Origin of the sequence: Microbulbifer taiwanensis (genome assembly GCF_014904815.1) — a bacterium.
In the GTDB taxonomy this organism is placed as follows: domain Bacteria; phylum Pseudomonadota; class Gammaproteobacteria; order Pseudomonadales; family Cellvibrionaceae; genus Microbulbifer; species Microbulbifer taiwanensis.
Window position 1 is genome coordinate 1 of record NZ_JACZFR010000060.1, and the last position, 46,768, is coordinate 46,768.

Annotated in this window: 38 protein-coding genes; 27 read left to right on the forward strand and 11 right to left on the reverse strand. The window is 62.1% G+C overall.

Translation table 11 applies throughout. The annotated features are described in order from the left end of the window. Positions 1-190: 190 nt before the first annotated feature. The 4 genes from cgtA to IG627_RS18510 all read left to right on the forward strand — a co-directional run bounded on the left by cgtA (position 191) and on the right by IG627_RS18510 (position 3,890). Entirely contained in the window at positions 191-1,390 is a 1,200-nt protein-coding gene (gene cgtA, locus IG627_RS18495; RefSeq protein ID WP_193194407.1) for an Obg family GTPase CgtA, read from the forward strand. Between the two features lie 66 nt (positions 1,391-1,456). Further along, positions 1,457-2,581 carry a glutamate 5-kinase gene (gene proB, locus IG627_RS18500; RefSeq protein WP_193194409.1) on the forward strand — a complete coding sequence of 375 codons (1,125 nt, stop codon included), beginning with the start codon at positions 1,457-1,459 and terminating at the stop codon, positions 2,579-2,581. 33 nt (positions 2,582-2,614) lie between these two features. Next, positions 2,615-3,250 (forward strand): LysE family translocator, encoded by a 636-nt coding sequence (locus IG627_RS18505; protein ID WP_193194411.1) that lies wholly within the window; start codon positions 2,615-2,617, stop codon positions 3,248-3,250. 19 nt (positions 3,251-3,269) lie between these two features. Then, a complete protein-coding gene (locus IG627_RS18510) occupies positions 3,270-3,890 on the forward strand; it encodes a hypothetical protein (RefSeq protein WP_193194413.1) in 621 nt (206 codons plus the stop codon). Positions 3,891-3,973: 83 nt separating this feature from the next. On the opposite strand, the gene rpsT is transcribed toward IG627_RS18510, so the two are convergent. From rpsT to IG627_RS18535, 5 genes are all read right to left on the reverse strand, one after another. Beyond that, positions 3,974-4,240: a 30S ribosomal protein S20 gene (rpsT, locus tag IG627_RS18515; RefSeq protein ID WP_193194416.1), complete on the reverse strand. Its 267-nt coding sequence runs from the start codon at positions 4,238-4,240 to the stop codon at positions 3,974-3,976. Between the two features lie 162 nt (positions 4,241-4,402). Continuing rightward, complete coding sequence (locus IG627_RS18520) at positions 4,403-6,436, reverse strand: ATP-binding protein (protein WP_193194418.1); 2,034 nt, start codon at positions 6,434-6,436, stop codon at positions 4,403-4,405. Positions 6,437-6,470: 34 nt separating this feature from the next. Next, a complete protein-coding gene (gene pdsR, locus IG627_RS18525; RefSeq protein ID WP_193194419.1) occupies positions 6,471-7,160 on the reverse strand; it encodes a proteobacterial dedicated sortase system response regulator in 690 nt (229 codons plus the stop codon). A gap of 250 nt (positions 7,161-7,410) precedes the next feature. Next, positions 7,411-8,109 (reverse strand): OmpA family protein, encoded by a 699-nt coding sequence (locus tag IG627_RS18530; RefSeq protein ID WP_193194421.1) that lies wholly within the window; start codon positions 8,107-8,109, stop codon positions 7,411-7,413. 184 nt (positions 8,110-8,293) lie between these two features. Continuing rightward, the gene (locus IG627_RS18535) at positions 8,294-8,434 is read right to left on the reverse strand and encodes a hypothetical protein (protein ID WP_193194423.1); all 141 of its coding nucleotides are present in this window, start codon (positions 8,432-8,434) and stop codon (positions 8,294-8,296) included. Between the two features lie 189 nt (positions 8,435-8,623). Between IG627_RS18535 and murJ the strand changes: the two genes are divergently transcribed. The 12 genes from murJ (at position 8,624) to IG627_RS18595 (ending at position 22,879) form a co-directional block, all read left to right on the forward strand. Next, entirely contained in the window at positions 8,624-10,234 is a 1,611-nt protein-coding gene (gene murJ / locus IG627_RS18540; protein ID WP_226865428.1) for a murein biosynthesis integral membrane protein MurJ, read from the forward strand. A gap of 64 nt (positions 10,235-10,298) precedes the next feature. Further along, entirely contained in the window at positions 10,299-11,291 is a 993-nt protein-coding gene (gene ribF / locus IG627_RS18545) for a bifunctional riboflavin kinase/FAD synthetase (RefSeq protein WP_193194425.1), read from the forward strand. A gap of 102 nt (positions 11,292-11,393) precedes the next feature. Continuing rightward, entirely contained in the window at positions 11,394-14,213 is a 2,820-nt protein-coding gene (gene ileS / locus IG627_RS18550; protein ID WP_193194427.1) for an isoleucine--tRNA ligase, read from the forward strand. Continuing rightward, the gene (lspA, locus tag IG627_RS18555; protein WP_193194429.1) at positions 14,206-14,745 is read left to right on the forward strand and encodes a signal peptidase II; all 540 of its coding nucleotides are present in this window, start codon (positions 14,206-14,208) and stop codon (positions 14,743-14,745) included. Before ileS ends, lspA begins: the two co-directional genes overlap by 8 nt. 6 nt (positions 14,746-14,751) lie before the next feature. Further along, positions 14,752-15,192: an FKBP-type peptidyl-prolyl cis-trans isomerase gene (gene fkpB / locus IG627_RS18560; protein WP_193194431.1), complete on the forward strand. Its 441-nt coding sequence runs from the start codon at positions 14,752-14,754 to the stop codon at positions 15,190-15,192. A gap of 42 nt (positions 15,193-15,234) precedes the next feature. Beyond that, entirely contained in the window at positions 15,235-16,167 is a 933-nt protein-coding gene (gene ispH / locus IG627_RS18565) for a 4-hydroxy-3-methylbut-2-enyl diphosphate reductase (protein WP_193194433.1), read from the forward strand. A 187-nt stretch (positions 16,168-16,354) separates the two neighbouring features. Then, entirely contained in the window at positions 16,355-16,879 is a 525-nt protein-coding gene (locus IG627_RS18570; RefSeq protein WP_193194435.1) for a GspH/FimT family pseudopilin, read from the forward strand. Between the two features lie 11 nt (positions 16,880-16,890). Further along, positions 16,891-17,364, forward strand: a complete 474-nt coding sequence (gene pilV / locus IG627_RS18575; RefSeq protein WP_193194437.1) for a type IV pilus modification protein PilV — start codon at positions 16,891-16,893, stop codon at positions 17,362-17,364. Positions 17,365-17,366: 2 nt separating this feature from the next. Further along, the gene (locus IG627_RS18580; RefSeq protein ID WP_193194439.1) at positions 17,367-18,389 is read left to right on the forward strand and encodes a PilW family protein; all 1,023 of its coding nucleotides are present in this window, start codon (positions 17,367-17,369) and stop codon (positions 18,387-18,389) included. Beyond that, positions 18,389-18,943, forward strand: coding sequence for a pilus assembly PilX family protein (locus tag IG627_RS18585; protein ID WP_193194442.1), 555 nt, complete (start codon positions 18,389-18,391; stop codon positions 18,941-18,943). The genes IG627_RS18580 and IG627_RS18585 overlap by 1 nt, the downstream gene beginning before the upstream one ends. A 395-nt stretch (positions 18,944-19,338) precedes the next feature. Next, positions 19,339-22,371 carry a pilus assembly protein gene (locus IG627_RS18590; RefSeq protein WP_193194444.1) on the forward strand — a complete coding sequence of 1,011 codons (3,033 nt, stop codon included), beginning with the start codon at positions 19,339-19,341 and terminating at the stop codon, positions 22,369-22,371. A gap of 70 nt (positions 22,372-22,441) precedes the next feature. Then, positions 22,442-22,879 carry a type IV pilin protein gene (locus tag IG627_RS18595; RefSeq protein ID WP_193194446.1) on the forward strand — a complete coding sequence of 146 codons (438 nt, stop codon included), beginning with the start codon at positions 22,442-22,444 and terminating at the stop codon, positions 22,877-22,879. Here the strand turns inward: IG627_RS18595 and IG627_RS18600 are convergent, their stop codons facing one another. From IG627_RS18600 to IG627_RS18610, 3 genes are all read right to left on the reverse strand, one after another. Beyond that, entirely contained in the window at positions 22,880-23,452 is a 573-nt protein-coding gene (locus IG627_RS18600) for a GspH/FimT family pseudopilin (RefSeq protein WP_193194448.1), read from the reverse strand. Positions 23,453-23,553: 101 nt separating this feature from the next. Then, a complete protein-coding gene (locus IG627_RS18605; protein ID WP_193194450.1) occupies positions 23,554-24,963 on the reverse strand; it encodes a sigma-54-dependent transcriptional regulator in 1,410 nt (469 codons plus the stop codon). A 115-nt stretch (positions 24,964-25,078) separates the two neighbouring features. Next, positions 25,079-26,674 (reverse strand): two-component system sensor histidine kinase NtrB, encoded by a 1,596-nt coding sequence (locus IG627_RS18610; RefSeq protein ID WP_193194452.1) that lies wholly within the window; start codon positions 26,672-26,674, stop codon positions 25,079-25,081. Positions 26,675-26,773: 99 nt separating this feature from the next. Between IG627_RS18610 and IG627_RS18615 the strand changes: the two genes are divergently transcribed. Beyond that, a complete protein-coding gene (locus IG627_RS18615) occupies positions 26,774-28,402 on the forward strand; it encodes an NAD+ synthase (protein WP_193194454.1) in 1,629 nt (542 codons plus the stop codon). Positions 28,403-28,562: 160 nt separating this feature from the next. Here the strand turns inward: IG627_RS18615 and IG627_RS18620 are convergent, their stop codons facing one another. Further along, complete coding sequence (locus IG627_RS18620) at positions 28,563-29,525, reverse strand: outer membrane protein assembly factor BamD (protein ID WP_226865430.1); 963 nt, start codon at positions 29,523-29,525, stop codon at positions 28,563-28,565. Positions 29,526-29,625: 100 nt separating this feature from the next. Here IG627_RS18620 and rluD point away from each other — a divergent pair, with 100 nt between their 5' ends. The 5 genes from rluD (at position 29,626) to IG627_RS18645 (ending at position 38,700) form a co-directional block, all read left to right on the forward strand. Beyond that, the gene (gene rluD / locus IG627_RS18625; RefSeq protein WP_193194458.1) at positions 29,626-30,576 is read left to right on the forward strand and encodes a 23S rRNA pseudouridine(1911/1915/1917) synthase RluD; all 951 of its coding nucleotides are present in this window, start codon (positions 29,626-29,628) and stop codon (positions 30,574-30,576) included. A 47-nt stretch (positions 30,577-30,623) separates the two neighbouring features. Continuing rightward, positions 30,624-31,385 (forward strand): peptidoglycan editing factor PgeF, encoded by a 762-nt coding sequence (pgeF, locus tag IG627_RS18630; protein WP_193194460.1) that lies wholly within the window; start codon positions 30,624-30,626, stop codon positions 31,383-31,385. 240 nt (positions 31,386-31,625) lie between these two features. Then, on the forward strand, positions 31,626-34,229 hold the full coding sequence (gene clpB / locus IG627_RS18635; RefSeq protein ID WP_193194461.1) for an ATP-dependent chaperone ClpB: 2,604 nt from the start codon (positions 31,626-31,628) through the stop codon (positions 34,227-34,229). A gap of 265 nt (positions 34,230-34,494) precedes the next feature. Next, positions 34,495-35,625 (forward strand): efflux RND transporter periplasmic adaptor subunit, encoded by a 1,131-nt coding sequence (locus IG627_RS18640; protein WP_319024610.1) that lies wholly within the window; start codon positions 34,495-34,497, stop codon positions 35,623-35,625. A gap of 12 nt (positions 35,626-35,637) precedes the next feature. Continuing rightward, a complete protein-coding gene (locus tag IG627_RS18645; RefSeq protein WP_193194464.1) occupies positions 35,638-38,700 on the forward strand; it encodes an efflux RND transporter permease subunit in 3,063 nt (1,020 codons plus the stop codon). Here the strand turns inward: IG627_RS18645 and IG627_RS18650 are convergent. After that, complete coding sequence (locus IG627_RS18650) at positions 38,697-39,752, reverse strand: helix-turn-helix domain-containing protein (RefSeq protein ID WP_193194466.1); 1,056 nt, start codon at positions 39,750-39,752, stop codon at positions 38,697-38,699. The genes IG627_RS18645 and IG627_RS18650 overlap by 4 nt on opposite strands. A 259-nt stretch (positions 39,753-40,011) precedes the next feature. On the opposite strand from IG627_RS18650, the gene IG627_RS18655 reads away from it, so the two are divergent. Both IG627_RS18655 and IG627_RS18660 read left to right on the forward strand, forming a co-directional pair. Next, positions 40,012-41,232, forward strand: a complete 1,221-nt coding sequence (locus IG627_RS18655; RefSeq protein WP_193194468.1) for a hypothetical protein — start codon at positions 40,012-40,014, stop codon at positions 41,230-41,232. Between the two features lie 21 nt (positions 41,233-41,253). Continuing rightward, positions 41,254-42,336, forward strand: coding sequence for a DUF4785 family immunoglobulin-like domain-containing protein (locus tag IG627_RS18660; protein WP_193194470.1), 1,083 nt, complete (start codon positions 41,254-41,256; stop codon positions 42,334-42,336). A gap of 15 nt (positions 42,337-42,351) precedes the next feature. Here the strand turns inward: IG627_RS18660 and IG627_RS18665 are convergent, their stop codons facing one another. Beyond that, the gene (locus IG627_RS18665; RefSeq protein ID WP_193194472.1) at positions 42,352-42,822 is read right to left on the reverse strand and encodes a DUF4124 domain-containing protein; all 471 of its coding nucleotides are present in this window, start codon (positions 42,820-42,822) and stop codon (positions 42,352-42,354) included. 482 nt (positions 42,823-43,304) lie between these two features. Between IG627_RS18665 and IG627_RS18670 the strand changes: the two genes are divergently transcribed. Genes IG627_RS18670 through ilvC form a run of 3 tightly spaced genes read left to right on the forward strand, consistent with a single transcriptional unit; the run spans position 43,305 to position 46,619 of the window. After that, positions 43,305-45,041, forward strand: coding sequence for an acetolactate synthase 3 large subunit (locus IG627_RS18670; RefSeq protein WP_193194474.1), 1,737 nt, complete (start codon positions 43,305-43,307; stop codon positions 45,039-45,041). A gap of 12 nt (positions 45,042-45,053) precedes the next feature. Further along, positions 45,054-45,545: an acetolactate synthase small subunit gene (gene ilvN, locus IG627_RS18675; protein ID WP_193194476.1), complete on the forward strand. Its 492-nt coding sequence runs from the start codon at positions 45,054-45,056 to the stop codon at positions 45,543-45,545. A gap of 48 nt (positions 45,546-45,593) precedes the next feature. Beyond that, positions 45,594-46,619: a ketol-acid reductoisomerase gene (ilvC, locus tag IG627_RS18680; RefSeq protein WP_193194483.1), complete on the forward strand. Its 1,026-nt coding sequence runs from the start codon at positions 45,594-45,596 to the stop codon at positions 46,617-46,619. The last annotated feature ends 149 nt before the right edge of the window (positions 46,620-46,768 follow it).

A 46,768-nucleotide genomic window follows, 5' to 3' on the forward strand; every position in this document is an offset into this window, starting at 1 on the left:
CAAATCGTCCACAGCTGCGTTGCCGCTCTTGGAAAGGGCCTGCCATTCCCTTCGAGCGGCGCCTTACTGTGAACGATTTGGGGGGCTCTGATAGGCACATTTAGTATGAGACCCCACACTAGGGGTGGAACAGTTTTGCGCAGGTTACACTGCGCCATAGGAAATTAACCGCTCAGGCGGTGGAGTGAGCATGAAATTTGTCGATGAGGCGCCTATTTACGTGCAGGCCGGCAAGGGTGGCAACGGCTGCCTGAGTTTCCGCCGCGAGAAGTTCGTGGAGAAGGGCGGCCCCGACGGTGGCGATGGCGGTGACGGTGGCTCCGTCTACCTGCAGGCCGACGATTCCCTGAATACCCTGGTGGACTACCGCTACCAGCCCCGCTACGCCGCCGAGAGCGGCCAGCCGGGTCGCGGGCGCAACTGCACCGGCGCCAAGGGTGAGGAGCTGGTGCTGAAGGTGCCGGTGGGTACCACCGTGATCGACGTCGATACCGGCGAGACTCTCGGCGATATGCTCGAGGCGGGAGAGCGCCTGCTGGTGGCCCAGGGCGGTTTCCACGGTCTCGGCAACACCCGTTTCAAATCCAGTACCAACCGCGCACCGCGCCAGACCACCAATGGCACCCCGGGTGAGGAGCGCAATCTCAAGCTGGAGCTCAAGATCCTCGCCGACGTGGGTATGCTGGGTCTGCCCAATGCCGGCAAGTCCACCTTTATCCGCGCCGTCTCCGCGGCCAAACCCAAGGTCGCCAACTACCCCTTTACCACCCTGGTACCCAACCTGGGTGTGGTGCAGGTACAGAAGCACCGCAGCTTCGTGATCGCCGATATTCCCGGCCTGATCGAGGGCGCCGCCGAGGGTGCCGGCCTGGGCATCCGCTTCCTCAAGCACCTGACCCGCTGCCGCGTGCTGCTGCATCTGGTGGACCTGGCGCCCTTCGACACCACCGACGCCGCGGAGAATGCGCTGGCGATCGAGCGCGAGCTGGCCGCTTTCAGTCCCACTCTGGCCGGTCGCGAGCGCTGGCTGGTGCTGAACAAAACCGACCTGGTGCCGGCGGCGGAGCTGGAGGAGCGCTGTGACGCCGTGGTCAGGGCGCTGGACTGGAAGGGGCCGGTATTCCGCGTCGCCGCCATCCGCGGCGAGGGTACCGATGTGTTGTCCGGTCGCCTGATGGACTACCTCGAAGAGCGCAGGGAAGAGGAGATCGCGAATCCGGACCTGGCCGAGGTCGAGCTGGAATCCCAGCGGCAGATGCAGCGCGAGGCGCGCGAGCGTATCGACGAGTTGCGCGAGGCCCAGCGGGCCCGGCGCCGCGCCGCCAAGGCCGATGAGGATGAAGATTGGGACGACGATGACCACGACGTCGATATAGAATACCGGCATTAACAGTCCGGCCGGGCAGTCGCCCGGTCTTATGCCCCTTTGCGGGGCGATTTCCAGGGGAGGGAATCGGTGCAAGCTCGGCAACAGCTCGCCGCCAGCCGGCGCTGGGTGATCAAGATCGGTAGCGCTCTGCTGACCGACAACGGCAGGGGCGTCAACCGCGCCGCGATTTTCAATTGGGTGGAGCAGATAGCCGCGCTGCGCGAGCGCGGTATGGAGGTGATCCTGGTCTCCTCCGGCGCCGTAGCTGCCGGTATGGATCGCCTCGGCTGGCGCCGCCGCCCGGAATCCATTCACCAGTTGCAGGCCGCCGCCGCGGTGGGCCAGAGTCACCTGGTGCAGGTCTACGAGCAGGCTTTCGGCCAGTTCGACTGCCGCACGGCGCAGATACTGCTGGATCACGACGACCTCTCCAATCGCACCCGCTACCTGAATGCACGCAGCACGCTGCGCACCCTGTTGTCCCTCGGTGCCCTGCCTATCGTCAACGAGAACGACACTGTGGTCACCGACGAGATTCGCTTCGGCGACAACGACACCCTGGCGGCCCTGGTGGCCAACCTGGTGGAGGCGGACGCGCTGCTGATACTCACCGATGCCGACGGTCTCTTCACCCAGGATCCCCGCGACAATCCAGCTGCCGAGCTGATCGGTGAGGCCTCGGCGGCGGACTCGAAGCTGCTGGCCATGGCCGGCGGCTCCCGCAGCGGCCTGGGGCGGGGCGGTATGACCACCAAGGTGCGGGCCGCGCAACTGGCCGCCCGCTCCGGCGCCTGTACGGTGATCGCCGGCGGTGCTGCGGACAATGTCATCGACCGGGTCAGCGCCGGCGAGCCCCTGGGCACGCTGCTGCTGCCGGAGGCGGACCCGCTCACTGCGCGCAAGCGCTGGCTGGCGGGCCAGCTGCAGGTGCGCGGTGCCCTGACTCTCGACGAAGGCGCCGAGGCCGCGCTGTGCACCGCAGGCAAGAGCCTGCTGGCGGTCGGGGTCACCGCTCTCGAGGGGCGCTTCCACCGCGGCGAACTGGTTTCCTGCCGCAATAGCGCCGGCGAGGAGATCGCCCGCGGCCTGGCCAACTACGACAGCAGCGAGACCACCAAGATACTTGGCCAGCCGACGGAGAAGTTCGTCGAACTGCTCGGCTACCGCGATGATGACGAGTTGATTCACCGCGACAACCTGATTCTCCTTTAACCCGGCGATGTCGGCCGATCCAGGGAGGGATTGATGATTTCCGCAACCGAATGGCTGCTATTTGCCGGCGCGGCGCTGCTGGTGGTGCTGACGCCGGGCCCGAATATGATTTACCTGGTGTCGCGCTCCGTCTGCCAGGGCAGGAGAGACGGGTTTATCTCCCTGTTGGGGGTGGTCGCCGGCTTCCTGGTGCATATGTTTGCCGCCGCCGCAGGTCTGACCGCGCTGTTGCTGGCGGTGCCCCTGGCCTACGAGCTGCTGAAGTGGGTCGGCGCCGCCTATCTGCTGTGGCTGGCCTGGCAGGCACTGCGCCCCGGCGCCCGCTCGCCATTCGATCCCCAGCCGCTGCCGCCGGATTCACCGACGCGACTGTTTGCGATGGGTTTCCTGACCAATCTGTTGAACCCGAAGATTGCGGTCTTCTACCTGTCCATATTTCCACAGTTTGTCGACCCGAATTCGGGGGCTGTTTTCGCGCAGAGCCTGTTGCTCGGTTTGACGCAGATCGCGGTCAGTTTTTCCGTAAACCTGCTGATAGTGCTGTCCGCGGCGGGGATATCCGGCTGGTTTGGCCGCAACCCCGCGTGGCTGGCGCTGCAGCGCTATGTGATGGGGTTTGTGCTGGCGGGCCTGGCGCTGCGGCTGGCTGCAGAGCAGCGGCGCGCGTGAGATGGCAAAGGTAGGAGCAATGAAGTTCAATCTGTTTCGAGGGGAGGGGCGCAGGCTGCTGGTGGACACCCTGGTGGTGTTGATCGGCGTGCTGGCGGCGCTGGTGCTGAACAATGTTCGCGAGGATATGCTCGCGGAGCGGGCTGCGCGGGATGCCACCGAGCGGTTGATACAGGAGGTGGCGAGTAATGCCGAAGAGTTGCGCAGCATCCGGGGGCGCGTCGAGCGGCGCATATCCGCGCTGCGCGAGCTGCAGGCCAATATTCCTCCCGGTAGGAGCCTGAAGGACCTGTTGGAGCAATTCCGCGGATACTCAATGGCGGAGTTGAATGCGTCGTCCTGGGAGTACCTCTCCCGCAGTGCCCTGGTGGACTCGGTTGATGCCGGGCTGCTGCAGGAGGCGTTTACCCTGTATAGCTTTAACAAGCACTTTGACCGTCTGAACGGTCAGATTCAGGATATTGCCTACTCTGAACTCTTTGTCTCTCCGGAAAAGGCTGCGGTCGCGATCGATATTTCCGAGACGATTATGTGGCAGCAGTTATTGTGGATAGAGGAGCTATTGCCGAAATACGAGCAGTTTCTCGATCGCTACTCAGTTGCGGAGCGACCGGAAGAGGTGGGAGTGGTGCGGAGGTAGCTTGCTGAGAGGCTCTTGTGGAAAACAGGTATAAAAAACCCCGCCAAAGGCGGGGTTTTTGATTCGCTTGTGCGCGGCAGGGATCAGGCAGCCAGTGCTTTGATCTGCGCGTTCAGGCGGCTCTTGTGACGGGCGGCCTTATTCTTGTGAATAATGCCCTTGTCTGCCATGCGGTCGATAACCGGCACGGCCGCTGTGTAGGCTTCTTTGGCTTTTTCCGCGTCACCTGCATCGATGGCCGCAACTACCTTCTTGATGTAGGTGCGCACCATGGAGCGCAGGCTGGCGTTGTGATTGCGGCGCTTGTCGTTCTGGCGCGCGCGCTTCTTCGCTTGAGGTGAGTTGGCCACCGGTTGCTCCTGTCTGGAATCTGTAAAAACTCTGAATCTTCCGGGCCCGGGGCCCGATCGGGACGCGACATTATCCCCACAGTTGGTTGTTTGTCAACCATGTTTGCGGCCGGGGTAGGGTGCGCGGTGCGCACCAGCGGTCAACGGTGCACGCGGCGCAGCCTACGGCTCTCTTGGCAGCTCCAGGGCAAAGGTCACCCCACTGCCGTCCTCCCGATTGGCCGCCGTCAGGCGGCCACGGTGGAAGTCGGCGATCAGCCGTGCGATATGCAATCCCAGGCCCAGGTGACCGGCCCTGCCGCCGTCGTCGCGCACCGAGACCAGTGAGTCGAACAGCTTGTGGGCATAGCCTTCGGGTAGCAGCGGACCGTCGTTTTCCACCGACAGGCAATAACTGTCTTTTTCCCTCCTCACCGACAGGCGTACCTCGCTGCCCTCCGGCGCGAAGCTGCAGGCGTTATCCACCAGCTTGTCCAGCAGCTGCGCCAGCAGCTCCGGCGCGCCGCGACACGGCAGTTCCCCCGGGGGCTTGTCCAGTGCCAGGCGGTGATGCGGCTGGGCGTCGCCGTAGCTCTGTACCAGCACCTCGAGCAGATCCGCCAGATCGAAATCCTCGACTTCGGCCTGCTGGATACTGGCCTCCAGGTTGCTGGCCGCGGACAGGCTGTTGAGGATGCCGGACAGGCGCGCGCCGCCGTCCATGGCGCGCTCGGCGTAGCGGCGGCTGTGCTCATCCAGGTCGCTGGCGGCCAGGTTGTCCAGGGATGAGCGCACTACCGCCAGCGGTGTGCGCAGCTCGTGGGAAAGCTTGCCGGACAGGGTGCGCAGGTACTGATGGTACTGGTCCAGCTCCGCCAGCAGGCTGGCAAAGGCCCGGTTGAGTGCTCCCAGCTCGTCGCCCATACGCGAGCGGGGGAAACCGCCGCGCAGCTTGCCACTGGCGTCCACCGCATTGCGCGCGGCGCGGTGCAGGCGGCGGATGCGCCAGGACAGCCAGCTGGCGTAGCCCAGCAGCAACAGCAGCGCCGTGCCGGCGGCGGCACAGCTGATCAGCCACAGCCGGTGCGCGGCGGATTCGGTCAGGGACTGCAACGCCTCGGCGGACTGCAGTGCGATCACGCGTCCCAGTAGCGGACGCTCGATGATAGCGTCGGCGCGGGTGATGACCGGTACACTGGCGGCGCCAATTCGGCTTTGCAGCGGGCCGCGGAACCACTGCTGGGCGACCCTGCGACTTTCGGTCAGGCCCGGCGGCAGGGCATTTTCGGGCATGGCCGGCAATGCCTCGCGGGCCAGCAGGCGCCGGTAGATCCAGCTGCGCAGCCAGGATTGCTGCCCGTCCTCGGTGCTTTCCATCCCTGTCTTTCCGCTGCTGGCGAGCAGAAAGCCCTCGCTGTCGACCACCGCCAGGCGCAGCTGGGGTCGCGCAAACTGATCCAGCTCCGCCTGCAATTCCTCCAGTGGCTGCACCAGCCTGCCCGGCAACCCGTCCGCGGGCAGGGTGCCGGCGCTGCGTTGCGGCGGGCCGCCGCCGCTGGAGGCACGGTCGATGACAGTGACAGAGAGCGCGCCGCCGGTCAGCGCGTAGGGCAGGACCAGTTCCAGCTGGTAGCCGCGCGCCGATGAGGTCCAGCGGCCGCGCAGGCGCAGTTCCCTTTCGTGATTGCTGCGGCGCAGGTTGTGCCACAGGGCGCGGGCGGAGCCCTGACTCGCCACCGGCAGTGTGTAATGGCGGTCGGCGGTGTGTATTTCGATCGCGTCGCCGCTGGCGAGGAGGCCGGTGCGCGGATCCTGGTAGGCGGGGGTGTGGTCGGCGACCGTCAGCAGCAGGTAGACGCTGTCGTTGAACTGTCCCAGGGTCACCTGGGCCAGGGCTTCGCCGCTCTCGTCGAGCAACTCTCTCGCCGGCAGTTGCAGGGGGCGCCAGTCGTCGCCGTAGCCGTCCAGCAGCGGCGCCTGGGGCAGGGGGTTCAGGTACAGCTGAGCGCCGGTTGGGCGGCCCAGGCGCTCAGAATCGGGCGCGATCAGCTGCGGCGCGCTGGCGAGTCGCGCGGCCACGGCGCTGGCGGTGGCCTCGAGGGCCTGCATCTGTCCCTGGGCCAGGGCATTGTCTACCTGGCGCAGGTACTGGCAGCCGGCCCAGGGCAGCGCCAGGGCGACCAGGCTGACGATCAGAAGTTGGCGGCGCAGTTTCATGGTTTCACTCGAGGGGCCGGATTCCGGTCTTCTTCTACACCTGCCACCGGTAGCCCATACCGTAGGCGGTACCAATTGCGTTGAAGTCGCTGTCCAGAACCTGGAACTTGCGCCGGATACGTTTCACGTGGGAAGTGATGGTGTTGTCGTCCAGCACCACACGCGCGGCCTCCATCAGCTGGCTGCGGGATTTTACGTGGCCGGGCCGCTTGGCCAGTGCGTGAACTATCCAGAACTCGGTCACGGTCAGGTCCACCGGCTCGCCGCCCCAGTGACAGTGCAGCCGCGAGATGTCCAGCTGCAACCTGCCCTGGGTCAGGGTTTCCGACTCCTCGCCCTGGTCGCGCAACACGCTGACCCGGCGCAACAGCGCGTTGATGCGCGCCTGCATATGGGGCAGGGAGATGTCCTTGGTCAGGTAGTCGTCGGCGCCGAGGCGCAGGCCGGAGATGATGTCCAGCTCCGAGTCGCGTGCGGTCAGGAACAGTATCGGCAGGGTCGGCGCCATGGCGCGCACTTCGCGACACAGTTCGAAGCCGCCCTCGACCTCCGCGCCCAGGCCGACATCGATGACCGCCAGATCCGGCAGCCGCTGGCGGAAGGCATCCAGGGCCTCGGGGCGGGAAGTGTACAGCTCGACCCTGTAGCCGCTGCGGCGCAGGGCGTCGCGGTAGTTTTCGGCGATGGCGCGCTCGTCTTCGACAATGGCGATGGTGGCAGTCATGGGCAATGCGGAATGATAAATGATGACAAATTTGTCGGGATCAAATTTGGACAGCCGCAGGCTGCCCGCGTAGCGGGTGAGGCACAGCGATGTGCTTCATCCAAGTGGAATGATGCCTTATCGACGCGGAATCAAAAAGGCGGGCGCCAGGCGCCCGCAAGTACAACAGGGTTAAACGCTGAGGGAGTTGGGGGGTGTCCTTGCCGGGCGCCGCGGCGGATTTGCGGTCCGCGTGTGGCGTCCCCGGGGATCAGAAGCGGCCGGCCATGGACTCCGGCAGGGCGAAGTGGATATCCACGCGGCGCTCCATCGCATAGGCATCCGCGTCGCCGCGGGGGGCCTTGGAGTAGGTGGCGCCGAGGGCGCGGCGGCTGATGCGGGAGCTGTCCACACCGTAGGCCTCCAGGGCCCGCTGCACGCTCAGGGCGCGCTGGTCGGACAGCACATTGTTGTAGCCGTCGCTGCCACGGGGGTCGGCGTGCCCCTCCAGGTGAATCTGCACCTGGGGGTGGCGCTTGAGGAAGTCTGCCAGGGCACTCAGCTGGCCCATCTGGCCATCCTGAAGCTGGTCGTCGCCGGTAGTGAACAACAGCTGGAATTGCAGTGAATCCAGGGCCAGTTCGTTGGCGTCGTTGGCCGACAGTCGGGCTGCATCCAGTTGATGGGCCAGGTTGCTCAATTCTGCGCGGCTCTCAGTCAGTTGTGTCGCCAGCATATCTGCCTCTTCTGCTTGTTTGATCTGCTCGCCCAGCCAGGCCCCGCCGAGGGCGCCGGCGATGAATCCGACCGGACCACCCACCGCGGCACCCGCGATGGCGGCGCCGGTAAATACGGTGGCCTGCTTGGCCGGGGTCAGTTTCGATCCCTCGAAGGTTTGTTTGTGCTCAGCGGCCTGAGTGCCGGTGGCGATCAGGGAGCCCAGAGTTACAGCCATCAATACTTTTTTCACGATCCTTCTCCTTGCGGTTTTTCATTGAGTCTGTCGTTTGGGCCCGCTGTGTTTCCGGCCCGGTCGAGACTTATTAAAAAACCGCAAGGCGGCACTGGCGTGGCGCCGGAGTGGCGAACTCGAGCGCAATTGTGGCGAAATATGGCGGCTTCGCCGCGCCGGCCTCTGCTGGCGTCCCTGGACGCTAGCGGTGGCGGCGGCGATAGCGCCGGTCGCGGGGTGCGTCAATTCGAACACGCACACGTTGTGGGCGGGGTCCGAGCACTACTGCGACATACAGCACAACTGCCAGCGCCAGAGCAATAATCAATGCGTTGATGGTCATCCATTTTCTCCTTACGCCTCCCTAGTCCCTTGAGGCGCGCCACTTGCTCACCCTGAGTATAGGCTCGCGCGCCAGCGGGAGTAGGGACTGATTGGCATTCCGGCGCTTCCGTGCGCCAGGTCGAATTGCGGTAGACTTGCCGGCCACCGAGCTAGTCCAGCCACCAACGAACTGCCAGGAGTCGCCGATTTGTCGCAGCCGCCAGCCAACCAGGAAAACCCGCGGGGGAAACCCAGCGTATCCGGACTGCTGCGCGGCAGCTCTGTCGTCGGCGCCGCGACCATGCTCTCGCGAGTGGCGGGGCTGGCCCGGGATATGGTTTTAGCCCGCTTTGCCGGTGCCGGCGATGCCGCAGACGCCTTTTTTGTGGCCTTCAAGATCCCCAACTTCTTCCGTCGCCTGTTTGCCGAGGGCGCCTTTGCCCAGGCGTTCGTGCCGGTGCTGGCCGAGTACCGCCAGAAGGGCGGCATCGCCGCGGCGCGGGAGCTGAATGACCGGGTCGCCGGCGCCCTGGGCGGCGCCCTGTTGCTGGTCACACTGTTCGGAGTGCTCTGCGCGCCGCTGGTGGCGGGAATTTTCGCGTTCGGCTGGTGGTGGGACGGCAGTGAGCGGGAGAAGTTCGATCTGGCCGCGAATATGCTGCGCATCACCTTTCCCTACCTGATGCTGATTTCCCTGACCGGCTTTGCTGGCGCGGTCCTGAACAGCTTCGACCGCTTTGCGGTACCGGCGCTGACGCCGGTGCTGTTGAACCTGGTGCTGATTGCCGCGGCCGTGCTGGCCGGCGACTGGTTCGAGCCGCAGATCATGGCGCTGGCCTGGGGCGTGTTTGCCGCCGGCGTGGTACAGCTGTTGTTCCAGCTGCCCTTCCTGATGCGCCAGGGGCTGCTGCCGCGGCCGCGCTGGGACTGGGATTACCCGGGCGTGCGCAAGATATTGCGGCTGATGGCGCCGGCCATCTTCGGCGTGTCGGTGACCCAGATCAGCCTGGTCCTTGATACGGTGCTGGCGTCATTCCTGCCCACCGGCAGCGTCTCCTGGTTGTATTTTTCCGACCGCCTGGTCGAGTTGCCGCTGGGAGTCTTCGGTGTGGCCGTGGCCACGGTGATACTGCCGAACCTGTCGCGCCAGCACGCCGATGGCGATCCGCGGCGCTTCCGCCATACACTGGACTGGGCGCTGCGCAGCGTCACCCTGATCTCGCTGCCGGCGGCGGTGGCGCTGGTGGTGCTGGCGGAGCCGCTGCTGACGACCCTGTTCCAGTACGGGCGTATGGAGCCGCGGGATATGCAGATGGCCGCCTGGTCGCTGCGGGCCTACTCTCTCGGCTTGCTGGCATTCATGCTGATCAAGGTGCTGGCGCCGGGCTACTTCGCCCGCCAGGATACCTATACCCCGGTGCGCTTTGGCCTGATCGCGATTGCGGCGAAGATGGTGCTGAGCCTGGCGTTCGTGATTCCCCTCAATTACTACTTCAAGCTCGGTCATATGGGGCTGGCCCTGGCCACCGCCTGCCAGGCGGCGATCAATGCCTGGCTGCTGTACAAGGGGCTGCGCCGCGACGATGTCTATCGGCCCGAAACCGGCTGGGGCGCCTACCTGCTGCGCCTGCTGGCGGCAAACCTGGCGATGGTGGCGGTGCTGCTGGTGGCGCTGCACTACTGGCAGGGCTGGAGTGATTGGGGCTGGCTGGATCGCGCCTGGCGTATGGGCGTGCTGGTCGCCGGTGGCGGCGCCACCTATCTGCTGGTGCTTCTGGCCTCCGGCCTGAGGCCGCGCCATTTTCGGGCCGCCTCATAGGGCGCACCCTACGCCGCCAACCACATATCAGCTATACTGCGCCGCTCGATTTTGTGAGGATGGGATGACCGCAGTGGCACCGGACCGCGAACAGAAACGCGAACTGATTCGCGGATTGCACAACCTGCGCCCCCGCCACAGAGGCTGTGTGGCCACCATCGGTTCGTTCGATGGCGTGCACCTTGGGCATCGGGCCATTATTGCGCAGCTGCAACAGCGTGCTCGCGAGCAGGGCCTGCCGTCGGTGGCGATCATCTTCGAGCCCCAGCCCCACGAGTTCTTTTCTGGAGAAAAGGCGCCGGCGCGGCTGATGCGCTTCAAGGAAAAGGTACTGGCGCTGTTCGAGGCCGGTGTCGACCGGGTGCTGTGCCTGCAGTTCAACGGAAGGCTGCGCAATCTCAGCGCAGAACAGTTTGTCCAGCGCATACTGGTGGATGGCCTGGGCATCAAACACCTGGTGGTCGGTGATGACTTCCGCTTCGGCTGCGATCGCAGCGGCGACTACCGGCTGTTGCAGGAGGCGGGCGCCAGAGCCGGCTTTACCGTCGAGGACACGGCCACAGTCGAGGTGCGCGGTGAGCGGGTCAGCAGCACACGTATCCGCGGGGCCCTCGAGGATGCGGATTTCGAGCTGGCGGAGACGCTACTTGGCAAGCCCTACCGTATCACCGGGCGCGTGGCGCCGGGGCGGGCGCTGGGGCGCCAGCTGGGTGCACCCACGGCCAATGTGCGCCTGCACCGCTACCGCTCGCCCTTGGTGGGCGTCTACACGGTGCGCGCGACCGCCACCGACGGTTCGGAACTGGCCACCGGCCGCAACGAGATAGACGGCGTGGCCAACGTCGGTTTCCGCCCCACGGTGGAAGGCGAGGGCGCGCAGCCGCTGCTGGAGGTGAACCTGTTCGATTTCAGCGGTGATCTCTACGGCCGCGAGCTGGCGGTGGAGTTCTGCCACAAGCTGCGCGACGAGGAAAAGTTCGCCTCCTTGGAAATCCTCAAAGAGTGGATAGCCCGGGATATCGAGAATGCCAAGGCCTGGTTCGCACAGAATCCCTGACAGGCCGACAACATGTAGGATGGGCAAAGCGCAGCGTGCCCATCAGAACCCGGAGATGGGCACGCTGCGCTTTGCCCACCCTACTGAGCTGAATTCAATTCAATGACCGATTACAAAGCGACTCTGAACCTGCCCGAGACCGATTTCCCCATGCGCGGCAACCTGCCGCAGCGGGAACCGGCGATTCTGCAAAAGTGGCAGCAGGGCAAGCTCTACGAAAAGGTCCGCGCGGCGCGGGCCGGTCGCGAGCAGTTTATCCTGCACGACGGCCCGCCCTACGCCAACGGCGATATCCATATCGGTCACTCGGTCAACAAGATCCTCAAGGACATCATCGTCAAGTCGAAGACCCTGAGCGGCTTCGACGCCCCCTATGTGCCCGGCTGGGACTGCCACGGCCTGCCGATCGAGCACCGGGTGGAGAAGAAAATCGGCAAGGCCGGTACCAAGGTGGATCACAAGACCTTCCGCCAGAAATGTCGCGATTACGCCGCCAGGCAGGTCGAGGGCCAGAAGAAAGACTTTATCCGTCTGGGCGTTTTCGGCGAGTGGGACAATCCCTACCGCACCATGGACTTCCAGTTCGAGGGCGACATAGTGCGCGCCCTGGGCCGCATCGTGCAAAACGGCCACCTGGCGCGCGGCTTCAAGCCGGTCTACTGGAGCGTGGTGGGCGGCTCGGCGCTGGCCGAGGCGGAAGTGGAATACCAGGACAAGACCTCCTTCTCCATCGACGTCTGCTATCCGGTCACCGAGGAAACCGCGCTGGCGATCGCCGACGCCGCCGGCGGTCACGCCGGTGACGGCCCCCTGTCCGTGGTGATCTGGACCACCACGCCCTGGACGCTGCCGTCTTCCCAGGCGGTGTCGGTCAACGCCGAGCTGGAATATGTGGTAGTACAGGCGGGCGACAAGCGACTGCTGCTGGCCGAGGAACTGAAGGACGCAGTGCTGGAGCGCGCCGGTCTCGAGGGCAATGTTGTCGGCCGTATCCGCGGTGCGGCACTGGAGCACCTGAAGGTCAGGCATCCCTTCTATGACAAGGAGCTGCCGCTGGTGCTCGGCGACCATGTCACCACCGACGCCGGTACCGGCTGCGTGCACACGGCACCGGACCACGGCCCGGACGACTTCCTGGTGGGCAAGCGCTATGGCATAGAAACTCTCAACTATGTGGACGACAACGGCGTCTACCGCGACAGCGTACCGTTGTTTGCCGGCGAGCATGTGTACAAGGTCGACGAAAAGATCGTCGATCTATTGCAGGAAAAAGGCGTGCTGCTGCACCAGGACAAGCTGCTGCACAGCTACCCGCACTGCTGGCGCACCAAGACGCCGCTGATCTACCGCGCGACGCCGCAGTGGTTTGTCAGCATGCAGCAGAACGACCTGCTGGATCACGCGCAGAAGGCCGCCGACCAGGTGCAGTGGATTCCCGGCTGGGGCAAGGCGCGCATCGATGCGATGTTGGACGCCAGCCCGGACTGGTGCATCTCCCGCCAGCGCACCTGGGGCGTGCCCATAGCGCTCTTCGTGCACAAGGAAACTCACGAGATTCATCCGGACACACCGTCGCTGATGGACAAGGTGGCCGAGCGCGTCGATGCCGGGGGCATGGATGTCTGGTTCGACCTGGACCCGGCGGAACTGCTCGGCGACGAGGCGGAGCAGTACCAGAAAGTTACCGACACTTTGGATGTGTGGTTCGATTCCGGCGTGACCCACTATGCCGTGCTGGAGCGCCGCCACGGCCTGCGCTTCCCGGCGGACCTGTACCTGGAAGGCTCCGACCAGCACCGCGGCTGGTTCCAGTCGTCCCTGAAAACCTCCATCGCGATCAACGACTGCGCCCCCTACCGGCAGGTGCTGACCCACGGCTTCACCGTGGACGCCCAGGGGCGCAAGATGTCCAAGTCCATCGGCAATACGGTCGCGCCTCAGGATGTGATCGGCAAGCTCGGCGCCGACGTACTGCGCCTGTGGGTGGCCGCCACCGACTTCAGCGGCGAGATGGCGGTGTCCGACGAGATCCTCAAGCGTACCGCGGACTCCTACCGCCGCCTGCGCAATACCGCGCGTTTCTTCCTCTCCAACCTGGCCGGCTTCGACCCGCAACAGGACCTGCTGCCGGAAGAGGAACTGCTGGCCCTGGACCGCTGGGCACTGGACAAGGCCGCGCGCCTGCAGGACGAGATAGTCTCCGCCTATGACAATTACCAGTTCCACCAGATCTACCAGAAGCTGCACAACTTCTGTGTGGTGGAAATGGGCGGTTTCTACCTGGATATCATCAAGGACCGCCAGTACACGACCAAAACTGACAGTGTTGCGCGCCGCTCGGCGCAGACGGCGCTCTACCATATCGTACAGGCGTTCGCGCGCTGGATAGCGCCCATTCTCAGCTTCACCGCCGAGGAACTGTGGCAGTTTATTCCCGGCGACTCTTCCCTTGGGCAGCAAGCCGAGAGCGTATTCCTTGCGGAGTGGTACCCGTTGCCCAAACTGCCGGAAGGCGCAGGCAAGGGCGCCGACTACTGGGCCGCCATTGCCCAGGTAAAAACCGCGGTCAACAAGGTGCTCGAGGAGCAGCGCGGCGCCGGCAATATCGGCGGCTCGCTACAGGCGGCGGTGACTCTCTACGCCGACGACGATCTGCGCGAGAAACTGACCGAACTGGAAGACGAGCTGCGCTTCGTGCTGATCTGCTCCTCCACCTCGGTACAGCGCCTCAGCGACGCCGCCGGCGCCCATGCCACCGAGCTGGCCGGACTGAAACTGGATGTGCGCAAGGTGGATCACCCGAAATGCGCGCGCTGCTGGCACTATCGCGCCGATGTCGGTGCTGACCCGGAACACCCGGAGATCTGCTCCCGCTGTGTCGACAATGTCGTTGGCGCGGGTGAGGAACGCCACTATGCCTAGTGGCGGGCATAAAGGTCTGAGCCTGTTCGGCCACCCGTGGCGCTGGTACTGGCTGGCGCTGTTGGTGATAGGCCTGGATATCGCCACCAAGGTGTGGGCCGTAGAGATGTTTATGCAGGGTCCGGCCATGCAGATAATCCCCGGCCTGCTGCAGTTCACCTATGCGGAGAATTACGGCGCGGCTTTCAGCTTTCTCGCCGATGCCGGCGGCTGGCAGCGCTGGTTTTTCGGCGCCATAGCGCTGGGCTTCAGTGTCATGGTCATCGCCTGGCTGTGGCGACTGCCGGCGGCAAAACGCTGGGAGCCCTTCGCCCTGGCGCTGATTCTCGGCGGTGCCATCGGCAATCTGTGGGATCGTATGCTGCTGGGGTACGTGCGGGACTTTATTTCCGTCTACTACGGCAGCTGGCATTTCCCGGTATTCAATGTGGCGGATATGGCGATCAGTGTCGGCGCCATCATGCTGGTGATCGAGTTGCTGTTTTTTTCCGACAAAGACGGCGCCGATACCAAGAAAAGCGCAGAAGTTTAGGATTTTATGAGTAATACCGTAATCGGCGAACACAGCCGGGTGACCCTGCATTTCAGCCTCAAGCTGGACGACGGCACCGAAGTGGATTCCACTTTCGAGGGCGATCCGGCCACATTCAGCGTCGGCGACGGCAGCCTGCTGCCGGGATTCGAGCAGGCACTGTTCGGCCTCAAGGCCGGGGACGAGGCGGAGATAGAGATTCCTCCGGAGCTGGGTTTTGGCCAGCGCAACCCGTCCAATATCCAGAAGGTACGCCGCGACAGCTTCTCCCCGGATATCGAGCTCGAGGAGGGCCTTGTGGTCTCGTTCGACAATGCCAGCGGCGAGCTACCCGGCGTGGTCCGTAAGATTGGCGAGGATGAAGTCACCGTCGACTTCAACCACCCTCTGGCCGGGCAGACGCTGAATTTCCATGTAAAAATCATCGAAGTGGACTCGATACAGTAGGGTGCCTCGCGCACCGGGCGAAACAAGAGTTTTGAACTGACTATGCAAATCCGACTGGCCAACCCCCGCGGCTTCTGCGCCGGCGTCGACCGCGCCATCGATATCGTCAATCGCGCCCTCGACGTCTTCGGCGCGCCCATTTATGTGCGCCACGAAGTGGTGCACAACAAGTTTGTGGTCGACAGCCTGCGCGAGCGCGGCGCTGTTTTCGTGGACGAGCTGTCGGAAGTACCGGACGATGTCATAGTCATCTTCAGCGCCCACGGTGTTTCCAAGGCGGTGCAGAGTGAAGCGGCCGAGCGCGGCCTGAAAGTCTTCGACGCCACCTGCCCACTGGTCACCAAGGTGCATATGGAGGTGAGCAAGTTCAGTACCGATGGCAGTGAATGCATACTCATCGGCCACCAGGGCCACCCGGAGGTGGAGGGCACCATGGGCCAGTACGACACCAGTACCGGCGGTGCCATCTACCTGGTGGAGGACGAGCAGGATGTGGCAAGGCTGCAGGTGAAGGATGAGGACAACCTCACTTTCGTCACCCAGACCACCCTGTCCATGGACGACACCGCCAAGGTCATTGACGCCCTGCGCGCCCGTTTTCCCAATATCCGCGGCCCGCGCAAGGACGATATCTGCTACGCAACCCAGAACCGCCAGGATGCCGTCAAGCAGCTGGCGCTGGAGAGTGACCTGGTGCTGGTGGTGGGCAGCCCCAACAGCTCTAACTCCAACCGCCTGCGCGAACTGGCGGAGCGCTGCGGCGCCTCCGCCCAGCTGATCGACGGCGCCGCCGATATAGATTCGGCCTGGCTGGCCGGCAAGAGCGCCATCGGTATCACCGCCGGCGCCTCGGCGCCGGAAGTGCTGGTGCAGGAAGTGATCGAGCGGCTGCAGCAGCTGGGCGCACAACTGCCGCAGGAGATGGCTGGGCGCGAGGAGAATATCCGTTTTTCCCTGCCGAAAGAGCTGCGCTGACCTTATTTCCCCCTCCGTATACGCGGGCCGCTGGCCCGCTTATCGCCCCCCTGTGACCGTCTGTCGGTCCCCTCAAGAATCGTCGACCGTTTCGCTTTTATTGCCATATCTAACTGGTATATATGCACCATTCGGGCCGGCCGCTGGGTGATGGCCGGCGATTCCGTGTATTCAGGGCAGAGCAATAATGAATAATTTCAGGCGCATGGCGGGGTTTACCCTCGTCGAGTTGATGGTGGTCCTTATGGTGCTCGGCATCATCACCGCCATGGGCGTTCCCTCCTTTAACACCATGATCAAGAACAACCGCATGGTAACCATGACCAACGACCTCAACGGCACCCTGCAGTACGCCCGCGCGGAGGCGGTGCGACGCGGTGGTGCAGTCCAGGTCAGTGCCATTGACGGCGATGTGAATAACGGCCTACGGGTCTGGGTAAATGAAAATGCGGATAAAGCCTATAACAGCGGCACAGATACGGAGTTGAGGGTATTGCGCATCGATCTTGCGCAGATCGAACTCGACGCCGACGTGGGCACTACCCCAATGGAAAATCTTGACTTCACCTTTAACGCCCGCGGCGAGAGCAGTCTGGGTGACATCCTGTCCCTGGGCCTGTGCGACGACCGCGATGGACTTTACGGTCGCCAGCTGCAAATGCTCGTCTCCGGCGCCGTGCGCCTGCAGAAAGATACCGCCTGTACCAAGTGAGGAATAGATTCATGCAGATGCAAAAGCAGCGCGGAGCCACCCTGATAGAGGTACTCATCTCGGTCCTGATACTCGCGGTGGGCCTGCTGGGTCTCGCGGCCACCCAGATGATGAGTATGAAAAACGGCAATGGCGCCCACCACCGCTATATGGCCGCCCTGGCCGCGCAGGAAATCATCGAGCGTATGCGCGCCAATCCCAGTGCCCTGGAGCAGGGCAGTTACGATGGCAAGGTCGATGGTTCAGAGACTTCCACTAACAACTGCAGTAGTAGCTGTTCAGTAAATGACCTAGCGGATCGCGACCTCTACGAGTGGGACCAGGTATTAAAGAGCAACCTGCCCTCTGCGACAGGCAATATCGCCCGCAACGGAGATGAAGTGACGGTGACCATCTCCTGGAAAGAGCAGCACACCGGTGAGAAGTACGGTGCCTCGGGCGGCGCGCCGGAAGATGCCACCTTTGAAATGATTGTGGAGCTTTGATTATGCAGCAAATTTCCCAACAGCGCGGCCTGTCCCTGATCGAGTTGATGATCGGCATACTGTTGAGTTCTGTACTACTTCTCGGTGTGCTGCAGATCTTCCAGAGCAACAGCGACACCATGCGCATGCAGACGGCCTTTTCCCGGGTGCAGGAGAGCGGCCGATTTGCCGTAGACCTGTTGAGCCGGGAAATCCGCTCGGCGGATTACTGGGGATGCGCACCGGATTTGGACAGTATTGAAAATCATCTGAGTGCGGGCAGTGGTTTTTTTGCCTCTGTCGGCGCCGACGGTGTGCAGGGCGTGAACGACGCTAAATCCAGTGAGAAAGTCGATAGTGTCGACGTTGTGGACGGCACCGATATCCTGATTCTGAGTGGTGCCGTGGACGCCTGTGGCGGCGCCGGGCGTATGGTCGACCCGACGGACTCGAGTGCCTATGACCTGGAGGTGAGTTCGAACTGTCCGGTGAAAAAAGGCCAGGTAGTGCTGGTTTCCAATTGCAAGGCGGGAGACGTAATGGTCATCAGCGCCGTGAACGGCGATCTCGGCAGTGGGAACAGGACCATAGAGCACGATACCGGAGCCATTAGTGGCTCCACAATGACAAATACCAGCTCCACGCTGGCGCAGGGTTACGGCGCCGATTCAAAGATACTGTTGCCTTACCAGCGCACTTACTTTATTGCCGAGAGTGCTACGGGCACCAACTCGCTGTTTGTGAGTGACGAGGACAGCAATACCCAGGAGCTGGTGCCGGGTATCGAGGACATGCAGGTGTCCTACGGGCGCGATACGACAGGCAATGGCGTAGTGAACACCTGGCTGGATGCGAGCAGCGATCTGGGTGTGATGGAAGACATTACCGCAATCAAACTGCAGCTGTTGGTGGCCAGCGAGGGCAATGCCAGCGTCGATAGCCAAAAAATCACCACACTGGATGGGACCGAAACCACCTACACCGACGGTCGCCTGCGGAAACTCTATGTGGCCACGGTGAAGGTGCGCAACCGGGGGGAACTGTAATGACAACGATGAGCCGACAACAGGGTGCCGTGCTGATGGTCAGCCTGATCATCCTGCTGGTGCTGACTCTTATTGGTATATCCGGCGCGCGCGGCGTACTGATGAGTGAGCGCATGACCTTCGCCTCCCGCGATGCCAAGATAGCCCTGGAAGTGGCCGAGACCATGGCGCGCAAGGGCGAAGCCGTAATCGATGGTCTTGCCAATACGGACGGCTTCGGTGATAGCGGCTGGCTGCGCACCGCCGGCGACGGTCCGGACGATCTGTTCGCGGACGATACCTGGTCGTCCACTAATTCCACCTCCGAAAAAGTGCCCATGAAAGGTGCGGATGGCAATACCAATCTGGAGGGGCGCATGTATATAGAAATGGCTGGTCTCGCCTCAGACGACTCCAATGCGGCAGACGTTGACCTGAGTGCCGGCTCCACCGGTCTCGACTTTCCCGATATCAAGGTGTTCAAGATAGTCACCCGCGGGGTGGGTATCGGCGGCACCGAGCGCATTGTAGTAACCCTCTACGGCAAGGCGCTGCCTTCTAGCGCAACGCCTTAACAGTATTATAAGAGAGCAGAAAAATGAAATTGAAAGACAAGATAAAACTGCGCTTTCCACTGCGTTGGCCCTGTGTGGCCTTTCTGCTGACCCTGGCCTCCAGCGCATCTGCGGCGCCGGGCACCTTATCCGATGTGCCCCTGTATACTCGCGGTTCGGCAGAGCCGAATATTATGTTTGTGCTGGACTCGTCCGGCTCCATGCAGGGGGAAATCTGGCCTCCGAGTGAATACGATGAAAATGCGACTTATGCCAGCTGCGCTAATCCATTGCCGAAAAGTCGTACTTATACTACAGAGAAATGTAACCGGTGGGGATGTCGAGATGTTGAGGAGACTGATTACTACGAGGTGGATTTTCGGGTTAATACCTCTGATGGCAGTGTCCAATTTAAAATGGATGACGGTAACAGAGACACAAATGATCCCTGGCGGACCTGGGACACCAATGGTGACTGTTTCGAAGATGGTGCCGACTATCGCGCCTGGTTCTATGCGCATGAGACTGACGGTAGCTATTACGAAACCGGAAGTCATGCCCAGTTTGGTGACTACAGGGATGAATCCGCCAGCGGTAAATTGTTGAACTGGTATTTCTCCGAACAGAACGGCGCTGGCAGCTATGTAGCGGCAAAGTTTGTGGATTCCGACGGCGAGGCGACCCGCTCAAAAGTCCCCGTTACCCGCACCGACGTTATGAAGACTTCCGCGGCCGAATTGGTGTCCGGCCTGGAAGATGTGCGCGTTGGCATCATGGAGTTTAATGATGACGACGATGGCAATAGACATAATGGGGTCGATGGTGCGCGAGCACTTGTGGGGTTGACCAGTGTTACAGATGACACCCGTGCCAGCCTTCTGGATGTAATCGATGGCATTGGTGCCAGCGGATCCACTCCGCTTTCGGAGAGTTTTACCGGTGTTGGCCGCTATTTTATTACCGGTTATGAGGACAATAACCTGTCCTATAAAGGTAGCGACGGCAGCACGGAAACTGCTGCAGGTAAGGATATTTTTGATGAGGCTCCGGATTGGAATGATGCTAACCCTGATGTTCCGCTGCCGGGAGGCGATGGAAGTGGTGTAGAAGACAGAGCCATCCAGTATTACTGCCAGAAGAGTTTTATGGTGGCGCTGACCGATGGCGAGCCGACCAGCGACGATGAGATCAGCGATCATTTGCGAGATTATGACTACAGCTGTTCCAGTAACACCGGGGGCTGTACCTCTAGTGAAATGGATGACGTGGTCAAGGCGCTCTACGATATAGACCTGCGCCCGGACCTGAAAAAGCCGGACGGCGAGCCGGTAACACACAATATCATCAGTTACATTATCGGGTTTGCCGAGGACGGCCTCTCGGATACCAATGTGATGAAGAATGCCGGTGCCCTCGGTGGCGGTGGCGTCTATGATGCCGCGAATGCATCGCAGTTGAAGGTCACTTTCAATCAGATTATAAACAAAGTGCACGAGATTACCGGCAGCTCCAGCTCCGTTGCTTTCAACTCGACATCTCTCGAGGCTGATTCCGCCCTGTTTGCGGCCAAGTTCAACAGTGGCGACTGGGATGGCGAGCTGTCTGCGCTGTCGATCGACGAAAACGGCGATATTTCGACGACGGCCTCCTGGGAGGCCAGTGACAAATTGAAGTCCGCGACGCCGAGCTCCCGGGTCATGCTGACTACCAGGGACGGGAAAGGTGTTCCCTTTACCGATGCGGCTCTGGAGATAGCCGACGACGCTACCGACGAGGACCTGAACTACAATACTTCCACTGGCGTCAGCGTGATCGATAACCGCTCCTCCGATCGCATCGATTATCTGCGCGGCGATCAAAGCAATGAGGGAACGGATACCGATAAGTTTCGTAAACGCGCCAGCCGTCTCGGCGATATCGTCAACTCGACCCCGGTCTTTGTGGGGGCGCCCAATGCGGCCTGGTCCAAGGCCGATTTCTCCGAGGCCAGCAGCTACAGCACGTTCAAGTCCGGCAAGAGCGGTCGCACACCCATGGTCTATGTGGGGGCCAACGACGGTTTCCTGCATGGCTTCAATGCCAATACCGCTGGCACGGGTGCCGGCAAGGAGCTGATCGCCTATTCGCCGGAAGTGTTGTTGAGCACCGAGCGGGATTACGGCCTGCACGCGCTCACCTCCCAATACTACAGCCACAAGTATTATGTGGACGGCACCCCGACTGCTTCCGATGCCTATGTCGGCGGCAACTGGAAGACAGTACTGGTCGGTGGCCTCGGCGGCGGTGGCAAGGGCTTTTACGCGCTGGATATCACCGATCCCTCACTTTTCACGGAAGACAATGCCGAATCGTTGGTGATGTGGGAATTTACCGATGCCGACGACGATAGCCTCGGTTACACCTTCAGTCGCCCACAGATAGGCCGTATGCAAAACGACAAGTGGGCGGCAATCTTCGGCAATGGCTATAACAGCACGGATGGGGATGCGGGCCTGTTCATCGTGTTTCTGGATGGCAGTGGATATAAATACATCTCCACCGGTACTGCAGACGCGGACGACAAAAACGGTATGTCCACTCCGGCCATCGTGGATTCGGACCTGAATGGTATCGTGGACCGGATTTACGCCGGCGACCTGAAGGGCAACATGTGGGTGTTCGATGTGACTTCGAATGTGGCCAGCGGCTGGTCCGTGATCAATGACGATGCCGGCAAGCCCCAGCCGCTGTTCACTGCCGTGGGTGAACCGATTACCGGTGCGCCACTGGTCGCCAGGAATACCGACAATCCAGACGGCAGTGATCCCAATCTGCTGGTCACATTTGGCACCGGTCAGTACATCACCGCGGCGGATACCGCGACTACTGGGGCCGGAGGTTTCTATGTAGTGGCGGACAATGGTACTTATGGACTGAAAAAGGGCAATCTCGTATCCAGGTCCATTGGTACCAGGAATGTGACGCAGCCGGATGGTAGTGTGAGAAGCTACCGTACTCTGGGGGGTGACGAGCTGAAATGGGCAGACCATGCCGGCTGGTATATACAGTTGAAATCCGGCATCAGCCCGGACGGCGGCGAGCGGGTGGTTACGCGCCCGGACCTGCTGCGCAATGTGCTCTTCTTCAACACGCTGATACCCACCGGCCAGGTCTGTTCTGCGGGCGGTTACGGCTGGTTGATGTCGGTGGATGTGCGCACCGGCCTGGCCCCGGTCAAGCACGCAGTGTTTGACGGTAACGGCGATGGCAAGATCAACAGCGGGGACCAGGGCCTCGTGGGGCAGATGGTGAGCGAGGGCATTCCGAATAAGCCCGGTTTCCTCAAGGGAAACAATGGCATCAGACAATATACACCGAACAGCGCCGGTACTATTCCGTACCGTCCCGTGGAAGTGGGCGACGGCGATCGCGTGGGGCGCCTGTCCTGGGAGGAGATCACACCCAACTGACTGCTTGCCGTTTCAGGATCAGTGACCCGGTACCGTATCGGGTCAAATGTGGAATTTATCGAGAGCGAAGATGAAAAGACAACAGGGTTTTACATTGATCGAACTGATGATCGTGGTGGCGATCGTGGGGGTGCTGGCGGGTATCGCCTGGCCGTCTTATCAGGAACATGTGCGCAGCGCCAACCGGGCCGATGCGCAGGGAGCGCTGATGGGGCTGGCGCAGGCGATGGAGCAGCACTTTACCCAGAACGGCACCTATGCGAATTCACATACCGGTAAGGTGCCGGATATTTTCCCGGATGAGGCGCCGCTGGATGGCGGCAACAAGACCTACGATCTGCGTATCGAAGAAGCGGACGGCGACTCCTATATCCTGCAGGCAATACCCAAGAACGGCCAGGCGGGAGATGGCACTGTCCAATTGAGCTCCAGCGGTGAACGAGGCTGGGATCGCGATAGCGACGGTTTTGATGCCAGCGATATGTGCTGGAGCAAAAGTTGCAGCTGATTAGCTGACTTTGTCGCCACAGCTCAGGTTTTCCCCGCTGCCGTTTTCGACTATGCCATCACCGTCGCCGTCCTTACCGAAGTAGGGACGGCCGATTACATTGAGCACGATAAACCAGCCGTATTTTTCTTCGCCTTTACCGGGACAGTATTCGAAGTTTCCACTTTGTGCCGGGGTTGTGCCATCTGGGCGAAATATGATGAATCCCCTGTTGTTGAAGGCGTTCCAGCTCAAGGTTGCTCCGTCTTGCAATTTCGGGAATCTTCGTTCGATTTGCTCCGCGTTATCCCTCTGGCCGTCAGCATCCGCATCTGCGAATAATATTGCACCCGATGTCCAGTCTTCGCCGCAGCTACTGCCATCGTCGCTGGGGCAGAGCGAATAGCTCACCCGCTCGTGATACGCTTTGGCGCGCATCAGTATCAGCAATTCAAACAGTTCGCGGCCCTTCACTTCACTGCGGTAGCGCTTGATAAAATCGATAAACGGCGGCGCGGCGACGGCCATGACTATGGCGAGAATGGTGACGGTGAGCATCAGCTCGACGAGGGTAAAACCCGAAGCGCTCTTCACGGTGCAAACTCCTCTTCCCTGAGTTTGCACCAGCATAACTGGGACACGGAAAAAGCCAATCACAGACCATTACAGTACGCACGTGTGTGCCGATTCTGAACTTAGTCCTCGAGTCCCAGCTTTTTCAGCCGGTAGCGCAGAGAGCGGAAACTGATTCCCAGTTTGTGCGCCGCCGCCGTCCTGTTCCAGCGGGTTTCGGTCAGTGCGCTCTCTATCGCTTCCTTTTCGATGGATTGCAGGAACTCGTCCAGGGAGGCGAAATGGCCGGGATCGAACTGACCGGAATAGGATTCCGAACGCCTGTTCTCGTCGGTGGCGTGTGGGGTTGTGAGCGGTTCCTCCACGCTGGCGGCCTGCGTCGTTTCCCGATCGAGCAGCAGGTCCTCGGCGCAAATGACCTGCTGGTCGCTGAGGGTAAAGGCGCGTTCCAGGGTGTTTTCCAGCTGGCGTACATTGCCGGGGAAGGGGTAGGCTTTCAGCGCCTCCAGTGCCTCGCCGGATAGTTCTGGGGCGCCCACAGCGGCGTTATCCGCGATGCGGCGCATGATGATATCCGCCAGCAGCGGTATGTCACCGGCGCGCTCGCGCAGTGGTGGCACGGCAATCTCTATCACGTTGATACGGTAGAAAAGGTCGCTGCGGAAACGTCCCTCGGCCACTTCCTTTGCCAGGTCCTTGTGGGTTGCGCTGAGAATGCGCACGTCGATGGGGACTTCCTGGCTGGCGCCGATCGGGCGCACGCGCTTTTCCTGGATCGCGCGCAACAGCTTAACCTGCATGTCCAGCGGCAGATCCGCCACTTCGTCCAGGAACAGGGTGCCGCCCTCCGCGCTCTGCAACAGGCCGGGTTTGTCTTTGTGGGCGCCGGTAAAGCTGCCTTTTTTATGGCCGAAGAATTCACTCTCCATCAGCTCTGCGGGAATGGCGCCGCAGTTGATGGGCACAAAGGGCTTGTCAGCGCGTGGGCCCTGGGCGTGAATGGAGCGGGCCGCCAGCTCCTTGCCGGAGCCGGATTCGCCGCTGATGTAAATGGGCGCATCGCTGCGCGCGACCTTGGCGATCTGGCGGCGCAGCAGGCGCATGTTCTCCGCCTCGCCCAGCAGCAGCTGGTCGGCGTCCCGAGTCTGGGCTTCGCCGCTGTTCCGGTTCAGGCGCAGGGCCAGCTGTACCAGGCCGCGCAGCCGCTCCAGGTCGACCGGCTTGCTGACGAAGTCGAAGGCGCCGAGCTTCAGCGCGCTGATGGCTGTGTCCATGTTGCCGTGTGCGGTGATTACCGCCACCGGCAGTTCACCGTCTCCCTGCTCCTGGATATGTTCCACCAGCTGCAGGCCATCGCCGTCGGGGAGGCGCATATCGGTGAGGCAGAAATCATAGCGGTTTTCGCCGAGCAGCCTGTGTGCTTCGCTCAGGTTGGCGGCGGTATGGCAGTGCACGTCCATGCGCCGCAGGGTGAGGGTCAGTAATTCGCAGATATCCGGTTCGTCGTCGACGACCAGGGCCAGTGGTTGCATTAATGTCCGTTCTTTTATTGTTGGTTTTCTGTGGGCTGAAATTCAGTGGCCGATTATGACAGAGATTCTTTGCAGTTTTACACAGGCATTTTTGGAAAACTATTCCTCTTGACGATTAAAAAATCCGGTTTGCGTGGGCAAATTCTATCCGGAAGCAACTTTTGTTGCTGTCGGTGCGGCAGTAGTAGAGATTGGCCTGGTTGGCCTCACAGAGTTCGCGCGCTATATAGAGGCCCAGGCCGCTACCGCCCTGCCCGGTGGTGAAAAAAGGTTCGAATATCTTGTCCCGGTGTTCCGGCAGCACGCCGCGGCCGCTGTCGGCCACGTCCAGAATGGCGCAGTCGCGCTCGCGGTGGCGGTAGACGGAGATCTCCAGTTCCCGCCGCCCCATGGCGACATGGGAATGGTGCAGGGCGTTGTTGCACAGGTTGGTAACCACCTGGGCCAGTTGCTCCGGGTCAAAGCGCGCGTCTACAGGCCAGTCGGGCAGATGCATGCGAATCTGCGCGTCGGCGGGCGCCCCAGCGCGGAAATCCTGCATAAAGAGTTCCAGCCAATCCCCCAGGTCGTGCAGCTGTGGCACCGCCGCGCGGCGGCGCGACAACTGCATCACATTCTCGACTATCTGGTTTACCCGCTGGCTGTGGCGGCAGATGATCTGGGTCAGGTGCCTGTCTTCTTCGCTCAGGTTCGCCGATTCCGATAGCAGCTGCGCCGCGTGGCTGATGGCGCCGAGCGGATTGCGCACTTCGTGGGCAATGGAGCCGGTCAGGTGGCCCAGGGAGGCGAGTTTGAGCTTCTGCGCCGCCTGGACCAACTTGCGATTGTCCTCGACAAACACCAGGGTACTGTGACCGTGATCGCGGCGCAGATTGGCGAAACTGAGTCGCAGTTCGCTGCCGTTCTCGGCCTGCATCAGGGCGCTGCTGCGGGAGACGTCGCGGCGCCACTCGCGCACTATGCGGCGCAGGTCACCCTGGCGCTCGCCATCCGGCTGCAGCTGTTCACCGAGTAGCTGGTGCGCGGCGCGGTTGATCAGCTCCGGCTTGTTGGCGGCGTCCATAACCAGCACGCCGGTGCGCATGCGCTCGATGATCTGCTGAGCCAGTCGCTGCAGGTGGGCGGCGTGGCGGCTCTGCTGGTCGGCGCGCAGAGTGGCGCTGCGGATGCGCGCAGACAGGTACTGCAGGGCACTCACGGTGGCAAACAGTAGCACGCCCAGCATACCGGCCGAGACGATATCCTGGGTCTCGGCATGGCCCGTCAGCAGGCCGTAAAGCTGCAGGCCGATCACGCCAATACTGGCAACGGCGGCGAAGAAGGCTCCCATACGCCGGTCCAACAGCATCGAACCCACCGAGCAGTTGATCAGCAGCAGGTAACCGAGGCCGGAGTTGAGACCACCGCTGGCCTGGATCAACAGCAGAAAAGTGAGGATATCGCAGCCGAGAATCAGTCCCACCTGGCCCGCACCCGTGTGGTAGGCGGAGTGACGCAGGTTCAGCAGCCAGCCGAAATTGAGCGCGGCGTAGGCGATGACGGTATTGAGGTAGAGTGCGGGCGCGCTGTTGCCCACGGCGCCCTTGCCGATACCGGAGGTGAAGATGCCCAGCAGCACCAGGGCTATGGCGACGCGGTAATAGGCATAGACCCGCAGCAATTCGTGGTGCTGCAGATAGGGGCCACTGGTGGAGATCGCTGTACTGCTCAAGGTGTGTTTCCCGGCATCTGTTTTCGTTGTTTTCGCCGGCCGCTGCTGTTGTCCCCCGGTCACTGTACAATAGCGGCCTGTCCGATCCGAGGTACAAAGATGTCTACTTTGCAGTTAGTGCTGGCACAAATCAATTCTCTGGTGGGGGATATTCCCGGCAATACGGCCCGGGTGATCGACATGACCCGGAAGGCGCACCGCGAGCAGGGCGCCGAGTTGGTGCTGTTTCCCGAACTGACCCTGAGTGGCTACCCGCCGGAAGACCTGCTGCTGCGCCCGAGTATGCAGCGGCGTATCGACGCCGCGCTGGCCCAGCTTGTGGCGGCGGAGCTACCCTGCGCGATACTGATCGGCTACCCGCGGGTGGTGGCCGGCAAGGTGTTCAATATGGCCGGGTTGATCGTCGAGGGTGAGCTGGTCGCGGAGTACGCCAAGCAGAAGCTGCCCAACTACCAGGTCTTCGACGAAATGCGCTACTTCGTCCCCGGCGACCAGCCCTGCGTAGTGGATATCAAGGGTATCCCGACGGCCATCACCATCTGCGAGGATATCTGGCACCCGGAACCGGTGGCCCAGGCGGCCGCCGCGGGCGCCAGGCTGATGCTGAACATCAACGCCTCGCCCTTCCATCGCGGCAAGGCCCAGCAGCGCCTCGAACTGCTGGCCAGCCAGGCCCGCGCCGGTAATATGCCAATCCTTTATGTGAACTGCCACGGCGGCCAGGATGAGCTGGTATTTGACGGTGGCTCCTTCGCCGTGGATGCCCAGGGCAAGCTGTGCGCGCGCGCGGCGGAATATGTCGAACAGCTGTTGCCTGTGACCGTGTCCCACGGGAACGGTAGGGTGACCCTGGAACCCGGCGAAATCACCCCGGCCCTCGAGGACCTGGCCTCCGTATACCAGGCGCTGGTGCTGGGCGTGCGCGACTATGTGAACAAGAACGGCTTCAACGGTGTGGTGCTGGGGCTTTCCGGGGGCATAGATTCGGCCCTGACCCTGGCCATCGCCGTGGACGCGCTGGGTGCGGAGCGGGTGGAAGCGGTGATGATGCCGTTTCGCTATACGTCGGACCTGAGCAAGAACGACGCCGCCGACCAGGCGCAGCGCCTGGGCATCCACTACCGGGTGATCAGTATCGAACCGATGTTCGACGCCTTTATGCAGGCGCTCGCGGACGAGTTTGCCGGCAGCGAGCGGGATACCACCGAGGAGAACCTGCAGGCGCGCTCCCGCGGTGTGGTGCTGATGGCAATCTCCAACAAGAAGGGTGCCATGGTGCTGACCACTGGCAACAAGAGTGAGCTGGCGGTGGGTTATGCCACCCTCTACGGCGATATGGTGGGTGGCTTCAACGCGCTCAAGGATGTGCCCAAGACCCTGGTGTTTGCGCTGGCCCGCTACCGCAACACCATTTCCGAGGTGATTCCGGATACAGTGATCAGCCGCCCGCCGAGTGCCGAGCTTGCCCCTGACCAGGTGGACGCCGACAGCCTGCCCTCCTACGAAATCCTGGACGAGATACTGGACCTGTATATCGGCAGGGACTGCAGTGCCGAGGAAATCATCCGTCGCGGCTTCGAGCGGGAGACGGTGGAGCGGGTGGTTCGCCTGGTTGACCGCAATGAGTACAAGCGCCGCCAGGCGGCGGTGGGGGTGCGGATCTCTGAGCGCGGCTTCGGTCGCGACCGGCGCTACCCGATCACCAATGGCTGGAAGGCGGGAGAATGAATGCGGAATGATGAAAGCGGAATGCGCGATCTGGCCTAGTGCCGTAGGAGCGGCCGGTGGCCGCGATCTGACTGTTTTGTCTGTCGAAAGTCAGATCGCGGCCAGCGAACAGGGCTTTGGCACAATATAGGTCGCGTATTCCGCATTCATCATTCTGCATTCACATAAGCTCCGGCGGCAGCGGCGCCTCTTCGCGGCGGTACTCGGCATTGTAAAGGTCGCGGCTGTCGGAGCCGCGCGGGTGTGGCTTCTCGCACAGGCCCAGGGTAACGCGGTGGATCAGGCTGCGGCCGCTGGCGCCCTTGTAATAGTTGTAATTGAAGCTGCCGTCGCTGCGGAAGGCCGGGTGGTTGGGGTAATTGGTGCGCAGTACGGCCAGCGCATTGCCCTCCAGCTCCGGCATCTCCACCAGGTGGTAGCCCTGCACCATGGCCGCCAGCGCATCCGGCACTGCCGGTGTCTGCTGGAAGTTCTCTACTACATAACGGCCGCGATTGGCGGCGGCCAGGTAGGCGCCGCGCTTGAAGTAGTAGTTGGCCACGTGTATCTCGTAACGTGCCAGCAGGTTGCGCAGGTGAATCATGCGCTTCTGCGCGTCCGGCGCGTAGCGACTCTCGGGGTAGCGGGCCATCAGCTGGGAGAAATAGGCGAAGGACTCGCGCGCGGATCCGGGGTCGCGGCTGGTCATATCGGTGGGCAGGAAGCGCTCGAACAGGCCGCTGCCCTCGGTGAAGGACGACAGCCCCTTCATGTAGTAGGCGTAATCCACGTTGCGGTGCTGCGGGTGCAGGCGGATAAAGCGGTCCGCGGAGGCGATGGCGGCGTCGTTCTCATAGTTGCGGTAGTAAGCGTAGATCAGCTCCAGCTGCGCCTGCTCGGCGTAGCTGCCGAAGGGGAAGTTGTCCTCGAGCGCGCGCAGGTTCTTGATGGCCAGGTCCCACTGGCTGGATCGCAGCTGGCGCTGGGCGGCCTCGTAGAAGGCCTGCTCGGTGCGACTGCCGGTCGGCAGTCCCTCTTCGGATTCATCGGTGCTGGCGCAGGCGACCAATATCGCGGATAACAATACCTTCACCAAGGCCAACCACAGCGTTTTCCAGGCCTGCATAGCCCCTCGCTCTATCATTATTACTCTCTACCTTTAAACTAGCGGCCAATTATAGGTAATCGGCGGCCCGCCATTTAACCACAGTCGTGCAGCTGCCCAAAGTATTTGAAGTTGAACCATGACCGAACTGCTCGAAGTGGATATCGAAGTGCCCGCCCGTCTGGCCGGCCACAGGTTGGACCAGGCAGCGGCGGAATTAATTCCCGATTATTCCCGTGCGCGCCTGCAATCCTGGATAAAAGGCGGTCAATTGACCGTCAATGGCACAGCGGCCAGGCCGAAGGACAAGCTGTTTGGCGGCGAGCGCCTGCAGCTGCGTGCCGCGTTGGAGGCCCAGGGGGAGTGGCTGCCGCAGGCGCTGGACCTGGATATCGTCTACGAGGACGACAGCCTGCTGGTGATCAATAAGCCGGCCGGCCTGGTGGTGCACCCGGCGGCGGGCAACCCCGATGGCACCCTGTTGAACGGCCTGCTGCACCACAATCCGGCCCAGGCACAGATACCGCGCGCCGGTATAGTGCACCGGCTGGATAAGGACACCAGCGGTCTGATGGTGGTGGCCAAGACGCTGCCGGCGCAGACAGACCTGGTGCGGCAGCTGAAGGAGCGCAGCGTCAGCCGCCAGTACGACGCACTGGTGCAGGGCAAGGTCACCGCCGGCGGCACCGTCGATGCACCCATGGGCCGCCACCGCCAGAATCGCTTGAAGATGGCGGTGCTGGACTTTGGTGGTAAGGAAGCGATCACTCACTACCGGGTCGGGGAGCGCTTTCGCGCCCACACATTGCTGCGCTGTGCGCTGGCGACCGGGCGCACCCACCAGATCCGCGTACATATGGCTCATATCCGCCACCCGCTGGTGGGTGACCCCCTCTACGGCGGCCGCGCCAAGCTGCCGCCGGAGGCCGTGGCGGGGCTGGTGGAAGCGCTGCAGCAGTTCCCGCGCCAGGCCCTGCACGCGGCCGAACTGGCTCTGCTGCACCCGAAGACCGGCGAGGAAATGCACTGGTGCGCGCCCATGCCCGCGGATATGCTGCAGCTGCTCGAGCTGCTGCGCGCGGATTCGTAGGGTGCGCCGTGCGCACCAATTGAGGCACCCGATCCCAAGGAAATTCAATGTCCGCTGACCACTACCTCTTCCCCGACTGGCCGGCCCCAACCAATGTGCGCGCGGCCACCAGCCTGCGCTTTGGCGGCCACAGCGATGGTCCCTACGAGTCCTTCAATCTCGGTGCCCATGTGGGCGATGACGAGCAGGCAGTGGCTGCCAATCGCAGCCAGCTGCTGCAGGAGCTGCAACTCCCGGCCAAACCCCAGTGGCTGGAGCAGATCCACAGCGACAGGGTCGTAGAGGCTAAGGCGGATGACCTGGTGCGCACCGGCGATGCCAGTTTTGCCACGGCGCCCGGTGCCGTGTGTGCGGTGCTCACCGCCGACTGCCTGCCGGTGCTTATCTGTGACAGGGCCGGCAACCGGGTGGCGGCCGCCCACGCCGGCTGGCGCGGCCTGGCGGCAGGCATACTGCGCAGCAGTGTGGGTGCGCTCGACTGCGACCCCAGTGATCTTTTGGTCTGGCTGGGCCCGGCGATAGGGCCGCGGGCCTTCGAGACCGGCGTCGATGTGCTGGAAGAGTTTTTTGAGAATGCACAGAGTGGCGATCACGCCGAAGCCATTGCCCAGTGCTTCCGCCCGCATGTGGAAAAGCCGCTGCATTTTCTCGCCGATATCTATGGGCTGGCACGTGCGGAACTACGACAGCTCGGCGTCAGCGAGATTTACGGCGGCGACCGCTGCACGGTGTCAGAAACGGAGTATTTCTTTTCCTACCGCCGCGACAAAACCACCGGCCGCATGGCCTCCCTGATCTGGTTGGAGTAGTTCTTCCGTAAGATGGGCAAAGGAGCGCAGCGACGTGCCCATCATTCTGCACCGGTGATGGGTACGCTTCGCCCAACCTGCGGCCCGGGCCTGGTAACAGATAGTGGCGCAAAACAGGCGCCAATTGACCCGGATCATTGAAAACCCCTCTCCCGCCCCTATTTTACCCCTCGACACTACACTGAATGTGTGGCGCCAAATCGGCGCCACTGTTTTGCCTTCCGAGGAGAGGTTTCGTCCATGCGAATCGACCGAATGACCAACCCGCTGCAGTCCGCGATTGCCGACGCGCAGTCCCTGGCCGTAGGGCGCGACCACAACCAGATTTACCCCGAGCATTTACTGCTGGCGCTGCTGAACCAGAACAATGGCAGTGTGCCGGCATTTCTCTCCCAGGCGGGATTCAACCTCAACGGCCTGCGCAACGACCTGGCGAAAAGACTCGACAACCTGCCCACCATCAGCGCGCCCACCGGCGATGTGGGTATGTCGCAGGAGCTGGCGCGCCTGTTTAATCTCGCCGACAAAAAGGCGCAGCAGAACGGCGACACTTTTATCTCCAGCGAGACGGTGCTGCTGGCGGCCTTCGATTCGGCCGCCGGCGAGATCGCCAAAATTCTGAACGCCAACGGCGACCTGAAGCAGCTGCAGGCGGCCATCGAGAAGGTGCGCGGCGACGAGAAGGTCGACGATCCCAACGCGGAGGAGGCGCGCCAGGCGCTGGACAAATACACTCTCGACCTGACCGAGCGCGCCGTGTCGGGCAAGCTGGACCCGGTGATTGGTCGAGATGACGAAATCCGCCGCACGATACAGGTGCTGCAGCGGCGCACCAAGAACAACCCGGTACTGATCGGCGAGCCCGGTGTCGGCAAGACCGCCATCGTAGAGGGCCTGGCGCAGCGCATCGTCAACGGCGAAGTGCCGGAGGGTTTGAAAGACAAGCGGCTGCTGTCGCTGGACCTGGGCGCACTGCTGGCCGGGGCCAAATTCCGCGGCGAATTCGAGGAGCGGTTGAAAGCGGTGCTCAACGAGCTGTCCAAGCAGGAGGGGCGCATCATCCTGTTTATCGATGAACTGCACACCATGGTCGGCGCCGGCAAGGCCGAGGGCGCCATGGACGCCGGCAATATGCTGAAGCCAGCGCTGGCGCGCGGCGAATTGCACTGCGTCGGCGCCACAACGCTGGACGAATACCGCCAGTACATAGAAAAGGACGCCGCGCTGGAACGCCGTTTCCAGAAAGTGCTGGTGGACGAGCCCACCGAAGAGGACACCATCGCAATTTTGCGCGGCCTGAAAGAGCGCTATGAGGTGCATCACGGTGTCGATATCACCGATTCGGCCATCATTGCCGCCACCAAACTGTCGCAGCGCTATATCACTGACCGCCAGCTGCCGGACAAGGCCATCGACCTGATCGACGAGGCGGCCAGCCGTATCCGCATGGAAATTGATTCCAAGCCGGAGTCCATGGACAAGCTGGAGCGGCGCCTGATCCAGTTGAAGATTGAGCGCGAGGCGGTAAAAAAAGACAAAGACGACGAGGCGGCCCAGAAGCGCCTGGGTAAACTCGAGGAGGAAATTCGGCAGCTGGAGCGGGAATACTCCGACCTGGAGGAAGTCTGGAAAGCGGAAAAGGCGCAGCTGGCCGGCAGCCACGACGTCAAGGAGAAGCTGGAGCAGGCCAAGCTGGACATGGAGGCCGCGCGCCGCGCCGGCGACCTGACCCGTATGTCTGAACTGCAATACGGTGTGATTCCGCAACTGGAGCAGCAGATCAAGTCCGCCGCCACTGCCGAGGCCAGCGAGGAGCCGCGCCTGCTGCGCAACCGCGTGACCGACGAGGAAGTGGCGGAAGTGGTGTCGCGCTGGACCGGCATTCCGGTTTCCAAAATGCTCGAGGGCGAGCGGGAAAAGCTGTTGCGCATGGAAGACGAGCTGCACCGGCGCGTCATCGGGCAGGGCGAGGCGGTCGACGCCGTGGCCAATGCGGTGCGCCGCTCGCGCGCCGGACTTTCCGACCCGAATCGCCCCAACGGCTCCTTCCTGTTCCTCGGCCCGACCGGGGTCGGCAAGACGGAGCTGTGCAAGGCGCTGGCGCAATTCCTGTTCGACACCGAAGACGCCATGGTGCGCATCGATATGTCGGAATTTATGGAGAAGCACTCGGTCGCGCGCCTGATAGGCGCGCCCCCCGGCTACGTGGGATACGAGGAGGGCGGCTACCTGACCGAAGCGGTGCGCCGCAAACCCTACTCGGTGATTCTGCTGGACGAGGTGGAGAAGGCCCACCCGGATGTCTTCAATATCCTGCTGCAGGTACTGGACGACGGCCGCCTGACCGACGGACAGGGCCGCACCGTGGATTTCCGCAATACGGTAGTGGTGATGACCTCCAACCTGGGCTCGGACCTGATCCAGAAGTACGCCGCCGCCCGCGATAGCGACGAGCTGGACACCGAAATTCACTACCGGCAGATGAAAGGTGCGGTGATGGAAGTGGTGGGCGAGCAGTTCCGCCCGGAGTTTATCAACCGCATCGACGAGGTGGTGGTCTTCCACCCGCTGAACCGAACCGAGGTGCGTTCCATCGCCGAAATCCAGCTGGGACAGCTGCGCCGGCGCCTGGCCGAGCGCGACCTGAAGCTGCACGTGGCCGAGCCACTGCTGGACAAGCTGGCGGATGTCGGCTTCGATCCGGTGTACGGCGCCCGCCCGCTGAAGCGCGCGATACAGATGTGGCTGGAGAATCCCCTGTCGCAGGATATTCTGGCGGGCAAGTTCCCGCCCGGCGCAACCATACACGCCGAACTCGAGGGCGACAGGGCAGTATTCCGCTAGCCGCCGGCGCCTCCATTCTCTTTTGCGGTGCCTCTATGAATCGCGCCCGTAGGGTGCACCGCATCCCCTGTAGGAGCGGCGGGGCGGCCATGGGCCGCTCCTACAAGTTCCTTCCTCACATCAGCCATATCAAAAAACTGCGCCAGGCCGAGTGCAATGCCGCGGCAGCGCGCGGGCACAGACAGCCATTTGTTCATAAACTGAATTTTGTTGTTCGGCGGAAGGGTTTGCTGGTGCCGAAATCGCAAATCAATGGAATGGCTCTGTGTCCCAGCTTTTGAACAAACGCATGCTGCTGATGCTGTTCGGCTGCCTGCTGCTGTTCGGCGGTATTTTTGCCTTCAAGTATTTCGGCCGGGTCATGATGAACCGGGCCTTTGATACCATGCCGCTGCCACCGGCCACAGTGACTTCCGCCGTTGCGGAGGTGCAGACCTGGCAGGAAAGTCTCATTGCGGTGGGTACCATGCGTGCGGTTAACGGCGTCGAGATCACCACCGAGGCCCAGGGTGTTGTCAGCGCCATTCACTTCAAGTCCGGCCAGACCGTCGACCGGGGCCAGCTCCTGGCCGAACTGGCCGCGGGACCGGAGAAGGCCCAGTTACAGGTGCTGCAGGCGGAGTTGCGGCTGGCGCGGCGCAATCACGATCGCATCAAGGCGTTACACGCCAGGGGGGTCACCACTGAGGCGGACCTGGACAATACACGCAGCGCGCTGGAACAGGTGCTGGCCAGTCTGGAAGTGCAGCGCGCGACCGTCGACAGGCGGCGCATCAGCGCGCCCTTCAGCGGCGTGCTGGGTATCCGTCGTATCGACCTGGGGCAGAACGTGAGTCCGGGCGAGGCGGTGGTGTCCCTGCAGCAGCTTGATCCCATCTATGTGGACTTCTCCCTGCCCGAGCGGCACTTCGCCAGCGTCGCACTCGACCTGCCCGTGACCCTGGTGACCGATGCCTTCCCCGACAACAAATATTCCGGGCGCATCACCGCCATAGATCCGCGGGTGGACAGCGCCAGCCGCAACTTCCTGGCGCAGGCGACGCTGAAAAACCCCAAGAAGGAATTGGGCCCGGGTATGTACGCGGATGTCGCGGTGCAGATCGATGCCCACCGCAAGGTGCTGGTGATTCCACGCACCGCGCTGCTCTTTGCCCCCTACGGCAACGCCGTATTCGTACTGCAGAAAGGTGAAGAGGGCGACGGCTTCATCGCCAGCAAGCGTTTCGTAAAAACCGGGGAGGAGCGCGGCGATCTGGTGGAAATACTGCAGGGGCTGCGTGCGGGGGAAGTGGTGGCGAGCAGCGGACTGCTCAAGCTGCGCAATGAGGGCGCGGTGATAATCAATAACGAGAACCAGCCCCCCGCGAGTGCCGACCCACACCCGGAAAACAATTAGCGGGGGCCGGCTGTGAATTTCACCGAGATCTTTATTCGCAAGCCGGTGCTGGCCTCGGTAGTCAGCCTGTTTATTTTCCTGCTCGGCCTGCGCGCAGCCACCGAGTTGAACGTGCGCCAGTACCCGGAACTGGAAAACGCGGTGATCACCGTCACTACCATCTATGTAGGCGCCGATTCGGATCTGGTGCAGGGGTTTATCACCACGCCGCTGGAGCAGGAGATAGCTACTGCCGACGGTATCGACTATATGGTGTCCACCAGTGTGCAGGGTGTCTCCACTATCCAGGCCTATGTGGATTTCGATTACGATCCCAACGAAGTGCTCACCCAGGTGGTGGCCAAGGTCAACCGGCTGCGCAGCGAACTGCCGGAGGAATCCGAGGACTCCAGTGTCGATATGGCTGTGGGGCAGACGACCGCCGCCATGTACCTGTCCTTTTCGTCAGAAATTCTCGACAACAACCAGATCACCGATTACCTGACCCGGGTGGTGCAGCCGAAACTCTCCACCATCGCCGGCGTACAGCGCGCCCGCCTGCTGGGCAACCGCACCTTCGCCATGCGCGTGTGGTTGAGGCCCGCGGAGATGGCGGCCCAGGAAGTGACGCCGGCCGATGTGAGCGACGCCCTGCGGCGTAACAATGTGCTGTCTGCGGTGGGCGCCACCAAGGGGTCGCGGGTGGCGATGGAGATCAGGGCCGATACCGATATCGCCTCGCCGGAGGCCTTCCGCCAGCTGGTGGTGCGGGCGGATGGCGATCGCCTGGTACGCCTCGGCGACCTGGCGGAAGTGGAGCTGGGCTCTGAGTCCTACGAAACCTCCGTCTCCTTCAACGGCCGCTCCGCCACCTTCTTCGCCATAGAGGTGGCGCCCGATGCCAACTCGCTGGATGTGGTCCGGGTAGTGCGGGAAAAGCTGGAGGGGGAAATTTTTCCGCAACTGCCCCAGGGCATGATCGGCGAGATCCCCTACGACAGCACCGAATATATCCAGGACTCCATCGAGGAGGTAGTGAAGACCATTGTCGAGGCGGTATTGATCGTAATACTGGTGATCTACCTGTTTCTCGGCTCCCTGCGCAGCGTCTTGATACCGGCCATAGCCGTGCCCCTGTCGCTCGTGGGGGCACTCTTCCTGATGTTGCTGATGGGGTTCTCGATCAACCTGCTGACACTGCTCAGTATGGTGCTGGCCATCGGCATAGTGGTGGACGATGCGATCATCGTGCTGGAAAACGTCCACCGGCATATTGAGGATGGTATGGCGCCGAAGGAGGCCGCCATTGTCGGCGCGCGCGAGCTGGCCTGGCCGGTGGTGGCGATGACCACAACGCTGATTGCCGTCTACCTGCCCATCGGTTTTCTCGGCGGCCTTACCGGTACCCTGTTTACCGAGTTTGCCTTCTCCCTCGCCGGCGCGGTACTGCTATCCGGTGTGGTGGCCCTGACCCTGTCACCGATGATGGCCTCGAAGATTCTGCTCGCCCACGACGGCGGCGGCACCCGTCTGGAAAACTGGCTCGAGCGCCAGTTCCAGCGCCTGCAGGAGAGCTATCGACGAAGGTTACACAACGCCCTGGACGATCGCCTGGTAATACTCGTTTTCGGCTGCATTGTGCTGGCCAGCTGTTATTTCCTGTTCGTGTCCTCTCCCAGCGAACTGGAACCCGCGGAGGATCGCGGTTTTATCCTGACGATTTCCTCTGCCGATGCCTATGCCACCCTGGATTACGTGGAACAGTACACGGAGCAGCTGAACACCATCGCCGAGCGCCACGTCGAGGTGGAGAATTTCTTCCTGCTCAATGGCGTGGGCGGCGCCGGCAATGCGACCAACAGTGCCATCGCGGGCTATGTACTGGGTCCCTGGAATCAGCGCGACAGGGATACGGCGCAGATGCAGGCCATCATCAGCGAGGAGGTGGCGCAGATAGCCGGGCTCAAGGTGGCGGTGGTGGTGCCGCCGAGTCTGCCCACCGCCGGTGGCCGCCTGCCGGTGGAGTTTGTGATCGGCGCCACCGAGCCGATGGAGAGTCTCGCCGGCGTCGCCGACGAAATCATGGGAAGGGCCCTCGCCAGCCGCAAGTTTATCTTTGTCGACTCGGACCTGAAAATCGACAAGCCCAAGATCGTCGTCGAAATAGATCGCGATAAGGCCGCCGCCATGGGCGTGAGCATGGAGAGTATCAGCCGCGAACTGGGTTCCATGCTCTCCGGTGCCTATACCAACCGCTTTTCCCTGGACAACCGCAGCTACAAGGTGATCCCCCAGGTGGTGCGTACCGAGCGGCTCACCGGCGAGCAGTTGAATCACTATTACATTCGCGCGGTAAACGGCGACCTGGTGCCCATTTCAACGCTGGTCAATCTGCGCGAGACCGTGGAGCCACAGCAGCTGAAGCGCTTCCAGCAACTGAATGCGGTCACCATTTCCGGGGTGCCGCGCCCGGGCATCACCCTGGGTGAGGCGCTCGATACCCTGGAAACGGCCGCCGCGGAAATACTGCCGCAGGGCTACTCGGTGGATTACTCCGGTCAGTCGCGCCAGTACAAGGCCGAGGGCTCAGAACTGGTGGTGACTTTCTTCTTCGCCCTGATTGTTATCTACCTGGTGCTCGCCGCCCAGTTCGAATCCTGGCGCGATCCGCTGATTATGCTGGTGACTGTACCGATGAGTGTGTGCGGGGCCATGATTTTCGTCAGCCTCGGTTTTACCACCCTGAATATCTATACCCAGGTGGGGCTGGTAACCCTGATCGGGGTGATTTCCAAGCACGGTATCTTGGTGGTGGAGTTCGCCAACAAACTGCAGGAGCAAGGGCTGTCCAAACGCGAGGCGATCGAGCAGGCGGCCAGTATCCGCCTGCGCCCGATACTGATGACCACCGCCTCGCTGGTGCTGGCGATGGTGCCGCTGTTGATCGCGGCCGGCCCCGGCGGCGGTGCGCGCTTCGCGATGGGGCTGGTGGTGGCCACCGGTATGACCATAGGCACACTGTTTACCCTTTTCGTGGTGCCGGCCATGTATCTGTACCTTGGGCGCGATTATCACGGTGAACAGGCGTCGAGCTAGATTGCCTCCGCACCCGTATTGCTGCGCCGGTACTCGCTGGGGCTCACGCCCTCGCGTTTCTTGAAAAACTTGGCAAATACCGAGCGCTCGGCATAGTGCAGTCGGGTGGCGATGCTTTCTACCGAGTCGCTGGTGGAGAGCAGTAGCTGTTTGGTCAGCGCCAGGGTGGCACCGTCCTTGATCTGCTGGAAGGTTACTCCCTGCGCGCGCAATCGCCGCTGCAGAGTGCGCTCGCCGATGCCGAAGTGGGCGGCGGCGCGGCCGATGGTGACCTCCTCATGCAGCAGGCGTCGCTCGAGCCAGTGGCGCAGGCTGGCGGCCAGGTTGCAGTTGGAGAGGGTGTCGTGCAGCACCGCCTTCAGGGTGTTGCGGCTCTGGCTGCGCAGCAGCCGGTGGTAGCGGGGAATGGGGGCGTCCAGGGTTTCCGGCCCCAGGACCAGGGCGTCGCCGGCACAGGAGAATTGCACCGGGCACTGGAAAACCCGCCGGTAAATGGCGCTGTCGTCCGGCGCCGTCCGGCGCAGTTGAACGCTGCGGATCTCGGCGCGCGCCGGCGTGAGGGTGCGCAACAGCTCCACGCAGCGGGTCATCAGCATCTCCGCGATAAAATCGTTGACCGCGGTACTGAACAACTGGCGCTGCCAGTCGAAGTCGAGTGCCTCGCCGCCGCTCTCGGGGCGGGTCTGCAGGCGCAGCAGGGGTGCCAGTGTCTGCGACAGCATCAGCTCCGCCGGGCGCAGCAGGTCCCGCGGCCGGGCCAGCAGCGGTTGCGCCTCGATAATGGTTTCCTCGACCCGTTCGATCATCGGGAAGCGGCTGAAGCTGAGCCCCGGCGAGGAAATGGGGGACAGGGCCAGCAGGGCCTCTATCAGGGCATTGAACTCCCCGTAGTAGAGGCGCTCGCACTCCCCAGGGCACCAGCTGAACTCGAACGGCAGCCGCTCGATCAGCGCATCGCTGGGGATGCCGAGTCGTGCGGCGGCCTCGACAAAATAGGGGGCAAAGATTTTCGGGATGCCGGCTGTGCCGGTCGATTTATTGTGGTGTCCCATGATTCTCCTGCCATTCGGGTGGCGGAATAATCACCATAGCAAAGGCCTCCCGGGGGCGGAAGCGCTTTTGCCCAATGCGACTGTATGGTCAGCTGCGCTGTCGCCCCGGCGCCTCCTCTGACGCCATGGCGCCTAGGTGAAGTCTGTGCCAGGCGGCTAAGGTATTGCCAACATCGCGGCTGCTAGGCTGTGACGGATAATAATAAAGACTCGTGAATCTCGAATTTGAGCCCGATAAAACTATAAAAAGGACACAGCGATGACACTATGTAAACACTTGGGTGCCAGCCTTTCCCTCCTGCTGGCCGGCCTTCTCACCACAGCCTCCGCCACAGCGGAAAACTGCTATATCCTCGTACACGGCCACGGGGTCGAAGGGCATATAAAGCAGCGGCCGGACAACCAGGGCCGGCTCCACCAGCCGGCCCTGGACTACTGGAGCGAGGCCTATTTCGACGAGTATCAGGGCGGCGACTTTATCGCCCAGCTGCGCGCCGACGGCGGTCACTACGGCGTGGTGGGCTACAACTCCACCGACGAAGCCGGGTTGCCCTACTGGCACGACAGCACCGCCGGCGAAATCGCCCGCCAGATACTGACCATCCGCAGCGGCGCCGGCGATGGCTACCAGCACGCCGACCAGTGTCGCGCCGACGATACCTTCTGGGTGGTGGCCCACAGCCAGGGGGCGACGCAGATGGTCTATATCGCCGGTAACGCGGTGCCCGGATCTCCCTACTACAACCGCGCCTACAGCCAGATGGACAGCAGTACCGAGACCCGCACCAGTGAGGCGTGCACCACTTCCTGGTGGGGTGGGAAGAACTGCGAGACGGTGACCGAAACGGTCAATGTGGCCGGCCTGGATGAGGGCAACGCGGTCACGGTGGATTTCGACGGCGCCATCGACGGTGTCGCCGCCATACTCACAACCGGTGGCGCCATCACCGGTACCGAGGGCGCCGACCGGGTCTGCAACGGCAACTGGTTCGACAATGCGATCAACGACGCCTTCCTCGGCAAGTCCTGCGCTGGCGTGCGCTACCTGCAGACCAATGACGTCTACGCGGTGCGCAACTATGTCGGCACCAACCTGGCCGCGCCGCTCTACACCATCGGTGGTTACGCGGCCTTCCCGGGTATGGAGGGCGCCTCCTCGGCGATGCTGAATGGCGAGGATGACGGCTATATCAACCTGGCCTCACAGATGAACTGTGCCGGTTCCGCCAAGCGCAACCTCTATTCCGACCTGCACGAGTACGAGACCTTCTGGGGGGTTGCTTATGGCAGCCCCATCTTCACCTGCGACAACGACCACAAGGGCACCGCCCGCTCCTACAACCTGGCCAGCCTGCACACGGACCACGATGCCCAGCGCAACGGCGGCCTGCTGGCGCCGGACTACACAGTTATTGCCGACGGCCTCGGCTGCGGCGCGGGCAAGAACTCGGCCGGGCGCATCGCCGCCTGCACCCAGTGACGAATACGGTGAGGTGTGCGGATGTCCCGAGGTGAGCGGCGCCGTTACTGGCGCCCGGCGCTGTTGCTGGTCGGTGTATTGCTGGTTGCCTTCGGCAGCTGGCAGCTGAGGGGCGGGGGTAAGGATGGCGCGGCGACGGCCGCGGCTGTTGAAGCCCCGTCTATTGAACCGAAAGCGTCTTTATCCCCAACCAGTACTGCCTCCGTGGCGGCAGCCGCCGTCCCGGTGGAGACCCCGCGGGTGTGGCAGCAGTTGCAGGCGCGGCCGGTGAAGACGGAGCTGCACCAATCGCTGCTGTCCGACCTGGCCAGGCACCACCGCTATCCGCCAGAAAACCGCGCCATCAAGAATCCCGCCCAGGACCCTATCAGCCAGACCCACGGCACCGACCGGCGCACAACCCGGGGCGAGGACGGCGCGGCACTGACGTTGTGGACGGATAGAAAATTCTATCTGCGCGGCGACGCAGTGCATGTTTACGCCTATCTGGCGCGGGCGGGCGAGGGGCGGGTGGCGGCGGATTTCAGGGCACTGCTGGTCTACGACGATCGGCGTATCGTCGCGGAGCTGGATCTGGAGGATGGGGACGGCGACCGCATCTACGAGGCGGAGCTGGAGGCCGGAGTGCACGGCGGTGAGTCACTGCCCGCGGGAATCTACAAGGTGGTGGTGGACACGGATATCGGCGGGTTGCGCGACGCCGTGGCCTTCACCCTGTCTGAGGATATTGGTCGCTACACCGGTGCGCTGCGGGACTTTGTCACTGCCGGTGGCAACCTGCTGGTCGAGGCCGAGGTGGAAGTGTCGCGGGCGGCGCGCTACTACTTTCGCGCTTCCCTGTACAACAACCCGGATACCCCGATCGGCAGCACCCAATATGCGGCCGAACTGGCGCCCGGCCGCCACTGGGTGCCGCTGGAATTTTACGGGTTGATGATTCGCGATCGGGGCCAGGACGGCCCCTATCTGGTAAAACAGCTGAGCCTGGCGCGGGTGGCGGTACCCATGGCCCGCGGCGGCGTCCTGGAGGCGGACTATTACACTGGGCGCTATCGGCTCGAGCAGTTTACCGATGCGCCCTATCGGGCTCTGGCCGGGGAATAAACTCTCGTCGCAGAATCAGCAGTTATCCCGAATCAGCTGCTGCATGCGCGCTATGCGCTCCTGCCGCTCCTCCTCCGGCAGCATCCGCACAGCGCCATCGGCGGCCACTTCGCGCACGCGGCTGTGGGTGGTCAGTTCCTGCAGGTCGGACTGGGCCCGGCGACAGCGCTGGGCGCGCACGGCCTGCTCGGCCTTGCTGGCAGCCTGGTCCTGTTGCGGCTCCGGCTGGGGATCCGGTTTCGCTGCCACGGCCCTCTCTTCCGAGGTCGCCTCGTCTTTGGCCTGCGCTGCCTTCAGGGCCGCCTGCTCCGCCTGCCATTGCTTGTAGCGCTCGGACTTGGGCTTCTTCACCACTTCGACGTCCTGCTTCTTGGGCGGCTGGGAGCCGAAATGCACCACGCCGTTCTCGTCCTCCCACTTATAGATGCCGTCGGCCTGGGCGGCCAATGCCAGAGTCGAAATCAATATCGCGAGAGCGATGCGCATGGGTTGTCCCCCAAATTCATTTATAGAGAGTCGTTATCAGGAATCGTCCGCCGCATTGTACTTGTCTGCACGGCCTTGCCTACAACCGCTTTAACACTTTGCGAAACCTGATGGCATTCTCTATTGACAGCGCCACGTCAGTTTGCAAAATCAATCGTTCGCTCGGCGAGTAGAGTTCACCGCACACCCCGCGGTTCCGGCTTTACCCTCCGGCGGGCCAAACGCCCGCCCCCTCCTGTCGAGAGAGTCCTCCCCACCCTGGAGGCCTGCGAACCCGCTGCAGTCCGGTTTAGACCGGCGCCGGTTCGCGCGCACTGTCTGCACCGATAGAGCTATCCTAAAAATCGGCATGCAGATGCGCTAAAGGCTGATATTTGTCACAAGATTCCTTTATAATCGCCACTTGGCTTCTCGCCAAATGGCGGTTTTTCCGTTCTTGAGTGATGAGTATCCTACCAAACAGGAAATTTGAGGGGGCTTCAGTGGAATTACTCTCCGGCGGCGATATGTTGGTTCGCGCGCTGCAGGATGAAGGGGTGGACCTGATCTTCGGGTACCCCGGCGGTTCGGCGTTACATATCTACGATGCCATCTTTCGGCAGAAGGGCATCAAGCATGTGCTGGTGCGCCACGAGCAGGGTGCGACCCATGCGGCAGACGGCTACGCCCGCGCTACCGGCAAAGTGGGTGTGGTACTGGTGACGTCCGGTCCCGGTGCCACCAATGCGATCACCGGTATCGCCACTGCCTATATGGATTCGATCCCGATGGTGGTGATCTCCGGCCAGGTGCCCAGCGACAAGATCGGTGAGGATGCCTTCCAGGAAACCGATATGGTCGGTTGTTCGCGACCGATCGTGAAGCACAGCTTCCTGGTCAAGAGCGCCGAGGAAATCCCCGAGATGGTCAAGAAGGCCTTCTATATCGCCAGCACCGGTCGCCCCGGCCCGGTGGTGATAGATGTGCCCAAAGATGTCACCAGCCCGGCTGACCGCTTCCCTTATCAGTACCCTGAGAAGCTGCGCATGCGTTCCTACACGCCGGCGGGCAAGGGGCACAGCGGCCAGATCCGCAAGGCGATAGCGCTGTTGCTGTCCGCCAAGCGCCCGGTGATCTACGCCGGCGGCGGCGTGGTACAGGGGGATGGCGCCGAACTGCTGACCGAGATTGCGCGGCGGCTGAACTATCCGGTAACCAATACCCTGATGGGCCTCGGCGCCTTCCCTGGCAGCGACAAGCGCTTCCTCGGCATGCTGGGCATGCACGGTACCTTCGAGGCCAATACCGCCATGCATCACGCCGACGTGATTCTCGCGGTGGGGGCGCGTTTCGATGACCGGGTGACCAATACGCCGAGCAAGTTCTGTCCCGGGGCCAAGTTTATTCATATCGATGTGGATCCGGCGTCCATCTCCAAGACTATCGTTGCCGATATCCCCATCGTGGGCACGGTGCAGTCGGTGCTGGGCGATATGCTGGAAATGCTGAAGTCGTCCGAGGACCAGCCGGACCAGTCGGCCATCGTCGACTGGTGGCGACAGATAGACGACTGGCGCGAGCGCCACGGCATCTACACGGCGCCGCGCTATCGCACCGACGGTGCACTGATCATGCCGCAGGAGGTGATCCGCGCCGTCTATGACATCACCGAGGGCGACGCCTTCGTGACGTCCGACGTGGGCCAGCACCAGATGTTTGCCGCCCAGTACTACCTGTTTGACAAGCCGCGCCGCTGGATCAATTCCGGCGGCCTGGGAACCATGGGCTTCGGCCTGCCGGCGGCACTGGGGGTGAAGATCGCGCACCCGGAGAAAGAGGTGGTCTGTGTGACCGGCGAGGGCAGTATCCAGATGTGTATCCAGGAGCTGTCCACCGCGACCCAGTACCACCTGCCGGTAAAAATCCTGTGCCTGAACAACCAGGCCCTGGGCATGGTGAAGCAGTGGCAGGAAATGCAGTACGAGGGGCGCCTGTCGAACAGCGTCTACGAGGAATCCCTGCCGGACTTCGTCAAGCTCGCCGAGGCCTACGGTCACGTGGGTGTAAAAATCGAAAGCCGCGAGGAGCTGCACGACAAGCTGCACGAGGCGTTTGCGATCAGGGACCGCACCGTGTTTATCGATGTCTATGTCGATCCGTCTGAACACGTGTATCCGATGCAGGTGATGCCAAATGGCTCCATGCGGGATATGTGGTTGAGCAAGACGGAGCGGACCTAGGGAAGTAATACGATGCGCAGAATAATTTCAGTGTTGATGGAAAACGAACCGGGGGCTCTCTCCCGTGTGGTGGGGCTCTTCTCCCAGCGCGGTTACAACATCGAGAGCCTGACGGTTGCCCCGACCGAAGACGAGACACTGTCGCGCCTGACGCTTGTCACCATCGGCGATGACCACAAGATAGAGCAGGTCACCAAGAACCTGAACAAGCTGATCGACGTGGTAAAGCTGGTGGACCTGACTGAGGGTTCCCATATCGAGCGCGAGCTCCTGCTGGTCAAAGTGCGTGCGACCGGCGCGCAGCGCGATGAGGTAAAGCGCAGTGTGGATATTTTCCGCGGGCAGATAGTGGACGTCACCAGCAATATGTACACGCTGCAGGTGGCGGGTACTGGTGAAAAACTGGATGCTTTTTTGCAGGCCCTGGGCGAGCACACGATTATGGAAGTGGTGCGCTCCGGGGTGTCGGGCATTGCCCGTGGTGAAAAAGTTTTGAGTGTTTAATTTGGTTTTTGATTTGTTATTGAATCGGTAAGAAATAGGAAGTGAATGATGCAAGTTTACTACGATAAAGATTGCGACCTGACTTTGGTTCGGGGCAAGACAGTAGCCATTGTCGGCTACGGCTCCCAGGGCCACGCCCACGCCAACAACCTGAAAGATTCCGGTGTGAGCAACGTCGTTGTCGGCCTGCGCAAGGGCTCCAGCTCCTGGGCCAAGGCGGAAAAGGCCGGGCTGCGCGTGGCGGAAGTTGCCGATGCGGTACGGGATGCCGACGTGGTCATGATCCTGGCCCCGGACGAGTACCAGGCTGCCATCTACCGCGAGCAGGTGGCGCCCAACCTGAAATCCGGTGCCGCACTGGCTTTTGCCCACGGTTTCAATGTGCATTTCGAACTGATCGAACCGCCCAAGGATGTGGACGTGATCATGATCGCGCCCAAAGGTCCCGGCCACACTGTGCGTTCCACCTATCTGGAGGGCGGCGGTGTGCCGACCCTGATCGCCGTCTACCAGAATGCCTCCGGCAAGGCCAAGGAGCTGGCACTCTCCTACGCATCGGCGAATGGCGGCGGTCGCTCCGGTATTATCGAGACCAATTTCCGCGAGGAGACAGAAACAGACCTCTTCGGTGAGCAGGCGGTACTCTGCGGTGGTGTCTCCGCACTGGTCCAGGCCGGTTTCGAAACACTGGTGGAAGCGGGCTATGCGCCGGAAATGGCCTACTTCGAGTGTCTGCACGAGTTGAAGCTGATCGTCGACCTGATGTACCAGGGCGGTATTGCCGATATGCGCTATTCTGTTTCCAATACTGCCGAGTACGGCGACTATGTCACGGGCCCGCGTATCGTCACCGACGAAACCAAGGCGGAAATGCAACGGGTGCTGAAAGACATCCAGACCGGCAAGTTCGCCAAGGACTTTATGCTGGAGTCCCTGGCCGGCCAGCCGCGCCTGAAAGCGGAGCGCCGGATTTCCGATGAGCATCAGATTGAAGAGGTCGGTGCCAGGTTGCGCGCCATGATGCCCTGGATCAAAGCCAACAAGATAATCGACAAGACCGAGGGCAATAGCTGATCGATCGGCGATTATCCGAAAAGCGGCGGGGGAGACTCCGCCGCTTTTTTTTGGCTCGCTGTCCCGTCCTGAAATAGGTTGATACATTGAGGACCTATTGATGGATACCCCTTCACCACCCCGTTCAAAACGCACACAGTGTGATTACA

Coding starts and splice junctions, on each gene's coding strand:
- IG627_RS18620 (WP_226865430.1), bottom strand. CDS start 29,525: ATGATAGAGCGAGGGGCTATGCAGGCCTGGAAAACGCTGTGGTTGGCC.
- ilvN (WP_193194476.1), top strand. CDS start 45,054: ATGCGCAGAATAATTTCAGTGTTGATGGAAAACGAACCGGGGGCTCTC.
- ileS (WP_193194427.1), top strand. CDS start 11,394: ATGACCGATTACAAAGCGACTCTGAACCTGCCCGAGACCGATTTCCCC.
- IG627_RS18585 (WP_193194442.1), top strand. CDS start 18,389: ATGACAACGATGAGCCGACAACAGGGTGCCGTGCTGATGGTCAGCCTG.
- IG627_RS18535 (WP_193194423.1), bottom strand. CDS start 8,434: ATGACCATCAACGCATTGATTATTGCTCTGGCGCTGGCAGTTGTGCTG.
- IG627_RS18660 (WP_193194470.1), top strand. CDS start 41,254: ATGTCCCGAGGTGAGCGGCGCCGTTACTGGCGCCCGGCGCTGTTGCTG.
- cgtA (WP_193194407.1), top strand. CDS start 191: ATGAAATTTGTCGATGAGGCGCCTATTTACGTGCAGGCCGGCAAGGGT.
- IG627_RS18590 (WP_193194444.1), top strand. CDS start 19,339: ATGGATGACGGTAACAGAGACACAAATGATCCCTGGCGGACCTGGGAC.
- IG627_RS18595 (WP_193194446.1), top strand. CDS start 22,442: ATGAAAAGACAACAGGGTTTTACATTGATCGAACTGATGATCGTGGTG.
- ribF (WP_193194425.1), top strand. CDS start 10,299: ATGACCGCAGTGGCACCGGACCGCGAACAGAAACGCGAACTGATTCGC.
- pdsR (WP_193194419.1), bottom strand. CDS start 7,160: ATGACTGCCACCATCGCCATTGTCGAAGACGAGCGCGCCATCGCCGAA.
- lspA (WP_193194429.1), top strand. CDS start 14,206: ATGCCTAGTGGCGGGCATAAAGGTCTGAGCCTGTTCGGCCACCCGTGG.
- ilvC (WP_193194483.1), top strand. CDS start 45,594: ATGCAAGTTTACTACGATAAAGATTGCGACCTGACTTTGGTTCGGGGC.
- IG627_RS18655 (WP_193194468.1), top strand. CDS start 40,012: ATGACACTATGTAAACACTTGGGTGCCAGCCTTTCCCTCCTGCTGGCC.
- IG627_RS18605 (WP_193194450.1), bottom strand. CDS start 24,963: ATGCAACCACTGGCCCTGGTCGTCGACGACGAACCGGATATCTGCGAA.
- IG627_RS18665 (WP_193194472.1), bottom strand. CDS start 42,822: ATGCGCATCGCTCTCGCGATATTGATTTCGACTCTGGCATTGGCCGCC.
- pgeF (WP_193194460.1), top strand. CDS start 30,624: ATGTCCGCTGACCACTACCTCTTCCCCGACTGGCCGGCCCCAACCAAT.
- IG627_RS18570 (WP_193194435.1), top strand. CDS start 16,355: ATGAATAATTTCAGGCGCATGGCGGGGTTTACCCTCGTCGAGTTGATG.
- IG627_RS18650 (WP_193194466.1), bottom strand. CDS start 39,752: ATGGGACACCACAATAAATCGACCGGCACAGCCGGCATCCCGAAAATC.
- IG627_RS18505 (WP_193194411.1), top strand. CDS start 2,615: ATGATTTCCGCAACCGAATGGCTGCTATTTGCCGGCGCGGCGCTGCTG.
- IG627_RS18580 (WP_193194439.1), top strand. CDS start 17,367: ATGCAGCAAATTTCCCAACAGCGCGGCCTGTCCCTGATCGAGTTGATG.
- fkpB (WP_193194431.1), top strand. CDS start 14,752: ATGAGTAATACCGTAATCGGCGAACACAGCCGGGTGACCCTGCATTTC.
- IG627_RS18520 (WP_193194418.1), bottom strand. CDS start 6,436: ATGAAACTGCGCCGCCAACTTCTGATCGTCAGCCTGGTCGCCCTGGCG.
- pilV (WP_193194437.1), top strand. CDS start 16,891: ATGCAGATGCAAAAGCAGCGCGGAGCCACCCTGATAGAGGTACTCATC.
- IG627_RS18615 (WP_193194454.1), top strand. CDS start 26,774: ATGTCTACTTTGCAGTTAGTGCTGGCACAAATCAATTCTCTGGTGGGG.
- rluD (WP_193194458.1), top strand. CDS start 29,626: ATGACCGAACTGCTCGAAGTGGATATCGAAGTGCCCGCCCGTCTGGCC.
- ispH (WP_193194433.1), top strand. CDS start 15,235: ATGCAAATCCGACTGGCCAACCCCCGCGGCTTCTGCGCCGGCGTCGAC.
- IG627_RS18510 (WP_193194413.1), top strand. CDS start 3,270: ATGAAGTTCAATCTGTTTCGAGGGGAGGGGCGCAGGCTGCTGGTGGAC.
- clpB (WP_193194461.1), top strand. CDS start 31,626: ATGCGAATCGACCGAATGACCAACCCGCTGCAGTCCGCGATTGCCGAC.